The 51,269-nt window shown below is 60.6% G+C and carries 42 protein-coding genes and 13 pseudogenes; 24 read left to right on the forward strand and 31 right to left on the reverse strand.

Going from position 1 to position 51,269, the window contains the following annotated elements; all coding sequences use genetic code 11:
• Positions 1-450 (forward strand): annotated as a pseudogene (locus E2L06_RS22660) (hypothetical protein); the annotation flags it as partial.
• 286 nt (positions 451-736) lie between these two features.
• A pseudogene (locus E2L06_RS21025) lies at positions 737-1,552 on the forward strand (IS5 family transposase).
• A gap of 226 nt (positions 1,553-1,778) precedes the next feature.
• Here the strand turns inward: E2L06_RS21025 and E2L06_RS21030 are convergent.
• Positions 1,779-2,893, reverse strand: a pseudogene (locus E2L06_RS21030) (M48 family metallopeptidase).
• 627 nt (positions 2,894-3,520) lie between these two features.
• Here E2L06_RS21030 and E2L06_RS23100 point away from each other — a divergent pair.
• Positions 3,521-4,060 carry a metalloregulator ArsR/SmtB family transcription factor gene (locus tag E2L06_RS23100; RefSeq protein ID WP_138782965.1) on the forward strand — a complete coding sequence of 180 codons (540 nt, stop codon included), beginning with the start codon at positions 3,521-3,523 and terminating at the stop codon, positions 4,058-4,060.
• Between the two features lies 1 nt (position 4,061).
• Here E2L06_RS23100 and E2L06_RS21045 read toward each other — a convergent pair whose 3' ends face one another.
• The 4 genes and pseudogenes from E2L06_RS21045 to E2L06_RS22670 all read right to left on the reverse strand — a co-directional run.
• Positions 4,062-4,508, reverse strand: coding sequence for a hypothetical protein (locus E2L06_RS21045; RefSeq protein ID WP_249361548.1), 447 nt, complete (start codon positions 4,506-4,508; stop codon positions 4,062-4,064).
• A 504-nt stretch (positions 4,509-5,012) separates the two neighbouring features.
• Positions 5,013-5,747 carry an FAD:protein FMN transferase gene (locus E2L06_RS21055; protein ID WP_249361549.1) on the reverse strand — a complete coding sequence of 245 codons (735 nt, stop codon included), beginning with the start codon at positions 5,745-5,747 and terminating at the stop codon, positions 5,013-5,015.
• A gap of 2 nt (positions 5,748-5,749) precedes the next feature.
• Positions 5,750-6,028, reverse strand: a complete 279-nt coding sequence (locus E2L06_RS21060; RefSeq protein ID WP_138782968.1) for a hypothetical protein — start codon at positions 6,026-6,028, stop codon at positions 5,750-5,752.
• A gap of 156 nt (positions 6,029-6,184) precedes the next feature.
• Positions 6,185-7,052, reverse strand: a pseudogene (locus E2L06_RS22670) (hypothetical protein); the annotation flags it as partial.
• A gap of 768 nt (positions 7,053-7,820) precedes the next feature.
• Between E2L06_RS22670 and E2L06_RS21075 the strand changes: the two are divergent.
• The 3 genes and pseudogenes from E2L06_RS21075 (at position 7,821) to E2L06_RS21085 (ending at position 10,599) form a co-directional block, all read left to right on the forward strand.
• Positions 7,821-8,248: pseudogene (locus E2L06_RS21075) on the forward strand (universal stress protein).
• Between the two features lie 387 nt (positions 8,249-8,635).
• A complete protein-coding gene (locus tag E2L06_RS21080; protein ID WP_138782969.1) occupies positions 8,636-9,082 on the forward strand; it encodes a universal stress protein in 447 nt (148 codons plus the stop codon).
• Between the two features lie 302 nt (positions 9,083-9,384).
• Complete coding sequence (locus E2L06_RS21085; protein ID WP_138782970.1) at positions 9,385-10,599, forward strand: CBS domain-containing protein; 1,215 nt, start codon at positions 9,385-9,387, stop codon at positions 10,597-10,599.
• Positions 10,600-11,082: 483 nt separating this feature from the next.
• Here the strand turns inward: E2L06_RS21085 and E2L06_RS21090 are convergent, their stop codons facing one another.
• Positions 11,083-11,979 carry a replication factor A gene (locus E2L06_RS21090; RefSeq protein WP_138782971.1) on the reverse strand — a complete coding sequence of 299 codons (897 nt, stop codon included), beginning with the start codon at positions 11,977-11,979 and terminating at the stop codon, positions 11,083-11,085.
• Positions 11,980-12,701: 722 nt separating this feature from the next.
• Between E2L06_RS21090 and E2L06_RS21095 the strand changes: the two genes are divergently transcribed.
• A complete protein-coding gene (locus E2L06_RS21095) occupies positions 12,702-13,181 on the forward strand; it encodes a hypothetical protein (RefSeq protein WP_138782972.1) in 480 nt (159 codons plus the stop codon).
• 381 nt (positions 13,182-13,562) lie between these two features.
• Entirely contained in the window at positions 13,563-14,864 is a 1,302-nt protein-coding gene (locus tag E2L06_RS21100) for a PQQ-binding-like beta-propeller repeat protein (protein ID WP_138782973.1), read from the forward strand.
• 217 nt (positions 14,865-15,081) lie between these two features.
• Here E2L06_RS21100 and E2L06_RS21105 read toward each other — a convergent pair whose 3' ends face one another.
• From E2L06_RS21105 to eif1A, 13 genes and pseudogenes are all read right to left on the reverse strand, one after another.
• Positions 15,082-15,360, reverse strand: a complete 279-nt coding sequence (locus tag E2L06_RS21105; RefSeq protein WP_138782974.1) for a DUF3006 domain-containing protein — start codon at positions 15,358-15,360, stop codon at positions 15,082-15,084.
• A gap of 5 nt (positions 15,361-15,365) precedes the next feature.
• Complete coding sequence (locus E2L06_RS21110) at positions 15,366-16,829, reverse strand: MBL fold metallo-hydrolase (protein WP_138782975.1); 1,464 nt, start codon at positions 16,827-16,829, stop codon at positions 15,366-15,368.
• 128 nt (positions 16,830-16,957) lie between these two features.
• Complete coding sequence (locus E2L06_RS21115) at positions 16,958-18,283, reverse strand: hypothetical protein (protein WP_138782976.1); 1,326 nt, start codon at positions 18,281-18,283, stop codon at positions 16,958-16,960.
• A gap of 139 nt (positions 18,284-18,422) precedes the next feature.
• Positions 18,423-18,695 carry a PadR family transcriptional regulator gene (locus E2L06_RS21120; protein ID WP_138782977.1) on the reverse strand — a complete coding sequence of 91 codons (273 nt, stop codon included), beginning with the start codon at positions 18,693-18,695 and terminating at the stop codon, positions 18,423-18,425.
• 190 nt (positions 18,696-18,885) lie between these two features.
• A complete protein-coding gene (locus tag E2L06_RS21125) occupies positions 18,886-19,179 on the reverse strand; it encodes a PadR family transcriptional regulator (RefSeq protein WP_138782978.1) in 294 nt (97 codons plus the stop codon).
• Between the two features lie 152 nt (positions 19,180-19,331).
• Complete coding sequence (locus tag E2L06_RS21130) at positions 19,332-20,090, reverse strand: SDR family NAD(P)-dependent oxidoreductase (RefSeq protein ID WP_138782979.1); 759 nt, start codon at positions 20,088-20,090, stop codon at positions 19,332-19,334.
• Between the two features lie 119 nt (positions 20,091-20,209).
• The gene (locus E2L06_RS21135; protein WP_138782980.1) at positions 20,210-20,665 is read right to left on the reverse strand and encodes a ferritin-like domain-containing protein; all 456 of its coding nucleotides are present in this window, start codon (positions 20,663-20,665) and stop codon (positions 20,210-20,212) included.
• Positions 20,666-20,785: 120 nt separating this feature from the next.
• On the reverse strand, positions 20,786-21,751 hold the full coding sequence (locus E2L06_RS21140; RefSeq protein ID WP_138782981.1) for a transcription initiation factor IIB family protein: 966 nt from the start codon (positions 21,749-21,751) through the stop codon (positions 20,786-20,788).
• Between the two features lie 230 nt (positions 21,752-21,981).
• A complete protein-coding gene (locus E2L06_RS22170; protein WP_171052426.1) occupies positions 21,982-22,152 on the reverse strand; it encodes a hypothetical protein in 171 nt (56 codons plus the stop codon).
• Between the two features lie 33 nt (positions 22,153-22,185).
• Positions 22,186-22,548 (reverse strand): annotated as a pseudogene (locus tag E2L06_RS21145) (type II toxin-antitoxin system death-on-curing family toxin); the annotation flags it as partial.
• A gap of 14 nt (positions 22,549-22,562) precedes the next feature.
• Entirely contained in the window at positions 22,563-22,844 is a 282-nt protein-coding gene (locus E2L06_RS22935) for a zinc ribbon domain-containing protein (RefSeq protein WP_394348761.1), read from the reverse strand.
• Positions 22,818-23,681 (reverse strand): annotated as a pseudogene (locus E2L06_RS21150) (pyridoxal-phosphate-dependent aminotransferase family protein); the annotation flags it as partial. The gene E2L06_RS22935 and the pseudogene E2L06_RS21150, both read right to left, overlap by 27 nt.
• A 134-nt stretch (positions 23,682-23,815) precedes the next feature.
• Positions 23,816-24,106 (reverse strand): translation initiation factor eIF-1A, encoded by a 291-nt coding sequence (gene eif1A / locus E2L06_RS21155; protein WP_138783222.1) that lies wholly within the window; start codon positions 24,104-24,106, stop codon positions 23,816-23,818.
• Positions 24,107-24,250: 144 nt separating this feature from the next.
• Here eif1A and E2L06_RS21160 point away from each other — a divergent pair, with 144 nt between their 5' ends.
• Entirely contained in the window at positions 24,251-24,430 is a 180-nt protein-coding gene (locus E2L06_RS21160; protein ID WP_138783221.1) for a hypothetical protein, read from the forward strand.
• A 66-nt stretch (positions 24,431-24,496) separates the two neighbouring features.
• Complete coding sequence (locus E2L06_RS21165; protein ID WP_138783220.1) at positions 24,497-24,757, forward strand: hypothetical protein; 261 nt, start codon at positions 24,497-24,499, stop codon at positions 24,755-24,757.
• 21 nt (positions 24,758-24,778) lie between these two features.
• Here the strand turns inward: E2L06_RS21165 and E2L06_RS21170 are convergent.
• From E2L06_RS21170 to rnz, 3 genes and pseudogenes are all read right to left on the reverse strand, one after another.
• Positions 24,779-26,754 (reverse strand): annotated as a pseudogene (locus tag E2L06_RS21170) (DUF460 domain-containing protein).
• Between the two features lie 95 nt (positions 26,755-26,849).
• Positions 26,850-28,349 carry a PAS domain-containing sensor histidine kinase gene (locus E2L06_RS21175; RefSeq protein WP_138783346.1) on the reverse strand — a complete coding sequence of 500 codons (1,500 nt, stop codon included), beginning with the start codon at positions 28,347-28,349 and terminating at the stop codon, positions 26,850-26,852.
• Between the two features lie 277 nt (positions 28,350-28,626).
• Positions 28,627-29,568 (reverse strand): ribonuclease Z, encoded by a 942-nt coding sequence (gene rnz / locus E2L06_RS21180; protein ID WP_138783345.1) that lies wholly within the window; start codon positions 29,566-29,568, stop codon positions 28,627-28,629.
• Positions 29,569-29,893: 325 nt separating this feature from the next.
• Here rnz and E2L06_RS21185 point away from each other — a divergent pair, with 325 nt between their 5' ends.
• The 3 genes and pseudogenes from E2L06_RS21185 (at position 29,894) to E2L06_RS21195 (ending at position 32,596) form a co-directional block, all read left to right on the forward strand.
• The gene (locus E2L06_RS21185) at positions 29,894-30,991 is read left to right on the forward strand and encodes a DUF4179 domain-containing protein (RefSeq protein WP_138783216.1); all 1,098 of its coding nucleotides are present in this window, start codon (positions 29,894-29,896) and stop codon (positions 30,989-30,991) included.
• Between the two features lie 39 nt (positions 30,992-31,030).
• Positions 31,031-32,037, forward strand: a pseudogene (locus E2L06_RS21190) (AAA family ATPase).
• 121 nt (positions 32,038-32,158) lie between these two features.
• On the forward strand, positions 32,159-32,596 hold the full coding sequence (locus tag E2L06_RS21195; protein WP_138783215.1) for an acyl-CoA thioesterase: 438 nt from the start codon (positions 32,159-32,161) through the stop codon (positions 32,594-32,596).
• Here E2L06_RS21195 and E2L06_RS21200 read toward each other — a convergent pair.
• Entirely contained in the window at positions 32,590-33,702 is a 1,113-nt protein-coding gene (locus E2L06_RS21200) for a THUMP domain-containing protein (RefSeq protein ID WP_138783214.1), read from the reverse strand. The genes E2L06_RS21195 and E2L06_RS21200 overlap by 7 nt on opposite strands.
• 346 nt (positions 33,703-34,048) lie before the next feature.
• Here E2L06_RS21200 and E2L06_RS21205 point away from each other — a divergent pair, with 346 nt between their 5' ends.
• Both E2L06_RS21205 and E2L06_RS21210 read left to right on the forward strand, forming a co-directional pair.
• A complete protein-coding gene (locus E2L06_RS21205) occupies positions 34,049-34,609 on the forward strand; it encodes a TATA-box-binding protein (RefSeq protein ID WP_005554970.1) in 561 nt (186 codons plus the stop codon).
• 408 nt (positions 34,610-35,017) lie between these two features.
• Positions 35,018-35,425: a hypothetical protein gene (locus tag E2L06_RS21210; RefSeq protein ID WP_138783240.1), complete on the forward strand. Its 408-nt coding sequence runs from the start codon at positions 35,018-35,020 to the stop codon at positions 35,423-35,425.
• A 22-nt stretch (positions 35,426-35,447) separates the two neighbouring features.
• Here E2L06_RS21210 and hisG read toward each other — a convergent pair whose 3' ends face one another.
• On the reverse strand, positions 35,448-36,308 hold the full coding sequence (hisG, locus tag E2L06_RS21215; protein ID WP_138783213.1) for an ATP phosphoribosyltransferase: 861 nt from the start codon (positions 36,306-36,308) through the stop codon (positions 35,448-35,450).
• A 144-nt stretch (positions 36,309-36,452) separates the two neighbouring features.
• Here hisG and E2L06_RS21220 point away from each other — a divergent pair, with 144 nt between their 5' ends.
• Entirely contained in the window at positions 36,453-36,728 is a 276-nt protein-coding gene (locus E2L06_RS21220; protein ID WP_138783212.1) for a hypothetical protein, read from the forward strand.
• Here E2L06_RS21220 and E2L06_RS21225 read toward each other — a convergent pair.
• Positions 36,720-37,094, reverse strand: coding sequence for an SHOCT domain-containing protein (locus E2L06_RS21225; protein WP_138783211.1), 375 nt, complete (start codon positions 37,092-37,094; stop codon positions 36,720-36,722). The genes E2L06_RS21220 and E2L06_RS21225 overlap by 9 nt on opposite strands.
• Positions 37,095-37,499: 405 nt before the next feature.
• Between E2L06_RS21225 and E2L06_RS21230 the strand changes: the two genes are divergently transcribed.
• Complete coding sequence (locus tag E2L06_RS21230) at positions 37,500-38,897, forward strand: permease (RefSeq protein WP_138783210.1); 1,398 nt, start codon at positions 37,500-37,502, stop codon at positions 38,895-38,897.
• A gap of 291 nt (positions 38,898-39,188) precedes the next feature.
• On the opposite strand, the gene E2L06_RS21240 is transcribed toward E2L06_RS21230, so the two are convergent.
• Entirely contained in the window at positions 39,189-39,386 is a 198-nt protein-coding gene (locus E2L06_RS21240) for a heavy-metal-associated domain-containing protein (protein ID WP_138783208.1), read from the reverse strand.
• A 126-nt stretch (positions 39,387-39,512) separates the two neighbouring features.
• Between E2L06_RS21240 and E2L06_RS21245 the strand changes: the two genes are divergently transcribed.
• Together E2L06_RS21245 and E2L06_RS21250 are read left to right on the forward strand one after the other, a co-directional pair.
• Positions 39,513-40,100, forward strand: a complete 588-nt coding sequence (locus E2L06_RS21245; protein ID WP_138783207.1) for an AsnC family transcriptional regulator — start codon at positions 39,513-39,515, stop codon at positions 40,098-40,100.
• Positions 40,101-40,291: 191 nt separating this feature from the next.
• Positions 40,292-42,897 (forward strand): annotated as a pseudogene (locus E2L06_RS21250) (heavy metal translocating P-type ATPase).
• Positions 42,898-43,029: 132 nt separating this feature from the next.
• Here E2L06_RS21250 and E2L06_RS21255 read toward each other — a convergent pair.
• Complete coding sequence (locus E2L06_RS21255; RefSeq protein WP_138783205.1) at positions 43,030-43,893, reverse strand: DUF4382 domain-containing protein; 864 nt, start codon at positions 43,891-43,893, stop codon at positions 43,030-43,032.
• A gap of 95 nt (positions 43,894-43,988) precedes the next feature.
• Positions 43,989-44,663 (reverse strand): stage II sporulation protein M, encoded by a 675-nt coding sequence (locus E2L06_RS21260; RefSeq protein WP_138783204.1) that lies wholly within the window; start codon positions 44,661-44,663, stop codon positions 43,989-43,991.
• 94 nt (positions 44,664-44,757) lie between these two features.
• On the opposite strand from E2L06_RS21260, the pseudogene E2L06_RS21265 reads away from it, so the two are divergent.
• From E2L06_RS21265 to E2L06_RS21275, 4 genes and pseudogenes are all read left to right on the forward strand, one after another.
• A pseudogene (locus tag E2L06_RS21265) lies at positions 44,758-46,082 on the forward strand (amidohydrolase).
• A gap of 280 nt (positions 46,083-46,362) precedes the next feature.
• Complete coding sequence (locus E2L06_RS22300) at positions 46,363-47,184, forward strand: hypothetical protein (protein ID WP_212750834.1); 822 nt, start codon at positions 46,363-46,365, stop codon at positions 47,182-47,184.
• 10 nt (positions 47,185-47,194) lie between these two features.
• On the forward strand, positions 47,195-47,353 hold the full coding sequence (locus E2L06_RS22175; RefSeq protein ID WP_171052454.1) for a hypothetical protein: 159 nt from the start codon (positions 47,195-47,197) through the stop codon (positions 47,351-47,353).
• 269 nt (positions 47,354-47,622) lie between these two features.
• Positions 47,623-48,909: pseudogene (locus E2L06_RS21275) on the forward strand (adenosylhomocysteinase).
• A 172-nt stretch (positions 48,910-49,081) separates the two neighbouring features.
• On the opposite strand, the gene E2L06_RS22680 reads toward E2L06_RS21275, so the two are convergent.
• Genes E2L06_RS22680 through E2L06_RS21285 form a run of 3 tightly spaced genes read right to left on the reverse strand, consistent with a single transcriptional unit; the run spans position 49,082 to position 50,264 of the window.
• A complete protein-coding gene (locus tag E2L06_RS22680; protein ID WP_249361550.1) occupies positions 49,082-49,336 on the reverse strand; it encodes a hypothetical protein in 255 nt (84 codons plus the stop codon).
• 26 nt (positions 49,337-49,362) lie between these two features.
• Positions 49,363-49,956 carry a hypothetical protein gene (locus E2L06_RS22685; protein ID WP_249361551.1) on the reverse strand — a complete coding sequence of 198 codons (594 nt, stop codon included), beginning with the start codon at positions 49,954-49,956 and terminating at the stop codon, positions 49,363-49,365.
• Between the two features lie 50 nt (positions 49,957-50,006).
• A complete protein-coding gene (locus E2L06_RS21285) occupies positions 50,007-50,264 on the reverse strand; it encodes a HalOD1 output domain-containing protein (RefSeq protein WP_138783200.1) in 258 nt (85 codons plus the stop codon).
• A 271-nt stretch (positions 50,265-50,535) separates the two neighbouring features.
• Here E2L06_RS21285 and E2L06_RS21290 point away from each other — a divergent pair.
• Positions 50,536-51,269, forward strand: a pseudogene (locus tag E2L06_RS21290) (hypothetical protein); the annotation flags it as partial.

Genomic DNA, 51,269 nt, shown 5'->3' on the forward strand with positions numbered 1-51,269 from the left:
AGCGTGACGCTAACGACTTTCGACAGAAGTCGCCGATGTGCTTCTCTCACGGCTCCATCACGACCGTCCTGTTGCCGGTCAGTACGGCTCGGTCCAGCGCACGAGTCGCCGTAACCGCTCGCTCAAAGACGACGAGGACGTCCTCTCGATGCTCGAGGCGGAAGGGATCGACCGTGAGCGCGTCATGAGCGTTGATCGCCAGAAAGTCGACGAAGCACTCGAGGTGACGACACTCACCGAGTCCGATGTCTATGAGATCGATGAGAGCGAATACGTTCGCAAGGCGAGGTTGATGACGACGTCAAGGAGTCACGCCTCCAGGGCTTGAAGGACCGACTTGCCGCTAGCGAGGAGACAGAAGCCGAGGAACTGCAACAGGAAATCGAAGCACTCGAAGAGCGTATTGACGACCTCACGAGCTTCCGGGAAGGGACGGAGGTACAGGGATGACTGCTAACGGCTTCTGTGGCACCACGTGCAGAGCAAGGAATTGGCAGGGTTCCTCCCGGTCGTCCTACAATCTGCCAGCAGGCACGTCGAGTTAGTCATCCTTGTCCTGTGAACGGAGTTCGTTGGCTCGCTTCTCGAGTAACCGGAGGATTGGGACACGTTGTTGGTGTTGGTTTTCGTAGGCGATGCAGGCTCGCAGCGTGTCCATATTGTTGCTCTGTTGAATGCCGACGCCTTCTGCGGATTGTATCGCTGATTTCAGGGGATTTGGACGCCGTCTGGCGATATGGGACGTCTCAGGAACCTCGCACAGACGTTTCAAGAGTTTGCCATAACCCACGTAGAAGAGCCAGACGTACCCGCCGTCGCCGACGGCGACGACGGGTACGACAAAATCCACGAAGATCGCGTTGCTCTTGCTCAAAGAGGAAGTCAACAAGCCGCTCCGGCAGTTCGAGGACTATCTGAACGAGATGCCGGGAATTCTTGCTGTGTTTGGCCTTGAGAAATCACCTGATTACACGTCTTTCAGCGTGTGGGACGGAGAATTCCCGATGAAAGAGTTGCGCCGCCTGCTCCGCCGGTCAGCGGAGCAGGCGGGGCTCTCGGAACTGCTTCGATCGATGCCAGCGGCTTCCAGCGAGATCAGGCTAGTTCGCACTACCGAAATCGTGTCGGCTACTCGTTCAATGCGATGAAGACAACGCTGCTCGTCGATACGGAGTCACTTGCTATCATGGACGCTCATTTCACCACAAAGAAAGCCTATGACGGCCACATTGGGCTGCAGGTCTTTCGGCGCAATGCCGAAGACCTGCAGGCACTTCTGGCTGACAAGATGTACTCATGGAGCAATCTCCGGGAGGCCTGTCGTGAAGCGTCAACGCGACCAGTGATTAAACACTGTGAGCAAAACGCACTCAAGAAGGCACATAACGTCAGAATTGACGACGAAGTCTACAATCAACGGTCAATGAGTGAGACCGTATTTGCGATGCTGAAGGACGATGGCGACGAGATCCGCTCCCGGAGCTGGCATGGCCAGTTCCGGGAGCTCACACGGAAGTGCATCGTCCATAACCTTGCGCAGGCGGCGAGTTAAGGCTCGCCGCCTGCTCCTCTTCTCCGGACGTATTCGAGAGAGGCATCGCCATCGTCCATCTCACACTTCGTGCAGTATCTTGTGAAACTGACGTTTTTGATTACTGCACAAGTCGGCTGAAATCGAATCGTCCGATCTCAGAACCTACCGATAGAGCGTAGTTACCGGTGGAAAAGTGAATGTCAAAAATTCCTATGACGGCGCTGTCTTGCGTTCAACACTGCAGTCAATCTTGCTCGAGAGCCCGCAACTGATCGATCCGCGTTTCGGTCGCCGGGTGCGTCGAGGGTCGCCATCTGAGCATCCGACGCACCTCCGCGATCACTGGCGAGACGAGCCTCGCGTAGAGCCATACCAAACCCCGATTCAGTCCGCTTGGATCCTCCGGCCCTTCAATCGATACCGCCGGCAAATACCGTTCTACCCAGTGCTCCTCGTCGTCGTCGTCCTCTTCAACTAATAGCGGACGCGGCACGATCCCAAGCGTTGCACTGGCATGCAGCCGTGCGTCCCGTTTCGGGCGTTCATCCTCGAGTGTTTCGAGTGCACCTGCCACAGCGGACGGATCGCCGGTAAGCTGACTGGCTCCACGATCAGCAGCGTACTCACGCGTCCTCGAGAACAATCCGAGCGCGATTGCGTTCACTCCAAGTAGTCCTCGTGCAACGAGACTTACAACGAGGTACGCCAGCCCAAGCACCAAAATCGGTATCGCGAGTATGAAGATGCCGATTCCAGTGAATAGACCTATCATCACCATATTCCCGAGAACTCGGCGAAGCAGTCGTTCGCGCTCGAACAACTGATCTCCGAGGCGACGGTCGCAGCGACAGCAGTGGCAACTGGAAGATCACGGTTGGCGATGTGAGCAACTTCGTGAGCGAGGGCTGCATCGAGTTCATCATCGTCGAGTTGCTTGAGCAGCCCCGTCGTAACCACGATTGTTGGCGACCGTTGCGTCCCGACGGTCAAACAACCCGGTTCGGCCCGGTCGGCAACGGCTACCGACGGGGTCGGGACATCAGCTTGCGTTGCCAGCCGACGGACCCTCCCAGTGACGTTTCGTGGCCCACTTCTATCGAATTCGTTGAGGCTGAGTCTCCCAACGGCTTTTCGTGACCCATACCGTCCCTGTAGAGCGACGAGTCCGACTCCACCGAGGAGGACTGCACCAACAGTAAGCGGAAAACCGACTTCAGTCGGCAGTGACCACCCGCTTGCAGACACCACATGGAGACCACTCCAAACGAGAATTGAGAGAACAACCACGTTGACACCGACCACCAGCGCAAGTGTGCCAGCGATTCGCACCTGGAGTTGTCGATTCGGTGAGAGAGACACGTTGTTACATTATTTCCGACCTTCTAACAGTGTTTCGAAGGATTCGATTTGGCATTTCCCTCCACAGACAGACATATTTCAATACTCGTGACAAGTACAGTGGACAGTTCTGTTAGATTCGGTCTGCCTGCAATCTCGCCGCGCTTTGGGACTGCATCGACGGAGACTTTCCATTGAATCTCTCACACGTTCCTGTCGCCTGACGAGGGTCGCATAGACGGTGCGGTCCAACGACACAATTCGATGATTGGACGACAATTCTTTTTCTTGACCGATCCTTCACTCTATTCAGACTGAATGGCAGCACTGGCTTCGGATTTCGTCGCGACAGTCGTTGCGCTGACGCTCGCTCAGCAACTCGAGCAGACCATCAGCCTCGGTATCTTTTTCGTCGGCGCAACGCTGGCGGTACTCAGCGCGCTGGCGTGGCGACGGGAACGCGACCAGCGCATGGCCGTCGTCGCCGTCGGCTATCTCATGTTCGCGATTTATGGCTTCGTCGTCTTCCTCGAGTACTACCTCCTGCCGTATCTCCGTTCAAACCGTCGAATTGCTGGAACACAGCGTGGCAGCACTCATCCTCGTCGGACTGCTCGCGTTCTTCGTTGCGCTGAGTCGGGACTGACCATGACGGACGCTGACCCGGACGCGGAGCCGGAACTGGAACTCCAATCACGGCGAACGATTTACCAGCACGTCCGTGACAATCCAGGGATTCACTTCCGTGCCCTCCTTGGGGACCTTGAGTACGCCCAAGGGACGCTGCAGTATCACCTCCGCTGGCTCGAAGATAAGGGATTACTCGAGGAATCTGACGACGGTAAGTACACGCGATACTATCCGGCTGAAGAATTCGACGAGGTCGATCAGGCCGTCATGAACGCGCTACGACGCGAGTACGCCCGTCGGATTGTGGCTCACCTCGCTGTTAAGGGGGCGCTCTCGACTGCCGACCTGAGTGACCGCCTCGAGCGGTCGCCCTCGACGGTGTCGTGGCACCTCTCGAAACTCGAGGATGCGGATCTCGTCACCAAGGAGCGACAGGGCCGGAGCGTCGAATACGAATTGCGCGACCCAGAGCGCGTACAGTATCTCTATACTGTCCACCGACGGACGTTCACCGATCGGGTCGTCGACCGGCTGTTCAATCTGTGGGACGGCTACTGAGTTACTGCCGCGTCGGGTCAGGCGTCGACAGCCGCCCGCTGGCCACCAGCAGGCGCAACAGCAGGACGTAGCCGAGGAACGCGATCGCTGGGCCGAAGACCGGGCGGATCAGCCCTGCGACGTCGGTCCCAATGGCGACAGCATGGATCGTCGCGAACACGAAGCCACCATAGGCGAACGCGTGGATAACTCTCGGTCCCCAAGGACGTTTCGAACCCGCTGTGCGTCGAGAAAGCCCAAGGACCGCGACGACGAGTACCTGAAGCGCCCCAACGCCGACGACGACGCCGGCGAGCAGGTACGTCGTCGAGTACGCGGGCTGGGGAGCCGATCCAGTGACGATGAACCAGGTGTCGAGGACGCGAGGACGCCGTGGAGTAGTGTCATGAGCATCGCGAACACCGACACCTCGATGTGGACCCGCGGGAGAACCGGTAGAGTGGGCCAAACGAACCGCGCAGGTAGAGAATCCCCGTCAAGACCGACAGATACAGCGCAGGATAGGCAACCAGCGCAGCACCACGGTCGAGATACCAGATAACCTCCATTATGAGGCCCCGTTGTCTCGACCACTCCGGACAGCCGTCGCCATCTTGGAAGCCGTTCGTCGTCTCCGCTCGCGTCGGACACTGGTCTGCGTTGTACGAATCCCATCGCCGTCGTAATCATTCGGAGCCTGTCTTGTCCGGCACTGTCGAGTCGACGAGTCCGACTGCTGCGGTCGACCGCTTGCGCTTCGCGAACGTCAGCGATCCCCCCACAGCACCGGCACCGTTGCGAGAAGTAACACAACAGCGACGACTGGATCGTCCCGCTATGCGACGTGCTCATCGAATCCCTCCGTCGTCCGAAAGACACCGTCGTGAACCACGAACGCCTCGAGTCCGGCCACGCGGCTGCACGCTCAAGCGCATCCGAGAGCGGCAGTGCAGCGAGCGTCGTCGCGAGCGCGTCAGCCTCCATGCAGTCGCGTTTTGCGACCACAGTGACCGACTCGTGGCGTGCACCCAGCCGCTCGCTCGTCGGATCGTAGACGTGAATCGATGCCATCGGCGCTCCCGGCGATAGTTCCGGAGGTGGCGACGCTCCAGTCGGTCTCGAGGACTTTGAGCGGACGAGAATCGCGTACGGACTCTCGACAGCGATCGGGCCAATCGGCGGCGACATATCGCCACCGCCGCTGACGAAGCCGCGTCGGCCCGGCCCCGTCCCGAAGCGGCCCGCGTGATCGACGATGTAGCCCTTCGGCGAGGGCCGTTGAGGTCGAGTTCCGTCTCCGGTGACGACGAGATCGCCGTCGACGCGCACCGATCCGGTCTCGAACCGTCGCCGAAACCGTCTTCCGGTCGCCGCGAAGGTATGCCTTCAGGTCGTGTTCGACCGCCCCCTGCTGGATGTCGAAGACGCCGTCGGTACGCTCGCTGACTCGAGGCCGCCGTCGAACCAGCCGGGCGACGTGTTCGTTCTCGACGCGTCCTGTCCGGTTGAGACGTGCGACCTCACTCTCTGAATCGAACGCGTTGAGTTCGGCCTCGAGCGACAGCGCAGTTTGCCGCGCTCGCTCGGCTGCAACCTCGGCGCGGTAGCCAGTCATCTGAACGGTGAAGTCGGTGTCACAGCACCGAAACTCGAGACGAGCGTCACCGAGTCGTGTACGGGCGGAAGTGAGAGTATCCGCCAGGCTCATGACTAGTCGTCCTCCTCTTCGTGCTCTTCGTATTCTTCGTACTCCTCATGCTCTTCGTACTCATCGTTCTCGTGTTCACCGCCGCCACTTTGGACCGCCGGCGTGAAGTCCTCGTTCGGTGCTGGCGCGTCGCTTGCGACCGTCGGGTTCTCATTATCGGCCAACGAATCGATGCCGACTCCAAGCCCGGGGGCCGCCAACGCGAGCGCGACGAAGCTGGTCAGCACTGCGCCGGCGAGCGTGAGCGAAACAAGTCTGTTCGTCGGAACTGGGATTCTCATGGGACAAGTACAGATAGCTCACTGCCTTATCTATCGTTTCGCGTCCATCAATCGAATGTTCGTCCAACCATCGAATCGTCTTTTGTCAGCGAGGGGACCCACTCTGCAACTCGCTGTCTGGGGATCAACAACTCTTAACAACTCATTCTGGGCTCGGCCATAGCACGGCGTCCCGCAGACCTGGCACTCCCAGATTGCGTGGCCGGTCCAGGTTTCGTCGGGCACGGATTCATGAGCGCTGAATCGATGATCGGTTGTGCGTCCGCACTGGTGACACTCGAGGCGTTCTTTGGTCGGAATGCCACTGTTTTGATGCTCAGGTTCACGTTCTTTAGGTGCCTGCTGGAGGGCAATTGCTGGGACTAGCCACACATCATCGTCGGCGTTGTCGAGCACCGTCGCAAGCCGCTGCTTGTCACGAATTCCGGACCCACCCTCATCGTAGAGATAGGTTGTTGGTTCGCAGTCGCTATCCACCGCTGATTGGTCAGTCCACGCTGTTCAATCATGGGCTGCTGCGAAAAGCTGCTCACCGTCAGTGGACGAGATCCGCACTGCAGCGGGTAGTACAGGCCACCGATCGGTCAATTGGGCTGCAGGCTCGTCTTCGAGATCATAGATGATTGTGCAGTCGTCGACAGTTGATTCCGTCGCATTCGAGGCAAGGAGCGTCGCAGCGGCCGCGCCTTTCGCGACAGCGCGTAGAACGTCGACGACTTGACAAACATGTGGATGACGCCGAGGAGTGTCCACTCTGTTGCTGGTGCGTCTGTCTCAGAAGCGGTGTCCTCGAGATGGTTCGTGAGACAGAACAAGCATTTGGTCCGGTTAACTGAGATCGGTGCGCCACAGGACCGACACTCGGTATCCGTTTCCGTTGGCGTGTCCGGATATCCAGTCGTCGCCGTCGCGCTCCGCTGTCGATCAGGTTCGCCATCATCATCTTCGCTGAGTGTCTCGTCTGGGATATGCGACGCTTCGCCGGTCGACGAAGCTCTTCAAAGTCAGAATCTCGATCAGTCATTGATTGGGTAGTGGGTTGTATGGTCTCACGTCTCGATCAGGTTCAGTTCGATAGAGAAGATCTGTAAATGAGATCACTGAGACGCTATTGCTGGCGGAGTCCTGCTTCTCGAGCTTCACGGTTGCTGGCACAATGGATACACGCTGGCAGATCACCATCAACAGCAAAAACCCGGTAGTAGTTCTCTGTGACATGAGAGCCACAGCCATCATATTCTGGCATTATACAAATCTATATTGCTACTCCAGTAAATATCTTGTTCTAATACTTGTATGATCTTTCTAAATAGCATCCTATCTAAGTGGGATTGACTCTTTTCTGGGTCTGGTAGTGTTGTGGTTCAATAAGGTGTCCACAGCCCTCACAACGAGTTTCGACTGCGTTGGTGGTCACCCGTCCGTTGCAGTTGGGACACGGACTGGCGCTCGAATCGGGTTGGACGTCTTCGTAGAATGTTGTCTCGTAAACCTCTCTGAAAGTCATGGTGTTCACGAGGGCAATGAGTAACTCCGACTGCCCCTCACCTGCTCGTAGGGTAGAGAAACCTCTCTCAGTAGACAGTGGCAGAGTTCCTTTTTCAGGGCTCTTTGTGAAACTCGCGGTCAGTACAGGGCATACAGTTACTACAGCGACTACCGATCTCTATCCAATCTGTCAAAATTCGCCTGCTGACTATAGAGGATAGGTTCAGTACAACGGCTTTGTTTGTTTCATTCCGAAGCCATGAACCTACAAGGCTTTATTCATACCTTCGTTGTAGCGTTCGTCATGGTTTCACGTGTTCTCGTTCCAATGGACGACTCAGAGATAGCGGGACGGGCACTCAGGTATGCACTTGAGGTTATTCAGATGCGGAGATAACTGTCTATCATGTCGTTGGCGCTCCATCGATGATGATGGGCAGCGCAGTGGGTCTTGCATTAGAAGAGGACATCGAAACAGCCGCTGAGGAACGGGCCAAACCGATTTTTGATGCGGCCCACGATATTGCTGCTGAGTATGACACAGAGATAGAGACGGCCGTCGGTTTAGGCCACCTAACGCGAGCAATCGTAAACCGTGCTGAAAACTACGACACGATTGTAATGGGGGCTCATGGAGAGCACAGTGAGGGTCTTACACGAAGCTTTCTGGTAGGGTACATTGCAAAGACGGTATTCGAACGGTCACCGATCCCGGTAACGACTGTTTGGTAGTACGTGTCCATCTGAACGGTACCAGATGGCGGACAAAGAACTAACCGTCGTGCTACATCGTCTATCTGTACTGAGCGATCACCAACTCTCATAGATCGCCTCTCATCTCGCGTTGCATTCGCGCTGTGTATCTTGTAGAGACTCGACTAACTACCGAACTGTTGTCAGAAGCGTCGTGCAAGATACAGAGGCAGAATGCAGCGGCGAGATATTTCACAGAGAACCCAAAGTTGAAATAGAAGCTGATTCGTCGAGGACGAGGTGTTCGAAAGGATCTATGATCTTTCCGCTTGGCCGGTGGGGCGGTCGGGCCCCAGGGGTGGAGAATCGTTCCCAGATCGTCAGATTAGACGACTGTTTTAACGGTTCTGGCCCCAATAGTTCGGTATGGAACTGCTCGTCGCTGTTGACGGATCCGGGGAGAGTAATCGGGCGCTTTCGTACGCCACGAATATTGCTAACGCGACCGACGGATCAATCACACTGATCCACGCGATTGAACCGGATATCTATGATACTGGCGGTGGAGAGCCGGTCTCCGAATCTGACCGTCGGGACAGGCTGATCATCGATAGCTTTGACGCCGCGGAGGAGGAAGGTCAAGAGATCTTGGACGAGGCGATCGAGTTTGCCGCGGAGCGAGGACAAACCGTATCTGGCGAATTACGCTACGGCCAACCAGCGAGGATTATAACGGATTACGCTGAGGAGGGGGCGTTCGAGACGCTCTACCTCGGTCACCGGGGGCGGTCGGAACGAACCATCGAGTTCTTGGGCAGCGTGGCGCGAGACGTCGTCGAGCATGCTACCGTTCCGGTCACCGTTGTCAGGTAATAACACCAACGAAATTGGAGTTGCCTGCCTTACAAGACATACCCTCTGAGGGCGCAGTAAAAATACTCATTTCATATTAGAATAGAGGTATCAAACGCCTTACTACCAAATTACAAGGGTAAATTTCGATTCCACCCTTTCTTACGGTGCCTCACCCTCTCTATCTCGCAGTCGATTTCTACCAACTCCTGCTCCGTAATCGAATCAGCCCACTGGAATTGAGTTCGAGCTCACGGCTCCTCACCCCCGGTCGGTGGGACAGCCATAACCGTACGGCGATCCTCTACCAAGAGAGAGTCAACATGGACATCACCGAGATCGTTTCCACATCGTTCACCGAATTCGACATTGGGACACCGGTCTCGAAGGTCGCAGGTGCGTTCGAGAACCAGGAACTCGATGTCGTCGTCGTCACGGACGGCGACGAGTATCGCGGCGTCGTCAGCCGTCGACAGCTGGCATCGTCGTCTAATCAGCCCTCCGCGAAGGTCGGCTCGCAGGTGCAACACGTCCCGGCCGTCGAACGCACCGAAGACGTCCGCGAGGTCGCCCGACTCATGATCGGGAGCGACGCCAAGACACTTCCCGTCCTCGACGACGAACGTGTCTATGGTGTCGTGACCGCAGATGCCGTCCTCGCGACCGTCCGTCCGTTCCTCGACGCAGCGACCGTCGACGAGGCGTACTCGGCCGAGTTGATCAGCGTGACCCCCGAGACCGGTATCGGAAAAGCGCTCAACACGCTGCGGGAATCGGGCATCGCCCATCTCCCGGCCGTCGAAGACGACGAAGTAGTGGGGATGCTAAGCCTCTACGACGTCATCGAGTTCACGACGCGAGGGGGGAGTCGGAGCCAGGGGGGTTCATCCGGCAACGTCGGCGGCGGTGGGAAAGCCGCCGGTGGGAGCCACGGGGGCTTCGGCGCGCGCGAAGGGGAGTCTGATCGGATGCTCGATCTGCCGGTCCGGAACCTGATGTCCGATGCGGTCGTGACCATCGGGCGAGACGCAACGCTCGACGAGGTGGTTGAGACGATGTTCGAGCAGGAAATCTCTTCGCTCGTCGTCACTGACAGTGAGACGGGCGAACCCAGCGGGATCGTCACGAAAACGGATGTCATCAAGGCACTCACCTGGGAACAAGATAACGGGCGCCAGCCTGTGCAAGTGTTTGGTCTCGACCTGCTCGATGGCATGGACTACGACGGCGTCTCCGCATTGATCGAGAGCATGACCTCGAAGTACGGCGATATGCAGGTGATCAAGGCCAGCATCGAACTGCAAGAGCACAAGGAACAGACCCGGGGCGTGCCGCTCGTGCTGGCACGAATACGGCTGGTCACTGATCGTGGCTACTTCACCGCCGACGGCGAGGGTTACGGCGCTACCCATGCACTCCGTCTCGCCGCGAATACAGTCGAACGACAACTCCTAAAGGGGAAAACGTACGGCCAATCGAAGAAGCACCCCGACGCTGAGGAGGAGGAGAAGCTCTACGGCTGGTGGCTCGGTGGATAACGGTATTAGGCACACTTACCGAGCAACGTGGCCCGAGACGACCATCGTGCCTCGATTGCTTACAGAAGTTGGTTTTACTATCGGCTCCACCCTTTCCCCTTGGACTGGTAAGACTCACCCGGCACGAATGGATCCAGATGGGGCCTTGGCGAACTCGGATTAAACAATTTTAAGACAGGTTTGCTGAATATGCGCTGTGTATCTCGCACATCTATCAAAACATGTGTTTCAACTATCAAAACATTCTGTGAGAAGTTCGCAGATGTAGTTACCGAATTGCTCGACTCAGTTTCAGACATATTTCTGAATAAAAAGTCGTGTTACTAACTACTACTAGGTGACGGCAAGGTCGTGGAACGGACTCATACTCTGGCGAAAGCCCGGCAGCGCAACGGCCACCGGCCGTGAGCAGCCCGGACCGTGGAGGTGGTGGGAGGTGGCGGTGACTGCGTTCACACCAGCAAAAAAGGGGTACCGCTCCGGCTATTCCCACCAGCGGCCGCGCTCGGGGAAGTGGATCGTCGTCCAGCCGGTCACGGCCAGTGAGACACGGCCTTCGTGCCAGTTCCGGGCAGCCTTGTGAATGCGAACTTGCTCGCCTTCCTCGATCCACGGTGCGTCAGAGGACTTCCAGATCGTCACGCGTGTCTGGCCACTGTCGTCTGCAATGAGCCCGACCTGTGCGATGCTTGGATGCGAGGGATCCCACAGGGTTTCGACACGCCCTTCGATGCTCACTTCTTTCCGAGAGACCTCCTCGAGTTTTCCAATGGGAATGACGTGTCCGGGCGCCGTCTGCAGTTCCTCGAACACGTTGACAACCGCACTCGTCAGGTCTTGGCCACCGACGACGGCTTCACTCAACCACCGGCTGATCGCTGCTCGAGACCAGCCATCTAACTGCTTCGCGAGTCGCATCGACTGCTTGTTCACGGCCGCCAACTGCTCTTGGGTGAGTTCTGTCCGGGGATCCGCTCGTTCCGGATCCGCCATCGGATCCACGCTTGCCACCCGTTTTTGGAACTCGAGACGCCGCTCTTTGCTCTGGTTCGCAGCGATCGCTCGCGTCCGCTTCTCTCGACCTTCTTGTGTTCCTATCTCGGCCTGGGCACTGATCCGCTCGAGTTCATCCTCTCGTGCTCGAATGCGTTCTTCCTGCTCGAGGGTCGCGCCGTGGATCCGCTCATCGCTCGTGTCTGCGATTCCGTCCGGGTGGTTCGCATCCACCTTTGCTTGGACCTCTTGCTCGACCGTTGCCTCGAATTCCGGCGTCTCGTCGACGACCGGGAAACCGTCTTTATCGACCGCCTGCTCGCCCGCCTGTTTGAGTGCCTGTTCATCGACCGTAACGACCTTGCTACTCGAGTTGTTACTAGACATTGGATCTCACTCGATCCGAAGGCGTTCACGCGCCTGCCACCGCGATGCTACTACATCGCGGTTTTCCGACGACACCGACCGACTAGATCTATCTGCGCGCTCGCGCTCGCGCCTTCGCGAGCGTCCATCTGGGCGCGAGTGAGAGCGCGCCTGAATGAGGTGTCCCAACCAGCACCGCGCGGCGTCCCGCCCGAAGCGAGCGGCCAGCTTTAAGCCGTTTCTCGTGTCCGGCCCGGACTGCGGGTCCGTGTCCAGCGCGACTGTCGTCGAGAACGCGCGCCGCAGTATGGCGCGCGACAGCGCAGGCGGCACCAAGCGCTGGAACGCGAAAACCCGCGAGGGGCGCAACCGAAAACGCGCTTAATGCTGGCGTCGAGACCAGATTCATTGTAGCCCGGAACGATGAGCGACGCCAGGAGCGAACCGCAGCCCGGAATGGTCGGTCGCGAGCGACGCGGAGGGCGGCACGCGGCGAGCGGAGCGGGCCGATCCTAAGAGCGAGCAACCGACGCAACAGCAGCCCGATCAATCCACGTGGGTGGGGCTTTCACCTACTATCGAAAGCGGTGATTGCACGCCGCTCAGTAAGATGTCTACTAGTACAGCTGCTTCAGTAACCCACCCGCCACTACAGCTGCAAATGTTTCGGTCATCCTGTTGATTAAGACTCTCGGACAGCCAAGTTACAAAAGTTACTTGTCATTTCCGGCTGGGTTTCGAACATGAACCGTCGTACCCTCCTCACAACACTCGGTGTGCTCAGCGTTTCAGGTTTTGCTGGATGTTCCCAGTTTCGTAACGACGATGCCCCCGCCGGGAGTCTCCAATTCGAAAATCGAGACAACTTTCCACACAATATCGGGATCTCGCTGATAGACATTGGCGCTGAAAGTGAGACGACAGCAGATGGCTACACCGTCTCTGGGAACGTGACTGTCCCACCTCAGCAACGAACATTGACCGCCACTTCGTCAATGGATCCCGGCGAAACTCAGACATTTGAAAATATCTTTACGGAATCAGTATACTATTTAGTTGAGTTCACGCTCGACAGTACTACGCCTGGTGAAAATAGTCGAGTCCCCTTCAACCCGTCACCGTCTGAAAGGGAGTACTACACCGTCGCAGGAGTTGTAGACTCATTTGGTGAAATCTCGAGGGTGGTTCGTGCAACGGACAATCCCGGTATGTTCGAACAGTAGGTCAACCCATATTGTGGCAACTGATACACGTACACTCTGTACAATTACTCATACCCGTTATGATAAGGAAAATAAGGGTCCAGGCCGCTTCTGCTCTCAGTTCACTCGACATGCTGTGACTCTCAGTTACGACGATCTTTGATTGCTTACTCTCCCTCGGCTGTAATCGCATAATAGTTCGCAGCGAGGTCTTCGCGAGTGATCCGAGCGAAGGGAAGCGAAATGCGTGCGTCTCGCCAGCCCGGGACTCGAGCGTGCCAGGGGCTCTTGACTGAATCTTGAAAGCAGTAACAACACTCATGGCAGTTTTCATTAGAAAGAATATTTATCTGGGGATCGGACCTCACAAAATACATTTGGATTAAATAAAATAGGTAATATATGCCCTCCACTAGACGATTATTCCTTGCGACAGTCGGAACAGCCACTCTCAGTGGATGTGCCAGACTGGATCTCTCTAAAAGTGACAAACAGCGTCTCGCACCGAAACCGTTTCTCACTGAGGCGGGTGACTGGGAACATCCTAACTACGATGCAGCAAACACGAATGCTACGCTCGAATACGCGGCTCCTGACACTCTGTCTGAATCTACTAACTGGGTTGCCACATACACGGCTCGAACTATTGACAACGTTGCTGGACCAATCGTTGCAGACGGAATTGCCTATCTAGTATATGCTGGCGTTGACCGCGGTGAGGAGTTTGAGCGACTCATTGCCGTTGATGCCCGGACAGGTGAGGAACGATGGCAAGTTGAGATACGTGGCAGTGCCTTTGCCTATCCACCGACAGTTGCGGGTGAAACTGTCTTCTGGCTCACATCCGTTGACAAGCTCTATGCGCTAAATACGGCTGATGGGACCATCCAATGGACCCACGACAGTCGTAACTATAGACGCCCAATCGTTACCCACGGCCTCGTCGTCACTGTCGGTGGAACTCTTAGCGAACCCGTTCTTGAAGCCCTTGATCCGTATACTGGAACACCATACTGGACTCGCAGTGAGGACAACCGTGACTGGCATCTTGTCGCCGCTAACAACGAAGCGATATACGTGACGCTTAGTGCAGCACATGACGGAGAGTCGTCAGAACTACACGCATTAGAGCCACACACGGGCGAAACACGATGGAGGAATTCAACAGTTGCACCACGAAACGCAGCAGTGAGATCATCGTATCTACTCGCGTCAATTGGCAGACCTGATGCACAGAAATTGTTTGCACTAAATCTCACAACACAGGACCTCAAATGGTCAGAAACCGCTGACCTCCAGTATGAGATGGGCAGGCAGACGATTAACGGTGAGCAGTCTGTTGCGGCTGTTGCTGAGAATCGCTCTCTCGTTCATCATGGTTTTCACGACTATACTCATGATCGTGTTGAGTGTCGTGACCTCAATAGTGGAAACGTGCTATGGACAGTCGTAGGGGAGGGTGATGGAACAGTTTCCTTTAGTCTACCAGTTATCGCTGGCGGAAGCATGTACCTTACCGAACACCATGAGCGCAGTGAGGAAACATCGTCCAGTAGACTCCGCGTGTTTGATCTTCAAGACGGTACTGAACAGACGCAGGTAATGATATCCGAACAAAGTGTTGGGAGCCCTGTCATCGCTGATGAGCAGGTATTTCTTTCAACATGGTTGCCTCGTAACCGTGTCAGTCTATCGGCCCGATAGGATGCAACACTAAGTTCAGAGTATCACACTGATGTGGCAAAGTAACTGCTCAAGATATGATAGTGACTAGACGAGTTTTGACCGGTATGTGGTTTACCTGTATTGACCGTTCACCTATCCACGGTTCGCCTCTTATCAGACGGAACTTCGGAACAGAACCAAGTGTCCACTACAGACTTTTCCTCGAGAGTCGCTCTTCATTACCTCCAGCGTCGACTTACTCCTCGCGATCGGACAACCTCTCCGACAACCGGTCCAGTTTCTCTTGTGCAGACTCACGGCGGTCTCGAGTGGCGTCCGGTCGATATTCCATCGACACGATGTCGCCATCCTCGAGCGTCACCGACAACACACCACCATCCGCTTGAGCGGGCTCAGGCAATCGAGCCACAGGGACATCGACTTGCTCGATCACCTGCTCATTCTCCTCGAGCAAGATCACGGCAACCTCACCGTCCTCAATTCGATCGACAACGCCAGTGTAGGTCCCATCCATCTTTCTCACCCCATAGCAGGAGCGACAGCTCCATCAATTCCACTGGCGACACTACCTGTGACAAGCGGAGGAGATATCAGAGAGTTCGTCTCGTCGTCGGAATCAGGTGTCTCCGCAAGGATATCCTCTGGGTCCGTCGAGAACAACTCTTCCGTCTCTACCTCGATTGACGTGCCATCGGTGCGAACCACAATATCGCCGTGGACTCCCGTCCAGTACGTTTCGATCTCTCGAGCGGCAAACCGTTCGAGGACCTCATCGCTTGGGTGCCCGTACTGTGAGTCGTAGGCACTCGAGATGATAGCCGTCTCCGGATCTACGGCATCCACGAAGGCGTCACTCGAGGAGGTCGATGAGCCGTGATGGCCAGCCTTGTAGACATCGCTCTCGAGGTCGCTTCCCCACTCATCGACCAGCCGCTGCTCGACACCAGTATCGACATCGCCGGGCGCTAAATACTGGAAGTCGCCAAACTCGAATGCCAGCACCACACTGTTATCATTAACGTCGCTCCCAGCGTCCCCGGCAGGTGGGTTCATCACTTGGGCAGAGACATCGCCCTCGAGCGGTAGTTCATCACCGCTTTCGACGATGAGAAGCTCGACATCATACTCGTCGACAGCATCGAGATAGTTCGCATAGGTCGCAGAATCCGATGGGACGCCCGAATCGTATGCGGTTCCGACACCCTTACCAGTCGTCTCGAAGTGCTCGATCACAGCGGCGTGACCACCGATGTGGTCGGCATCAGCGTGTGTCGCGACGAGGTGGTCGATCCGATCAATCCCTTGGGCCTCGAGATAGGCGATGATCTCACTGCCGTCCTGGCGCCAGTCTCCAGTATCGATCAGGATCGTCTCATTGGCTGGCGTGATGATGAGAGTCGAATCGCCTTGCCCGACGTCGATGTGGTGAATCTCGAGTTCTCCCTCGACAGTGTCGACAGTGCTCCCGTCGAGTCCATCGCTCTCGTCACCGTGATCGCCCTCTACATCGCCGTCCGACGCATCGATATCAATATCGCCGTAGGCGTGCTCGACCACAACTTGGCCACTGGTGTCGACGAGCCGAACCACGTCACCATCGTCTCGCCAGATATTCACGTTGTATCCCCAGTACAGTTCGTTGTCCGTTGGATCGCCTTCACCGGTCGTTATCTTCACCGCCTCCCCAGACTCCAAGACGAACTCACTTGGAAACGAAAACGGAGAGAGGCCGCCATCGACCTGTCCACCCTCTCGGTCACGGAGTTCAAACCCGGATAAATCAACGGATTCATCGGCAGTATTCTCAAGAACGATGTACTCCTCGTCGGGCGATACGTCCTTGACATTCATATCAACAACCTCGAGAGCATTCCCAACGGTCTGAGAGTCGCCAATCGCATCCTCGGGGCCGCCGGTGTCGCTCGCACATCCCGCAAGAACGACGAGGAGCGCCACGGAAACCACGAGGGTTGCTCGGTTCATATACGGGTCATCTCACGAGACGCGTTTGAGTGTTCCGTCCAATGGGGGAGCCTCGTCGACGCCACATCTCAACAATCGCCAAGGATTGGCTACTAGTCGGTCACGAGCGACTCTAGATACGGGACACTCTACGCATGATCGTTGCTACCGATGGCGGTTGCTATCGCATCCGGAATCGTCGTAGCCAGTTCTTCGATCTCGCGGTATCGGAGCCGAGTTCGCTCGAGTTCGACAGTCCATTCGTTCGCCGAACCGTCGTTAATCGCGTTGAGGTGTCGGTCGAGGCGATGTTCCTGCTGATCAAATCGCTCCACGAGTGTTGCACACAGATGGCGAACGAGTGGATCGTCTCCGTCTGTACGGAGACGGTTGTCGAGCGCGGCGGAGGCACGATCTTTTGCGTCGCGAACGTCTGCACCCGTCGTGTCAAACTCAGGGATGGAAGCGGTAGGCTGGTGAGTGGCTGGTATATCCTCGAACTCCGAGAGAATCAGTGCATAAGCATGGTGTTCCACCTTTTGACGCACTGCGAGTGCGAGCAACTCCTTCTCGTACGCATCGTCGGGTCTGCCGTAGATTCCGGCATGCTGCTGGATCGAAATCTCGTATGCATAGGAGTCCATCTCGTCCGCACCGTCCTCGATATCAAAATCGACCTGCTCGGTAACCGTGTCCGTTCGCTCGTTGAGCCGTTCGTACGCGTCGTCGAGTTCCTGTTCAAATGAGTTCGCAGTCGTGTCCTCTCGTGCGGTTTCTTCGAGTGAGTCGCGCAACCGGACAACATCAGCGAGACGTGCGCGTGCACTGGCTGCCTGGGCGGCCGAATACTGTGGTTCGACGATGTCGGTGTTCCCTTCATCGTGCACGTGGTGCTCGCCCGTCCGGATGGAGCCGCGGACGTTGTCCAGCCACTCGTCTAGCTCCCCATACGCGATAACGACCCACGAGAGATTGGGTGCAACGTACGGTAGGTCCTCGATGACGGACTCGTACTCATCGCGTAATGCCCCGAGAGTAGCGATGATGTCGTCTCGCTCACGGTTACCGCGCTGGAGATCCGCCAGGGCGACTGCCTGCTCTGCGCCACCCAATGCACTTCGGAGATCACCGAGAACGTCGAGCCGTTCCGCCGCCGAGAGCCCCCCAAACGATCCACGTTGTCCTTCAATATCCTCGAGTGTTGCTTTCGCCCTTTCGAACTGTTTTCTAGAGTTCGCTATAATTTCCCGGTCGTCGGCCTCGATCTCCTCGTCTGGCCACCGCTCTCGAGCTGCGTCTACGCGCTGGGCAAGTTTGTCGAGGGCGTCAGTGAGATGACCTTCTGTTGGACGGAGATATGTAGGAGATGAGACGATGGGATAGTCAATCTCCTGTGCTTCATGCAACGCGTCGCGGTCGGACCACCGTCGCAGACGGCGGCGCTGGGAATATCCTCCGAGTCCAACTACGGCCATTCCACCTCCGAACCAAACAAGAACGCTCCGCCGATTCATTATAAAATACAGTAGGTTGGTGGATGATAATTGCTGGGAATGCGAGTAGTTACCAGGTTCGAGAGATCAAAACAAGGATCCAGATCGTTTCCGATCTCGATTAGTCGATGTACTGTAATACCCACTCACGGCGGTCCTCGATTGCTTGCTCTCCCTCGTTTGTAATCGCGTAGTAGTTTGTGCGCCTGTCGAGTTGCCCTTTCTCGACAAGGTCCTTATTCACGACCGTATCGAGATTTGGATATAGTCGCCCGTGATTGATCTCTGAACTGTAGTACTGCTCGATCTCGTCTTTGACGTCCTGTCCAGATGGCTGGTCAGCGCCCGCGATCACGTACAGCAGGTCTCGTTGGAATCCTGTGAGGTCGTCCATGGGACAGCCATTCAGTTGAGATGATACTTGTTATTTCACACGTACGTAGCTGTAAGCACATCCAACTAGTCGATTCTTTATACCACTAGCTGACTCTCGTTCCGTTCACGACATCCTGAGACTGTGATCGTAATGGTTCGACACTCGAGGGAATCTGCCCCATCACGCACGCTCAGCGGTCGTAATCATCTCACTCCGAACTCGAGAGTAGCTCACCGACGTACTGATCTTCCCACTCCCGCCGGGCCTTGAGTTCGCGTCGGCCACGTGCTGTAATCGTGTAGGAGTTCGTCCGACGGTCGACCTTCCCCTTCTCGACGAGTCCCTTGTCGACGACGTCGTCGAGATTCGGATACAGTCGCCCGTGATGGATCTCGTTCTCGTAGTATTCTTCGAGTTCGTCTTTGATTGCGAGGCCATGTGGCTCGTCCCGACCGGCAATCACGTACAGCAGATCCCGCTGGAATTTGGTGAGATCGTACATATCTGGAGATATGTGTCTCAGTTGATGAACGTTCCGAGAACAAGTGACAACACGGAAATTCACATTCTGCTCTCGAGATTTTTCCAAGAGTTACAACGTCTTACGCTCACAGGGCGTTCCAAAGCAGAATGGCTGGATGGTTTGACTGGCAGTTAGTCGACGAGCCAGCCACCGTCAACGTCGACGGCAGTCCCATGCATGAACGAGGCGTTGTCGCTCGCGAGGAAAGCAACGACCTGCGCGACTTCTTCTGGCTCAGCGTAACGTTCAGCAGGCGTCTCCTGGACAATCTCATGGACTTCGTCGGGCGTCTGCTCGATCATGTCTTCGGTCATTCCCGTCTCGATGAATCCTGGACAGACGGCGTTTGCTCGAATTTCAGGGCCGTAATCGTGTGACAGCTGCTTGGTGAATCCGATCACGCCATGTTTCGAGGATGTGTAGGCAGCACCGCCGCCACCAGCGACCTTGCCGGCAATGGAGGCGGTATTGATCACGACGCCTTCCTTGTCACCATCGATAAGTGCTGGCAACGCTGCTTTCGTGAGGAGGAACACGCCCTTGAGATTGATATCCATGACTCTGTCCCACAACTCTTCGGACGTCTCTCCAACCGGGGCGTAATCGTCGAGGATGCCTGCGTTGTTACAGAGCACGTCGATCGTGCCGTATTCGTCGGTTGCTTGCTCAACGACTGCCTCGACACTATCGCGATCAGAGACGTCGCCGACCACGCCGATTGCCTCACCACCGTCGGCTGCGATTTCGCTCGTGACCTCGTCGAGACCGTCTTCGTCAATGTCGACAGCGACGACAGACGCTCCTTCACTCGCGAACTCGAGTGCCATTGATCGGCCCATGCCCGATGCTCCACCGGTAACAACGACAACACTGTCAGCTATTGAAACCATACAAGAAACTTCATTCTTAATACGCAAAAATCACACCCCTATTTTTTACGCGCTGACAGTCTCGTTGCTGGCCCGCTAACGTGACTGGCTCGGCCGCACCACCCGGAGCGTACGGTTCGTCAGTTGCCCTTATATTCTTTCTTGAAGCCACGGAACTCAGTGCGGTGCGCTTCCTCGTCAGCGAGTAACGTTACTGCGAGATCCTCACTGACGGGGTCGTTTGCGGCTTCGGCTGCATCGACTAATTCACGATACGTGTTGATCGCATCTTCTTCGGCATCGAGTACTCCGTCGATAACCGAGGCAATATCCGTGGTGTCCGCTGGCGGTTGAAGCGTATCCTGATGAGCAACGAACTCTTCAGACCCTGGTGGACTGGAATCCAGTTGCTTGAGCCGCTGGCCGAGTTGTTCGGCATGGCCGAGTTCTTCCTGTACGTCCTGTTGGAGGCTGTCTTTGATTTCCTCCGCATGGATTCCATCAAGAACAATCGAGAGAGCTTGATAGTTCATTACTGTCTCCATTTCATCGTTATACGCCTGCTTGAGGAGGTCAATAACCTGATTGTTTGACATAGCATCTGTATTTCAGATCAGAGAAGTATAGTCCCATCGGCTATTTTATTTGCCTGACCATCACGGAAACGCTACAGTATCTCTGACTCTAGTTTTCACACCGAATCCAACAAACGATCGTCAGTTCTGAATCCCCATAGCATCGATCTGTTCTTGGTATCGATTCCGAATCGTGACTTCTGTCACGTGAGCAACGTCGGCGACGGCTTTCTGTGTTCGTTTCTCATTACACAATAGAGAACTCGCATAGATTGCTGCCGCAGCGTAGCCAGTTGGCGATTTTCCCGATAACAGTCCCTTCTCCGCAGTTGTCTCGATGATTTCAGTCGCTTTCGCCTGCACTTCTTCGGAAACCTCGAGTTCAGAGCAGAAGCGAGGGACGTACTTTTTCGGATCAACGGGCTCCATTTCGAGGGAGAGTTCCTGCGCGATATACCGATACGTACGCGCGATTTCCATGCGTTCAACACGAGAAACTGCCGAAATTTCGTCTAGCGACCGGGGAATACCCTCCATTCGGCAGGCCGCGTATAGGGTACTTGTGGCAACGCCCTCAATGGAGCGTCCGCGGATAAGATCTTCATCAAGTGCACGTCGATAGAGCACACTCGCAACCTCTCGAACGGATCGCGGAACACCCAGCGCGGACGCCATCCGATCAGTTTCGGAGAGAGCAAGCTGGAGATTCCGCTCGCCAGCATCTTTTGTTCGAATCCGCTCTTGCCATTTCCGCATCCGGCTGAGCTGGTGGCGCTTTTCTGAGGACAGTGAGCGACCAGCGGCATCTTTGTTTCTCCACCCAATCGTGGTTGTCAAGCCCTTGTCGTGCATTGTTTGGGTTGTTGGTGCTCCTACTCGAGATTTGCTGTCCCGTTCTGCCGCGTTGAACGCCCGCCATTCAGGCCCTCGATCGATAGCTTCCTCTTCGAGAACCAACCCGCACTCCGCACAGCTAATCTCACTCTCGTCTGCACTTCTCGTGAGCGCACTTGACTCACATTCAGGACAGGTCTGCTCGCCCTTTTGTTTGGTTAGTTCTTGCCCTGACTGAGGTTCGTTCTCTTGCTGTCGGTTTAACCGCTCCATCGATTAGTTAACTATCAGCACTCTCAAAAGTTAAACGCTGGGTGGAATTTCTGAACTCAACAATCAGTGAATTGATATGGGTGTTAACTTTTCCCGTGTCTCTAGATGCAGGTGGCTGTCAAGTCAAAACCAAGCTAGAGTACGCCATGATGATCAGTTGGCCACGAGGCGTCATTACCGGGATCAAGGCAGCCGTTGATTGCTACGGAAGCGTTGAGAACCCCTGTCAATCACTCATCTTCGAGTGCAGCGTAGATATCGGCGTGACGACGTCCGTCAAGCTTCCCCATCTCGAGGGCGATCTCGTGGCGTTCCTCATCACTCTCGGCCGACTGATACCGCTCGTATAGTCGGCGGGCTTCTTCGTCGACCGTCGCCGAGGAATCGGTGCTGGACGCCATCTCTATATTGAACATACTCATTGTGTCCCTTTATCAGTTGCGACGAGCACACGCTCGGAAGTAAATCACTGCGGTATCGGTGTCGACAGCGGCTTCGTCGGTCGCAAAGCGGTGCAATAAGGCACGAACTTCGTCGCCGTATTCGAATGTGTATCCGTTCAGCATGTAGAAGACGACGACCGTTCGGAGTGCAGTTCGCTTGTTCCCGTCGACGAACGGATGATCTGCAACAAGCAACCTCATCAATTGGACTGCTTTCTCATGGATCGTCTGTGGGACCTCCCCGAAAAACCCCTCCGAAACGTACTGCAGTGCAGATGCAACTGCATCTTCTGATCGAACCCCTGATTCCGTGTTGTCGCCTTCCTCGACAATCTGCTCGTGAAGGTCAAGGAGTGAACTACCCCACCCTACTCGCTCGCTTGCGCTCGCTCCTTGAGGGAGGGGCTTCCTGCTTCGATGACGCGCTTTGCAGGAACCGAAGTGGTTCCCGTAGGGAGCGCAGTCTCCACAGGCGGTGATTCGGAGCGTCCCGCTCCTAACTGTTTGATACCGCGAGAAAGAATGTTCCACGCTGCGTTCCAGTCCCTGTCGGCGGTGAAGCCGCACGAGGGACAGGAGTGTTCGCGAACCCACAGCGGTTTGTGGGTCGAGACGCCGCACGCCGCCCACTCGCGGGTGTATTCGGCCATCTCGCGGTGACGCTCGTCGCGGGCCTCGTGGCCCTCCTCGAGCATGTGTTTCATCTGCTTGCGGTAGGCCAGCATGATCGGGATCGCGGGCGTGGAGTGGGTCTGGCCTTTGCGCTCGTAGTAGTCGATCGTGCGCTGGAAGCCGCCGTACCACGACGCCGAATCTTTCTCGAGTTCGCGCTCGTAGGCGTCGTCGCTGACGACACAAATCGCCAGGCCCGGCGGCATGGCGAAGGCCTTCTGTGAGGAAGCGAAGATCACGTCGATGTTGTGCTCGTCGATGTCGACGTAGTCGCCACCCAGCGAGGAGACGGCGTCGACGACGAAGTAGGTATCAGGGTATTCGGCGACCACGTCGCCGATCTCCTCGATTGGGTTGCGTACGCCCGTCGAACTCTCGTTCATGACGGTCGCGACCACGTCGTAGTCGGTATCGCTTTCCTCGAGTTCCGCGCGGATGTCCTCGGGCTTGATGGCCTGGCCCCATTCGTACTCGAGGCGGTCGACGTTTTTGCCCAGTCGCTCGGCGACGTTGGCGTGGCGCTCACTGAAGCTGCCACAGGTCGGGACGAGGATGTTCTCGTCGACGAGGTTGAGCGTCGACGCCTCCCAGAACTCCGTGCCCGAACCCGTGAGGATGACGACCTCGTTGTCGGTGCCGAGGAACTCCTTCGTGTCCTCGACGATGGTCGTATAGAGGTCGGTCATCCGGTCCATGCGGTGGCCGAACATCGGCTCGCACATCGACTCGATGACGTCGTCGCGTACTTCAGTCGGCCCCGGGATATACAGCGTTTTGTCGGGATAGTCGTCTTTGTATTCCTGTTTCTTGGTCACGGAAACCACCTAAGTACGCTCCACTGGGTCACGAGGTGGTATGGTACTTTTGATACCGCACCGGAACCGGGTTGCGTGGTCGAACTCTCGCAACTGCGTTCGTCCCGGACGAAGCACTGCAAAACGAGCGTCGATTACTGAATGTGACCTTCGCGACGGAGCTGGTCGGCTTCGCTCTTTTCGTAGCGCCAGGTGATGTCGGCCTTTTCGTCCTGCCAGTCCCAGGGTTCGACGAGGACGACGTCGTCCTCGCGGATCCAGATGCGTTTTTGCATCTTGCCGGGAATGCGTGCGGTGCGCTCTTTCCCGTCAGCACAGCGTACTTTCACGCGATTCGCCCCGAGCATGTTCGTGACGGTCGCGAAGACCTCGTCGCCCTCGGGCATCCGGAGGTTCTTCCGACCGCCATCTCCGTCGTCGCTCATGGCCGCGGCTTCGCGTTCAAGCGGTTTAACCCTTTATTGTCTTGATCCGCCCGTCACCCGATGCGACCGTCCCAGCTCGGTGTGCCGTCTCGAGCAGGACGTGGAACCACGCTGCTTATTTCGCTTGGCTCTCGACGCGTGGATATGTTACGAAACCTCGGTGCGGTCGGCGTCGTCGGAATCGTGCTCTTGCTCGCCGGCATCGCACTCGTCGCGTACGAGAGTCTCTTGATCGCCGCGGGGATGGCCCTCATCCTCGCTGGCCTCGGACTGGTCGTCAAATCCCTGATCTCGGGGATGCTCCAGAGCTTCGGGATGTTCTGATCGCTCGAACGAGCGCGACTCGAACACCGGGTCAAGCGTTTTGCCCCTACGTCGCGTATCGACCGTATGGAATACACGCTCCAGTACTACGACCTCGTCTTGAGCGGTATCGGAGCGAGCCTCGGGCTCGGTGCGCTCATCGGTTACGCGACCGCCGTCTCGTTTTTGGCTGCGATCGTCGGCTTCGGCGTCGTCGCGATCGCGCTCATCACCCACGCGCTGTTCATCAACGGGCCGGTCGACGACACCGAGGACCTGACCGAGGAGGTCGCCCTCGAGGAGGTGCCACAGGTGTTGTCGCCGATAGAAGCCGGTCCCGAGACGTAACGGACGGCGACTCGAACCCGGTCAGACCTCGTTGTTCCCGGCGCGGTGCTCGCTGATGAGCTGGTCGACCATCGCGGCTTTCCGATCCCGTTTCCGGGCTTCGGCGCGCTCGTGCCAGTCGTCGATGACTGCTTCGACGTCGTCCTCGCGGGCGACGGCGAGTTCGTCGACTTCCTGCATGGCGACGTCGTCGGCGGGACCGACCGGGATCTCGGCGTCGAAGAGGATCTCGTCGGCGATCTCCGAGAGGCCGCCGTCTTTGAGGATCACGCGGGGCTCGAACTCGGCCACGAGCTCGGCCGTCGACCGACCCGCGCCGCTCGCGTCCCGGATGTAGACCACGTCCCCGCTGGCGATGCCGTACTGGTCGTCGGCCTCGCGGATCGCGCCCTTCGTGAACTTCTCGACGACCTTGACCGGGACCAGCCCCTCTTTCTTCGCGGAGACGTCGCTGAAGTTCGAGTGATCGAGCTTCCAGAGGGCCTTCATCCGCTCGACTTTCTTCTCGAGTTGCTCGACCGTCTCGCGGGCCTCGTCGCGCTCGCGCTCGAGCCGGTTCGCTTTCCGCTCTAAGCGGCTCACCTCGCGGTCTTTGCGGACTTCCTTGCGCTCCTGGCGGCGGGCTCCGCTGAGGCTATTTTCGAGTTCGTTGATCCGTTCGTCGCGGTCCTCGACGCGCCCTTCGAGGGTATCGACGTGTGATTTGAGGCGTTCGACCTGGCGCTCGAGGGATTTGATCCGCTTTTCTTCGGCGGTGAGTTCGCGGGGTTCGTGTTCGGTCGCGTCGTCGTCGCTGTCGCCCTCGTCGTCGCGCAGGTCCCGCAGGACGGCCTCGACGCTCTCCTCGCCGGCGACGACGCGGGCGGTGACTTCGCCGCGATCCATGCCCGGCGGGAGCTTGGCGGCGATCCGCTCGAACTGGTCTTCGTGGGCGTCGAGGGCATAGAGTGCGGCGGCCATCGCGTCGCGCTGGTGGTCGTTCTCGTACGGATGCTCGCGCGTGCGATGTTGTTTCTCGTCGATCGGCAGATCCCGCGTGGGCGTCCAGCCCGCGGCGTCGAAGCTCCGGCGGAACTTCTCGACGGTTTCGGGGATCGGCGTCACGTCGGCCGCGACGATAATCGGCCGGCCGCGCTCGACGATCCACTCGATCACTTCGGCGGTGTCGCTGGTCCGAGAACTCCAGACGTCCAGTACCTCCCCTCGAGACCGACGATGGCGACGGCGGTCGTCGTCCCGGGATCGATCCCGACGATGACGTGATCGCGGCGTTTGACCAGCGGCCGGAATTCGATGCCGTCGCGGCGCTCGCGTTCGATCTCGACGCGAACGTCACCAGACCGGTTGCGCGAGACGGGGATATCGCTCGGTCGCGCTTCGACGGTGAAGACGGCGTTGGCGAAGCCGCCGTAGGCCTCGCGGACGTCGCGCTCGTATGCGAGGTTCGCCTCCTCGAGGGCGGACTCGACCTCGCGGGCCCGTTTCCGCACGGAGCCGTGGATGCGGCGGGTGTAGCGATCCTCGCTCCAGCCGCCGCTGCCGGTCGAGCGCCCCCGGGAGACCTTGACCTCCGTCGTGTCGGTAAAGGCCGACACTTCGTGGCCGACGTTGTGGGCGGCCAGCCGGGCCGCGGCCTCGGCTTCTTTCATCGGCTCTTTGCCGTATGGGATGCCGTGGCGTTTCGCGACGCGAGACAGCGGTTCGGGCTGTTCGGCACCCGTCACCTGGACGAGCCGCGTCTCGGCGGGCAGCGAGCCAAGAAAGTGGATCAGCTGGTCTTTGTCGGCGGCGAGTTCGTACATGTTGTCGGTCGCGACGATCGCCGGCTCCTCGTCGTCGATCAACCGCCTGAGTTTCCGGTGGGAGACGACGTCCCGGGTGACGTCGTCGCCGTCGTAAACCGCCAGTGCGTACGATGGCGCGTCACCGCGCACGTCACCGCTCTGAATGTCGACACCGAAGACGACCGCATCGAGCGCACTCGTTCGCGTACTCACAGGAGCCTCTAGGAACGAGTCAGCTATAAATCCGGCGCGGCCTCGCGTGGCTCCGTGGCGGCGGTCGTCGTGTGAGAGACAGGTCCGATCGTCGCTCAGGCGAACTCGACATCAGCGAACTCGAACCGGGCACCGCCATCGCGACCCTCGGTCGCTCGCGTCTGCCAGCCGTGGGCGCTGGCGATCTGGCTGACGATCGCCAGCCCGAACCCGGTACCGTCCGCTGAGTCCGTGTAGCCGGTCTCGAAAACCCGATCTCGCTTCGACGCGGGGATCCCGCGACCGTCGTCTTCGACGTAGAACCCGACTTCGTCGTCGAGTCGGCCGACCCGTACCGTAATCTCCGGCGTGCCGTGCTCGGTATCGTCCTGACGACCGTGCGCGACGGCGTTAGAAAAGAGGTTCTCGAAGACGTGCTCGAGACGGTCGCGGTCGCCGTCGACGCGGAACCGATCCTCGAGCCGAAGGTAAGCGTCGGGTGTGTCGATCCGCTTCCAGCAACGTTCTGCGAGGCTGTCGACGGCCAGTGGCTCGGTCTCACCGACGACGTTGCCCTGTCTGGCCAGTGTCAGCGTCGACTCGACGATCGTTTTCATCCGCTCGAGTGCGTCGTCGATCGCCTCGAGGTTCTCCTGCCCGTTCCCCTCTTGGGCGAGCTCGAGATGACCCTGGGCGACGTTCAGCGGATTCCGGAGATCGTGGGAGACGACGCCGCTGAACTCGTCGAGGCGTTCGATCTGTCGTTCGAGTTCGTGTTCGTGATGGAGGCGATCGAGAATGGTCTCGGCGTTGGCTGCGAGACTCGAGGCGATGTCGAGATCGGGCCGATCGAAGGCACCGACTGCGCGCTCGAGGACGCTGAGCACGCCGTACTCGCCGATGGGGATGTACATCGCCCCGCGGGCGTCGCCACGATCGTAGCCGTCGTCGAGGTCGCGGACATCGTCGTGATACTCCGGTTCGCCTCGCTTGTAGACGCGTGTCACCGGCGTTTCCTCGTCGATCGGGTAGTCCGGTCGCTCGCCCAGGTCGATCCCGTCGCTCTCAGCGAGGGCAACCGGCCGGAGGAGGCGTCCGCCCTCGACGATCCGGAATACGCTACTCTCGTAGCCGAAGAGGTTCGTCGCAGCGGTCGCGACGAGTTCGGCGACCGCTTCCGTCGTTTCGGCCTCCATCAACTCCCGTGTCGCCGTGCGGAGCCTCGTGACCTGTCGGTGGTGTTCCCGTCGTTCGGTCGCGTCGCGGACGACTGCTACGACGTGTGTGGTACCATCAGTGTCGATCGGGCTCAGACTGACATCGACGGGAATCGTCGATCCGTCGGCGTGGCGGCCCCTGAGCTCGAGGCCGACGCCCATCGGTCGCCGCGACGGATTTGCCAGAAACGCGTCTCGTTGGTCGACGTGTGTCTCGCGGATGTCCTTCGGCACGAGTCGCTCGACGCGGTCGCCGACGATGTCCGCGGGCTCGTAGCCGAAGAGGTCTCGAATTCGATCGTTCGCGTACGTGATCTCCCCACCCTCGTTGACGGTGATGACCGCGTCCGGCGCTGCGTTCAGCAACGCAGTCGCGGTGTACTGCGGTGACTCCGTCATTTTCCAACTCACTCATCGACTAGTTGATAAAAGTCTGACGGAAGTAGCCGTACGTGATATCGTCTCTCACAGCGGTGGAAGCGCTGATCTGTGCGCCATGCTGGAACGGATCCGCTTCGCCTTCGGGCGATCGTATCAGTATCAGTATCAGGAGCTATCGCCGCCACTGATAGTTAGTGCCGAGGTCGGATGACCGCCGGCGAGCAGTGTGTCGATCGGTTTTCCGGTCGGCCCTCGTCAGTGGGACGGTCGCTGTCGCCCGCCGGTTCGGGACCGGTTACGCGTCGCCGTCGGGATAGGAGAGCTCGAGTTTCTGCCCGTCGTCGGGGACGCACACGTTCTCGGCGTCGCCCGCGAAGACCTCGCGGGCCTGGCGTTCGTGGTCGTCGGTGTACCCGGCGTACCGCGAGGACAGATGCATCAGTGCGAGCCGGTCCACGCCGGCCCGGTTGGCGATCTCGGCAGCCTGACGGGCCGTCGAGTGGGCGGTGTCGGTCGCCCGATCGGCCATGTCGTCGGCGAAGGTCGCGTCGTGGATCAACAGATCGGGCTCGTCGGCGATGGCGATCGTCGCCTCCGCGGGGCGGGTGTCGCCGGTGTAGACGATCGACCGGCCGGGGCGGGGCTCGCCGACGACTTGCTCGGGGTCGACAGCGGTGCCGTCCTCGAGTTCGACGGACTGGCCCTCGTGAAGTTTCGAGAACTTCGGGCCGACAGGGACACCCAGTTCCTCGGCGCGTTCGCGGTCGAACCGGCCCTTACGGTCGTCTTCGACGAGCGCGTAGCCAACCGAGTTGGTGTCGTGGTCGGTGCCGAACGCGCGCACCTCGTACTCGTCGGCACGGTAGGCGACGTCGCCGCCGCCGACTTCGTTGATCCGCACGGGAAACGCCGGGCGGTTCCCGAGGGCGTTGATCAGCGACTTGAGCTGGCGACGCGTGCCCTGTGGCGTGTGAATCGCCAGCGGCTCCGTCCGATCGTTGAACGCCATCGTCTCGAGCAGTCCCGGAATCCCGAGGACGTGATCGCCGTGAAGGTGCGTGACGAACAGGTGCGAGACCGAAAAGCCGGTCCCAAAGCGCATCATCTGGCGCTGGGTTCCCTCGCCGGCATCGAACAACAGTCCCTCGCCCTCACGGGCGATGAAGACGCTGCTTGGATTCCGTTCGGTCGTCGGAATCGCCCCGGCCGTCCCCAGAAACGTCACGCACAGTGGCATCGATCCATGCTCGGCGGGCCGTAGCTAAACCGGCTTCGGATCGTGAGTGTCGCTGGGCTGTATCTCCATTCCCAGCGGCTCGAGTCGGGCGGATTCCAGCCCCTATTTCCGTGGTAGGGTCGCCCAAACGACCTGTCGGCTGTGCTTACTGGCCGGCGGATCGGGCGGGTCGTCTCTGAACGCGCGTTTCTGACGGCAGGTACCGTCGCTGAGATGTCGTGATGGCCGAGGATCGTGCCCCTGTCTTCGACTGGCTCACCGACCTGCGAACGGTCGGCGCGTTTTACGGTCGTCGAACCCGAACACCGGGACGACGACACCTCCAATGAGCTCGAGAGTGACGTTCAGCACGCTCAAGCGGATCGGCGCGATCGTGATCGCGATCGCGATCGTCATCGCAGCCGGGATCCTCGTCGGGCAGGCACCTGCCATCTTCGGCGTCGAGGAACCACCAGAGGCGTCGATCACGTTCGACGACCAGCGGGGCGACGGCACCAGCGTCACGATCCAGGAGGTGACCCTCTCGGACGGCGGCTACGTCGTCATCACCGACGGCGGTGACGTGCCACTTGCCGTCTCAGATCGGCTCGAGGCTGGCACCCACGAGAACGTGACCATCGAGCGTGAGGACGACGCGTCCCGCGAGCTCGTCGGACAGCTCACCGCGACAGTCCATCAGGATACGGCCTCCCAGGAGGGCTACGCCTACGAGACAACCGATGGCGAAGAGGACCAGCCCTATCTCGAGGACGGGTTCCCGGTCAGCGCCACCGCGACGGTGTTGAGCGGCGACAGCGCGGGTAGCAATTCGTTCGTCGTCGAATCGATCGACGCGCCGTCGTCGGCGACCACCAACGAGACGATCTCGGTGAGCGCCCGGATCCGCAATCCGACCGAGTTCCAAGCCCAACAGCCCGTCGCGGTTCGAATCGGCGGGGCCGTCTTCGCTCGTCAGATGTTCGAACTCGAGCCCGGCGAAGTCCGGAACGTGACCTTCGAGACGGAGACGAACGGCGCGCCACCTGGCAACCAGTCGATCGGCGTCTTCACCGACGACGACGGCGAACTCAGTCGGATCGACCTCGAGTTCCACACCGAGCCGAACGTCGCGGTCGACGCCGCGGGCAACGACAGCGTGACGGTCTCCGCGGCGATTCCCGAGGAGGGGGTCGTTGCACTCGAGCGCGACGGGTCGGTCGTCGGGACGAGCGAGCGACTCGAGCCCGGCGAGCACGAGAACGTCACCGTCGACGTAGACGATGACGTCTCGTTCGACGCGGACGACGAACTGACGGTGACCCTCTACGCGGGCGACCCCGGTGACGTCGAGTCGGCGTCGCCGCTCGAGTTTGAGGGCGAGCCGGTACGGACGTCGTTCACGTTCGGGGTCGTGGCCGACGAGTCCGGTGACGGCGACGAGTAACCGACCGATTCTTACCCGCCCCGATCCTAGCCGCTGGCGATGGACGCGCCGCTGTGGACCGAAACCCACGCCCCGGAGCTGGCCGAGTTGCCACAGGACGACGCTCGTGAGTACCTCGAACGGGCCGTCGCAGAGCCGATCAACCTCCTCCTGCAGGGGCCACCCGGGAGCGGGAAGACGGCCGCAGCGCGCGCACTGGCCCGCGAGGCCCACGCCGATCCGGACAACGATTTCGTCGAGATCAACGTCGCCGACTTCTTCGGGCGGACCAAAACCGAGATCAAGAACGACCCCCGGTTCGAGCACTTCCTCGTCGGCCGCTCGTCGATGTCCAAACGGGACATGATCAACCACGTCCTCAAAGAATCCGCGAGCTACGCCCCCGTCTCGGGCGGCTACACTACGATCTTGCTCGACAACGCCGAGAACGTCCGCGAGGACTTCCAGCAGGCGTTGCGCCGGATCATGGAACAACACCACCGGACGACCCAGTTCATCGTCGCGACCCGCCAGCCCACCAAGCTCATCCCCCCGATCCGCTCGCGGTGTTTCCCCGTCTCCTTCCCGTCGCCGACCAGTGGGGAGATCGTGACCGTCCTCGAGCGCATCGTCGAGCGCGAGGGCGTCGACTACGACGCCGACGGCCTCGAGTTCGTCGCGGGCTACGCCGATGGCAACCTCCGGCAGGCGATCCTGGCGGCCCAGACGACCGTCGAGGACGAAGGCGAGCTCACGATGAGCGCGGCCTACGAGACGCTCGGCGATGTCGGCCTCGAAGACGAGATCGAGTCGATGCTCGACGACGCCGAGGCCGGCGCGTTCACCGACGCCCGGTCGACGCTCGACGACCTGCTCGTCGACGAGGGCCTCGACGGGACCGAGGTCGTCGAGTCGATCCTCGAGGTGGCCCGTACGCGCTATCAGGGGCACAACTGGCGCGGGTCCACTGGCTCGCTGCCGACGTCGAGTTCGAGATGCACGAGGGGACCAGCGACCGCGTCCACGTCTCACACTTGCTGGCCGAACTGGGTCGCAACGCTGAATAGCCGACTCTCGCTTCGTGATACTGCCGGACGACACGATTCACACGGCGATCGCGTGTTCACTGACTGTTGTCCGACAGTATGATCGAAGCACCTTTCTCCGCGCTGTGGGTGAACACGCTGTATGCCAACGGTTCGTGAGACGCACATCGAGAATCGCTTTCGCGTGCAGCCAAACCATGCGAACAGCAACGGCACGCTCCACGGCGGCAACCTGATGAAGTGGCTCGACGAGCTCGCCGGCATGGCGGCGATGCGATTCGCCGGCGAGACTTGCGTCACCGCACAGGTCAACAGCCTCGCGTTCGAACGCCCGATCCAGATCGGCGACACGGCACTGGTCGAGGCCTACGTCTACGACGCGGGGAAAACGAGCGTCCACGTCGCATTACGGGCCAAACGCGAGAATCCACGAACCGGCGAGACCGAAAAGACGACCGAATCCTCGTTTACCTTCGTCGCGATCGACGAGGACGGCTCACCGGTTCAGGTTCCCGATCTCACCGTCGACACGGAGGAAGGTGAACGGCTTCGTCAGCGCGCGATCGAGGCCGACTACTGACCCTGCCCGGCGGGGTCGCCGTCGCTGTGACGATCTTCGAGCACCATCACGTATCGCGTCAGCGACCGATGCACGCGGCGTTCGAAGACTGACTCGATCTCCCAGCCGGCCGCCCGGGCCTCGCTCGCCCACGAGCGATCGGCGACGACGACCGTTCGCGAGGCTACCCGCCGAGCTTCGCTGAGCGCGCCCGCGACGAGGTCCTCGAGCCGGTGGGTATCGATCTTCGACTGGCGGCCGTAGGGGGCGTCGAAGACGACGCCGTCGACCGCGTCGTCGACCAAGGGGAGTCTGGTCGCATCGCCACGGCCGACGTGCCACGTTCCGCGGTCGCAGCCGGTCGGTGAGGGGTCGTCGCGCGCGAGGAAGTGCCGTAAGTTCGTCTGCGCGCCCTCGGCCATCTTCGCCTGCGCGTCGGTCCCGATCACGTCCGCACCGACGAGGCCGGCCTCGACGAGGACGCCGCCGGTGCCACACATCGGGTCCAGAATCGTCCGTCCTGGTTGCGCACCAGCGATGTTCGCGACGGCGCGAGCCAACAGCGGATCCATGCTGCCGGGCTGGAAGAAGGGTTTGTCCGTCGGGGCGCGCGTCCCGAAATCGCGGACGCTCTCGGCTGCGAGCCAGCCGATCGCACTGGCCGAGACCTGCTCGCCTGTGGTCCCTTCATCGCCCTCGAGCGGTTCGAGTATGCTGGCGTCTCCGCTCTCGAATGTCCCCTCAGCAAAGACGACTCGCAGACAGTGGTCGGGGTCGTCGAGATCCACCGTGAAGCCGCGATCGACCAGGATCTGTCCCAGTTCACGCTCCGCGCGCTCGGTGCTTATGCCGCTCGAGCCGTGGACGTCGGTCGCCCGCACCGCGACCGTCCCCTCTCGTTCGATCGGTGCGGTCTCGAGGACCGCGCGAGCGCTCGCGATGTCGGCGTCGCCGCGGCCGAGCAGCTCGCTGGCGCGGTGGGTATAGGCGAGCCCACGGACGCGCTCGGGAACGATCGTCTTCGCGACGGCGAGTCCTGGTGCGATTCGAGCAACGCCGGTCGCGGCGTGTGCCGCTTCACGGGCCGCGAACGCGTCGTCCTCGCCACCTAACTCGAGCAGATACACGGTCGATGGTCACTTCGGGTCGGCTATGAGCCTACCGCTTTTCGTAAACGACACCCCACTACGGCTTCGGTTTGCGTCCCGCCGTGTTGCCGTTCGTCGGCGGCTCATGGCACTCGTTTGCCATTTACTACTGGACAGCAGTCAATACGCGCCGGTCGCGAATTTGCGGCCGACTGCACGTCGGTCTGTCCGGCAGTAACTGTCTGCTTTCCGGAGAGTGTCGCTGCGTTTGATCTCCTGCACCCAAAAATCAGGGCGTTCTGGACCGGTACCGGTGTATGAACCGGATATATCAGGTGTCGGCACCAACCTTTATAAACCTTAAATACGTCTTTTTAAGCGACTAATGACGGATCCGAAGGACACTATCAACATCGAAAACGTGGTGGCGTCGACCGGTATCGGACAGGAACTCGATCTTCAGAGCGTCGCGATGGACCTCGAGGGTGCCGATTACGACCCCGAGCAGTTCCCCGGTCTCGTCTACCGAACGCAGAATCCCAAATCCGCCGCGTTGATCTTCCGGTCGGGGAAGATCGTCTGTACCGGCGCGAAAAGCACCGACGACGTCCACGAGAGCCTGCGGATCGTCTTCGACAAGCTTCGTGAACTCCAGATTCAGGTCAACGAAGACCCAGAGATCGTCGTCCAGAACATCGTCACCTCGGCCGACCTGGGCCGCAACCTCAACCTGAACGCGATCGCCATCGGGCTCGGCTTAGAGAACATCGAGTACGAACCCGAGCAGTTCCCCGGCCTCGTCTACCGACTCGACGAACCCGAAGTCGTCGCGCTGCTCTTTGGCTCGGGCAAACTCGTGATCACTGGGGGCAAAAAGCCAAAAGATGCCGAGCACGCCGTCGACAAGATCGTCTCCCGCCTCGAGGATCTGGGGCTGCTCGAGTAACGCCGTCCGCGTTCGGTTTCACTCGAGGCGACGCCACCAGCGTCAGTCCGTTCATACTGCCGGCCAACACGGTTCACACGCCGCTCGCACGCGAGCTACGACGGTCTCCACGGACTGTTGTCCGACAGTTGCAGCGACGTATCGCCGGTGACCGACTGCCGTCGGTCACGCACCCGCGACCGTCCGCTTTTACTACTTTTCAAGAGTGATGACGTACCGCCGTTCGGAACTGTCTCGAGGATCGTTCGCAGTCACTTCCGTATCGATCACCCGAATAATCGTTACTTTATCCGGATTATCGACCGTTCATTCCGGCCGCAGAGCGGCTTACTGGCCTGAATCGGGCCATAGTAAGTGAAACGACCGACTCCGTTTATCCGGTGTCTCGTCGCTGACTCTCACGTGCCCATGACGATCAACTCTGATCGATCGCTCGCCGTTTCGGATCGATTTCACCTCGGTAACGACGGCGTGATCGATCGCCGTTCGCTCCCACGCGAGACGATCGACCGTATCGTCGACAACGACCGACGGCGTGGGGTGCTTCGCTGCGTGCTCGCAGCCGACGAGCTGATTTCGGTCCAGCGGCTCGTCGCCCAACTTGCCGACGCCGAATACGATCCCACGGTCGGGACGCCGATCCACCAGCTCCGCCAGCGGATCCACGTCTCGCTGTGTCGGACGCATCTGCCGCTGCTCGAGGAACACGATATCGTTCGCTACGACCGGGCGCGAAGCCTCGTCGGGCCAGCGGTAAACGTCTCGGCGTTCGAATCCCTGCTCGAGTCCGAGTCGCTCGAGCAGTCGGTACAATAATCCGCGCCGCGCTCGCCCGTGATTACTCGACGAGACGCTCGATCTCGGTCACCAAAATGTCGCTCGCACCGGCCGCTTTGACGTCCGTGATCGTCTCGAAGACGTCCGTCTCGTTGACGACGGCGTGTACCGCGACCTTCCCGTCGCCGTCCGTTTCATCGGCGATGTCCATGACCGTCGGGCCGCCAAGACCTGGGATGACGTCGCGGACGTCGTCGAGTTCGGCTCGTGGCACGTTCATCATCAGGTAGCGCTTGCCCTCGGCGTGTTTGACCGAGGACAGCGCGGTCCTGACCTCCCCGACTTTCGGTTCATCGAGGACGTCGTCGCGGCCGAACAGCCGCACCGAACTCGAGAGGACTTCGTCGACGATGGCCAGCCGGTTCATTTTCAGCGTGGTACCGGTGCTCGTGATGTCGACGATGGCGTCGGCCATCTCGACGTGGGGGGTAAGTTCCGTCGCGCCCGAGACCTCGACAATGTCGGGTTCGACGCCGGTGTCAGCGAAGAAATCGGCGGTGATGTTCGGGAACTCGGTGGCAACGATCTTGCCAGCCAGATCGTCGACGGACGTGATGTCTCCGTCTTCGGGCGCTGCGAGGACGAGCCGACAGCGCCCGAACTCGAGGTCGAGCAACTCTGCGACGTTGTCCACGCGGGCCTCACAGACCTGGTCGAAGCCGGTGATCCCCAGATCGGCCGCGCCGTCGGCGACGTACTCCGGGATATCGGCTGCGCGGGCGAACAACACAGTGACATCGGGATCGACCGTATCGGCGTAGAGTTTCCGGTCGGCTCCGTTCTCGAGATGGAGCCCCGCCCGCTCTAAGAGATCGATCGTCGGCTCGTGCAGGCGGCCCTTGTTGGGAACGGCGATTCGCATGTGACACCGTTTGGATTGCAGTGGGGAATTGTCTTTTCATCCGGGCAAACGGTCGGCGTCGCCGACGGCGTGGACCTCGCTCGAGCCGTGGGTCGGCGGCGTCGATCCGCTGTGCCTTTCATCGACGACCACCTAGACCACCGTATGTTCGGGTCGCGAACCGCGACCGCCGTGGTCGGACTGCTGGGGAGTCTCCTCGTGAGTGCCGTCCTCTGGTGGCGGTTCGATACGGTCGCGGTCTTTCTGTTCGTTCCCTTCGTTCCGTTTCTGTTCGGTAGGTCGGGACGAAAGTCGTCGGAACCACCGGTTCGAACGTGTCCCGTCTGTGGGTTTCAGACACGTGATCCGGCGTACGAGTACTGTCCGCGCGACGGGACGGCCCTGGAGACGTCACACGCTGGCGAGTCTCCCTCAGCGTGAGTCGCGCTCGAGCGCTTCTCGGCGCTGTTCGTACTCCTCGTCGCTCATCTCGCCGCGGGCATACGCGAGGCGAAGCTCCTCGAGCGCGCGGTCGCCGTCGCCGTCCGTTCCAGTGACCGCTCGATAGAGGAGATAGCCGCCACCGACGATGGCGGCGACGAACAGCAGTTGCATCAGGACGGCGACGAGGGGCATCCAGCCGGGTACTGTTCCGCCACCCCAGGTTCCGTGGCCCCACATGCCGCCCATCATCGGCCCGAAGCCCATCATTCCGAACCCCATGAAGACCATCGGCAGCACGACGAGAGCGCCGATGACGATGAGGACGATTGTGACCAGTCGTGTATCGCGTGTGTCTGTTGCCATGTTCATTCACCGGCGACGGAGCGTCCCGTCTCCAATTAGGTGTACGGCCTCCCAAGTCAATGCAGTTCTCCCTTCAAATCCAATGCCTGTGGGAGAGTAAACTTCGATCTCTAGATCCGATCAATTCAACTATCGCGATTGAATCGCACGTCGTCACAATCAGACGTTCGAGGGGGTACGCGACGTGCTCGCGGTCCTATGCAGCGTCGTGTCCGTCTGTAGCGGCGTCTCGAGTGTGCGATGGTCGCCTCGAAACCTCCGTACTGGCGCGTCGAGATATCGATCGTCCTCACGCTGCTATCCTAACCCTACAGGGTCGATCACTTTCGAATCGGTCGTTTGAGGGCCAACGATGCCGATTTTCGAAGGGCAATCGCAATAGCCGATCCATCCGATAGACTATGTATGGTGGTGCCACCTCTCGAAGGGGTTCTCGAGTCGCTCCGGATCGGGCTCGGATTCCTCTGGACGGCGGCCTGGGCGATCATCATGGGACTCACGATTACGAGTCTCGTCCAGGTGTACGTCTCGAAGGAACGAATGGCGCGGGTGCTCGGGGACGACGACCTCTCGAGTCTCGCGATGGCGACGGCGTTCGGCGCGGCGAGTAGCGGCTGTAGTTTCGGTGCGGTCGCCATCGGCAAGGGGCTGTTCGCGAAGGGCGCACACGTGGTGAACTTCCTCGCGTTCATGTTCGCCTCGACGAACCTCATCGTCGAACTCGGCCTGATGATCTTGATCCTGCTGGGCTGGGAGTTCCTCGTCGCGGAACTGCTCGGTGGGCTCGTCCTCATCGCGGTCATGGCGCTTATCGTCCGGCTGACGCTCCCGGAGACGCTGTTCGACGACGTTCGCACGGAACTCACCCGCCAGGACCACGATCACGGCGCCATGGTGGACCCGACCTGTGGCATGGAGGGGTCCGACGAACACACGATCGTCACCGACGGCGGTGAGACGCTGCAGTTCTGTTCTGAGGGCTGTCTGGAGACCTACCGTCAGCAGACGGCGGGCAGCGGCGCGTGGTACGACGACCTCCGCTCGTGGGGTGGTTGGTACCAACTCGGGAACCAGTACCGCAAGGAGTGGTCGATGATCTGGACGGACATCGTCGCGGGCTTTCTCATCTCGGGGTTCGTCATCGTGTTCGTCCCGCAGTGGGTCTGGAACGCGCTGTTCCTCGAGGGCGATGGGCTCCTAATCACCGCCGAAAACGCGATCATGGGCGTCACGATCGCCGTCATCAGTTTCGTCGGGAGCATGGGAAACGTCCCGTTCGCCGTCGCGCTCTGGGGCGGCGGCATCAGCTTTGCCGGCGTCATCGCGTTCGTCTACGCCGATCTCATCACCATCCCAGTGTTGAACGTCTACCGGAAGTACTACGGCTGGTCGGTCATGCTCTACATCCTCGGCGTCTTCTTCGTGACGATGGCCTTCACCGGGTTCCTCATGGAGTTGCTCTTCGACGCGCTCGGCATCGTCCCGAACTTGGCTGGCGGCGAGACGGCGACCGAGCAGACGTACTTCGCGGTCAACTACACCTTCCACCTCAACCTCGTCGCGTTCGCGCTTTCCGGCTTCCTCCTGTACGTGTATCGCCATGGACTCGGTGCACCCGGCCAGTACCGCGATCCGGTCTGTGGGATGCGAACTGATGTCGACGGCCCGAGCGCCACACACGACGGTGAGACGTACTACTTCTGTTCGACTGCCTGCAAGCGGGCGTTCGAGGATGCACCTGCCCAATTCGCGGACACCTCTCCGCGCATTTCGGATGCCGACCGGTCACACGAGAATCACTGACTCCCGCTGCGCTCCGCTGAAAAACTATCGTAGCCACTGAACGTTACTGCACACCCGATCGCACGACGACTGTGCGATCGGTGTGTAAATCGTTTCAGTTGCTACTATAGCGCTCTTCTCATACTGTCGGACAGAAGTCAATACGAAGTCGGTCGCTCTGCTGCGGCCGTCACCGGTGGAGACGGCCGCGAATCCGCGACCGATCTTCACGTCGTTCTGTCCGGCAGTATCACCGTCCCACCGAGTGGACGCTGTCTGATCGTCCGGTCGGTGACCGACTCGAGGCGGTACTTACGCTGACGCGTCGTAGCCGGCCTCGTCGACCGCGCTGACGAGGTCCTGAGTCGCCGCGTCACCTTCGACGGTCGCCTGCGCTGCGTCAAGGTCGACCTCGACCGACTGGACACCCTGAACGTTCGCGAGCGTTTCTTCGACGCTCTGTTCGCAGTGTTCACACGACATCCCCTCGACGGTGATCGTCTGGCTCATACGGCCGTGTATGGACACCCGATCTTTGTACATTTCTACTTTCGATTCCAAACCGAGCGCGACCGAAACTTTCGACCCGAAAGTAGCTGCCGCTACACTCTTTGCTATCGAGCACCACCCGTCTGTATGCGCGACCTCGACGAAACAGACATGGAGATCCTGCGGTTGCTGGCCGAGAACGCTCGCCGACCGTACAGCGAGATCGCTGAGGCGGTCGGCCTCTCCGGGCCGGCCGTCTCCGACCGCGTCGAGCGCCTCGAGGCGGCGGGCGTCATCAACGGCTTCACTGTCGATGTCGACCAGTCACAGCTTCGGGCGGGCGTTCCGGTGTTCGTGCGCGCGACCGTTCCGCCGGGCACTGTCGCCGACTGCAAGGCAGCGCTCGTCGACGCCGACGCGGTCGAACACGTGTTCGTCACCGCCGACGGTGACTGCTGGTTCTACGCGCGCGCGCAACTCCAGCGGGTCCACGAGTGGCTCGAGGGACTGTTTCCCGTCGACGGCGTCGACTACGACGTGACGCTGATCGACGACGCCGAGTGGACACCGTCGCTCGACGGGACGGCGTTCGCGCTCACCTGCGCGGAGTGTGGCAACACCGTCGACAGCGAAGGCGAGTCGACCCGCATCGACGGCGAAGTGTACCATTTCTGTTGTCAATCCTGTCGAGGCCGGTTCGAAGAGCGGTACGACCGGCTCGAGGAGGCCGCGTGATACTACTGGACAGCAGTCACGACGACGCCGGTCGCATGTGTGCGGCCGTCACTGGGGACGGCCGCGAAGTCGCGACCGGCTGCACGTCGTTCTGTCTGGCAGTATGAGTTACGACTCGAAAGAAATCACGGCTCGAAACTTTGCGTTCTAACCAGTAAAGAGGGTAAGTCACCACTCCTTAGTAGTTACTAATGAGTACCCGGACCGCACACCTGGATATTCGGGGCATGAGTTGTGCGAACTGTTCGCAGTCGATCAACAGTGCCCTGGAGTCCACAGATGGCGTACACGAGGCGAGTATCAACTTCGCTACCGACGAGGGAACCGTCGAGTACGATCCCGAGCAGGTGTCACTCGCCACGATCTACGAGACGATCGATGACGCCGGCTACCACGCCGACCGTGCCAGCCGGTCGATCGGCATTACGGACATGACCTGTGCGAACTGCGCCGAGGCCAACGAGACGGCACTCGAGTCCGTCCCCGGCGTCATCGACGTGGAGGTCAACTACGCGACCGACGAGGCCCAGGTCGAGCACAACCCCGTCGACGCCTCGCTCGAGGAGCTGTACACAGCCATCGAGAACGCTGGCTACATGCCCGTTCGCGAGGAGGAGGGCGACGATGGCGAGGGGCAGTCGGACCAGGAGCGCCGCGACGCGGCCCGACAGGCCGAGATCCGCAAGCAGCTTCGGCTGACGCTCTTCGGCGCGGTGCTATCGGCCCCGTTCCTGTTCTTCCTTGCGAATCGGTTCCTGCTCGGCGGGGAGCTGCTGCCTGAGACGGTCTTCGGCGTGACCTTCGGCTGGGTCGAGTTCCTGCTCGCGACGCCGGTCTACGTCGTGCTCGGCCGCGAGTTCCTCGCGAACTCGTACACGGCGCTCGTCAAAAACCGGACCGCCAACATGGACGTCCTGATCGCACTGGGCTCGTCGACGGCCTACATCTACAGCCTCGTCGTCCTGCTTGACCTCCTCGCGGGGAACCTCTACTTCGACACCGCCGCGATGATCCTCGTGTTCATTACGCTGGGCAACTACCTCGAGGCCCGCTCGAAGGGCCAGGCCGGCGATGCGTTGCGAAAGCTGCTCGAGATGGAGGCCGAGACGGCCACGCTGGTCGACGACGACGACGGCACCGAGCGTGAGGTGCCACTCGAGGATGTCGACGTGGGCGACCGGATGAAGGTCCGGCCGGGCGAGAAGATCCCGACCGACGGCGTCGTCGTGGACGGCCAGTCCGCGGTCGACGAGTCGATGGTGACCGGCGAGTCCGTCCCCGTCGAGAAGGAGGACGGCGACGAGGTGATCGGGTCGACGATCAACGAGAACGGCGTGCTGGTCGTCGAGGCGACGAAAGTCGGTGAGGACACGGCGCTACAGGGGATCGTCCAGACGGTCAAAGAGGCACAGGCGCGCCAGCCAGAAATTCAGAATCTCGCCGATCGCATCTCGGCGTACTTCGTCCCCGCAGTCATCCTCAACGCGACGTTCTGGGGACTGATTTGGTTCCTCTTCCCCGAGGCGCTGGCCGGCTTCGTCAGCGCGTTGCCGCTGTGGGGCTGGTCGGCGGCGGCCCGGCGGCGCTCTCGACGTTCGAGTTCGCGATTGTCGTCTTCGCCTCCGCCGTGTTGATCGCCTGCCCCTGCGCGCTCGGGCTGGCAACGCCCGCGGCGACGATGGTCGGCTCCACCCTCGGCGCACAAAACGGCGTCCTGTTCAAGGGCGGTGACGTCTTGGAGCGCGCGAAGGACGTCGACACCGTCGTCTTCGACAAGACCGGGACGCTGACGACCGGCGAGATGACGCTGACCGACGTGGTCGCCCTCGAGGGCGATCGGGCGGCGACCGACGGTGGCGAACCGGCGACCGACGGCGGCGCAGTGGCGACTCGAGCGCCGCTCGAGGGTGACGAAGTGCTCCGCCTCGCGGCCAGCGCCGAGCGCAACAGCGAACACCCGCTCGCACAGGCGATCGTCGAGGGTGCCGAGGAACGCGGTCTCGAGCCCGCCTCCCCCGACGAGTTCGAGAACGTCCCTGGACAGGGCGTCCGGGCGACCGTCGAGGGTCGCGAGGTGCTGGTCGGGAATCGGCGGCTGCTCGAGAGCGAGGGCGTCGACCCTGCGCCTGCAGCCGACGAGATGGAACGCTTAGAGCACGAGGGCAAGACCGCGATGTTGGTCGCAGTCGATGGCGCGGTCGCGGGCGTGGTCGCGGACGCCGACACGGTCAAGGACAGTTCGGCTGACGCGGTCGCGGCTCTGCAGGAGCGCGACCTCGACGTCATGCTGATCACCGGCGACAACGAGCGGACGGCCCGCGCCGTCGCCGAACGGGTCGGGATCGACCCCGACAACGTCCGGGCGGGTGTCCTCCCCGAGGACAAGGCCGACGCGGTCGAAGACATCCAGTCCGGGGGTCGCAAGGCCATGATGGTCGGCGACGGCGTCAACGACGCGCCCGCGCTCGCGGTCGCATACGTCGGTACCGCCATCGGGTCGGGGACGGACGTGGCCATCGAGGCAGCGGACGTAACGCTGATGCGCGACGACCCGCTCGACGTGGTGAAGGCGATCCGGATCTCGCAGGCCACGCTGGACAAGATCAAGCAGAACCTCGTCTGGGCGCTTGGCTATAACACCGCGATGATCCCGCTCGCCTCGCTGGGCCTGCTCCAGCCGGTGCTCGCGGCCGGTGCGATGGCGTTGTCGTCGGTGTCGGTCCTCTCGAACAGCCTGCTGTTCCGCCGGTACACGCCCGACCACGACTACCGGCTGTTCGGGTGGCTCCGGCGTTGACGGCTCGAGCCGACTGCTTCTGCGCTGTCGATCTGCCTGCAAAATAGCGTTCGATTCGGGTGGCGAGTGAGGTGCCACCGCTGTTAGTGTCGACGGCCCACTCCGTGCGTTCTGTGACGGCTGTCGGTCGCGTTAGCCCTGCTGTGGTGTGTCCGTGGGCTGCTGTCCGCCGCTTTTTGCCTGCGTTGCTTCGGTTTCGTCTCCCGTCGTGTCGTCTTGCTGCTCACCGTCCGTCGATTCGTCAGGCTTCTGCTCGTCGATGTCGTGGATCTCGACTTCGTCGCCCGTTCCGCTCTCGCTGATCACCGGCTTGAGGACGTACTTCCCGCTCTTACCGGCTTTGTGGGGCGCGATGTCGTAGACGAAGTCGACCGACTCGTTGTTCCCGATGGTAAACGTCGTGTGCAGTTGGAGCTTGTTGCTCGGCAGCTTCACCTGCGTCTCCGTGCCGTCGGTCAGGACGCCCTCGGTGTCGCTGACGTAGATGAAGACCGTCTCGTACTCACCGGCGGGCAGTTCGAACTCGTCGATCATGGATGCATTCGCGCCTTTCAGCTCGGTGAGGTCGACGGTCGTTTCGTTGACCTCGCGCTCGATCCACTGCTCGTCGGCCGCACTGTCCTCGCTGTCGTTCTCGGCCGTCTCGTTAGTTGGCGTTTCGGTCGTCGATTCGTTGCCGGCGCTGTCCGACTCGGCCTCCGTGACGTTGCCATCGGTGACGTTACCGTCGGTCTCGTTCGTCGCGTCGGCGGTCACGTTGTCGGTCTTCTTGAACCCGACTTTCGTAATCGTCACGTTGAGGTGTTCGAAGTCGTCGATCACGCTCGGCTCGTCGCTGACGTAGAACGCGGCCGTTCCCGTCCCGCCGCTCGAGTCCGTCATCGAGCTGTCGTCAGTCGGCGCGTCGGTTCCCGGGTTGCCGCCCATCCCACCGGCACAGCCGGCGATGGCGACGAGGCTTGCCACCAATACGAGTTGGATTGTGCGTCTGTTCATATCCGAGCACAGTCACCATCTCGAGAAAAAGGGGGACGACGATTCGATCCGTTTACGACCGTTCAACAGCTTATAAACTGGATAAACGGCCCCGATTACGGGGATGACCCCATCGCCTCGAGCCGGTCGGCAAACAGCGTCTCGAGCAGCGCAGGCGTGACGAACGCCTCGACGACGGCGGCGACGACGAGCAAGAGCCAGCCCGCGAGGACGAGCAGCCCGGTCCGGTAGAGATAGCGTTTCGTGATGATTGAACTGCGGGACCCTCGAATCCGTTGGCCGACGCGGTAGAGCAGCCGGAAGCCGACGCCGGCGGCAATAAAGAGCGCGGGGAGCTCGAAGATGCCATGAGGTAACAGGCCGACGAGGATGTAGCCGACGCCGACGCTGCCGGCGATAAAGGCACCGACGTTCCCGACGATGATCCCGTTGAACACCATCGCCCAAGCCGTCAGGAGCCCGAGCGTCAGGACGCCGAGGATCGACAGCAGGAACGCCCGGCTGTTGTTGACGAGCAGGAACTGTGCCAGTTCGAGCCGGCTCCGGTCGCTGATGTCGGGAAACAGCGGCTCGCCGACCACCTCCTGGATGATCTCGAGCAAGTTGTAGCCGGCGATCATGAGCGCGATGCCGACGACGATCCCGACCGCGAACAGGCCGGCGGCGAAGCCGACGTATCGGCTGTGTTCGTCCCACGCGTCGGCGAGCGCGGCACGGGGTGGATAGCCGCTGTTGGATCGGTCGCGCTCGCGCTGGGTCCGATTGTCCATAGTTTCATATTGTCGAACTGTTCCATAAACCCCGCGGCTCGGCTCGTCGCGGGTCATCGACAGGCTAAGGCCGCCCGGCGAGAACCCCAATCTAATGACGACACTTGCGATCACCGACGGACAGGTACTCCGGCCCGATCTGACGGTGACAACCGCAGACGTACTGGTCGATCAGGACACCGGCGAGATCCGCGAGATCGCCCCCGAACTGGCGGCCGACGCCGACGAGACGCTCGACGCTGCCGGTTCGCTCGTGACGCCGGGATTCGTCAACGGCCACTGTCACGTCGCGATGACGCTCCTGCGGGGTACGCAGACGACAAACCGCTCGACGCGTGGCTTCAGGAGGACATCTGGCCTGCCGAAGGCGAGATGACCCCGAGGACGTCCGCATCGGTGCCGAACTCGGCTTGCTCGAGCTGATCAAATCCGGAACAACTGCCGTTGCGGATATGTACTTCACGTCCCCGAGGTCGCCGCGGCGGTCGAGAACGCCGGCGTTCGGGCGCGACTCGGTCACGGTATCGTCACCGTCGGAAAAGACGACGAGGCCGCCCGCGAGGACGCCCAGACGAGCCTCGAGATCGCCCGCGAGTACGACGGCGCGGCAGACGGTCGGATCTCGACGGCGTTCAAGCCTCACTCGCTGACGACCGTCGGCGGCGAGTATCTCGAGGAGTTCATCCCCAAGGCGCGCGAGGCAGGGATCCCGGTTCACTACCACGCCAACGAGACCGAAGCCGAAGTCACGCCGATCGTCGAGGAGCACGGACAGCGGCCGCTCGAGTACGCCGCCGAGCACGGGATGCTCGAGCCCGAGGACTTCGTCGCCCACGGCGTCCACGTCGACGACCGCGAGATCGACCTGCTCGCGGAGGCCGGGACCGCCGTGATCCACTGCCGGCGTCGAACATGAAACTGGGAAGCGGGATGGCCCCCGTCCAGCGGATGCGAGAGGCCGGCGTCACCGTCGGGCTCGGCACCGACGGCGCGGCCTCGAACAACGACCTCTCCATGCTGGACGAGGCCCGCGACGCGGCCATGCTCGGCAAACTCGCGGCCGACGACGCCAGCGCGGTGCCCGCCGAGGCCGTCGTCGAGATGGCGACTCGAGGCAGCGCCGACGCGATCGGCTTCGAGTCGGGCCGGCTCGAGGCTGGTGCGCCGGCCGATCTCGCCGTAATCGACCTCGAGCAACCTCACCTCACCCCGCCGCACGACCTCGTCAGTCACCTCGCCTACGCGGCCGCGGCGTCGGACGTCCGCCACACCGTCTGTGACGGACAGGTACTCATGCGCGACCGCGAGGTGCTGACGCTGGACGAACGGGCGGTTCGTGAGCGAGCGCTCGAGGCGGCTGAGGCGCTGATCGCCCGCGCTGAGACTGATCTCTGGGCCGCCTTCCATTCAGGCTGGTGAACGAAAACTGAACGCTCAGAATTGCTATAAACTCTAAAAACTATTTTCTACTAGTTTTCTGGATCCGGAAACACTGAGAACTGCCGGGTGGCTTTATTCATGAATGCCTGAATTTCTTGGATGAGATGAAGCAAAATCGATTGTTCGTGGTGGCGTTGGCTACCGCGATGATCCTGTCTGTGGCCGCCCGCTGGGAACAGTGTCGGCGGCAGCAGCAGCCAATACTGATGTATCGCCCGATGAGACAGACGAGCTGAACGTATCCGTCGACGACACCGTTGTGACGGTTACGTGGAACGAGAGTGCATTTGAAAACGAGACCACCAAGAACGGGACGGTCGAGGGCGCGGCTGTCAACGTGACGAGCCTCGACGAGAACGTCTCGTATGCCGCAAACGGGACGACTGACACCAACGGCACGCTCGACCTCTCTGCTCCCGAGACGACAGTCAACGTGACAGTCAACGCGTCGTCCGGAAACGCTTCGGGGACGACGGTGGCAATGCTCGAGCCGACGACCGAGACTGAATCCGAAGGGCTCGACATCTCCGTCGAACAGAACAATGACGACGTCACCGTGACGGTTACGGAGAACGACACTGCCGCTCCGAACGCGACGGTCAACGTCTCGACCGTCGACGAGAACGTGTCCTACACTGACGAGGGCACGTACACGACGGACGAGAACGGCACGGTGAGTCTGTCCGCGCCGTTCGGGAACGACAGCGTCGAGGTCGCCATCACCGCGACGGCCGACAGCGAATCCGCTGAGACGACGGTGACGCTCGAGGCAGCCGAGTACGAGAACTTCGGCGCGCTCGTCTCCGCGTTCGCCGAGGAGCAAGAGGCAGAATCCGACTCTGACACGACGCGTGGCCTTCGAATCGCGAACTTTGTCGTCGAGCACAACCCGGGTAACGCACCGGACCACGCCGGTCCACCGGGCCACGCTGGCCCGCCGGGCGACGATGATGACGAAGACGAAGACGACAAACGAGCCCACCGGAACACGCTGGTCCGCCGACTGACGACGACAGCGAGGACGTTGACGACGACGATGACGACAAACGGGGGCCACGGAACACGCGGGCCCGCCGACTGATAGCGACGATGTGGATGACGACGACGATACCGAAGACAGCGAAGACGACGACACCGAAGACAGCGACGACGACGACACCGAAGACAGCGACAGCGACGATAGCGGCAGCGGTAGCAGCGGAAATAACGGAAACGGCGGCGGCCCACCCAGCCACGCCGGTCCGAACTGATATCGCTCTCGACCGTCGGTCGAAGGATTGACGCTGGCGTACGGTCCGTCAGCTATCGCCAGTATTGAACCACGATCGCGGCGCTCGCCACCGAACCGTGGCCACCCCGATCGATCAGGCACGTAGTAATCACGACTCACCCACCGTTTTCGCTGTTTATTTCGAACCCGCTCGAGACATGTCACCCCTGCCACGATCGAACCGCCGGCAGAAATCGGCCGCCGGAGCGGTTCGGTAGCGTTTTTGCCGCGCTCCCACTCAATCGATCTATGACCGATACTGCGTATCCCCCGATCAGCGAGCAGTTGGACGATCTCGAGTCCGCTCGCGCGGAGGGACGCCGGAAGATGGACTGGGCCGCCAGCACATGCCGATTCTCGAGCACGTCCGCGAAGAGTTCGTCGCCGACCAGCCTTTCGAGGGCGAGCGCATCGCGATGGCGATGCACGTCGAGGCGAAGACGGCGATCCTCGTCGAGACGCTCGCGGAAGGTGGCGCGGAGGTCGCCGTCACGGGCTGTAATCCGCTCTCGACTCATGACGACGTCTCGGCGGCGCTGGATACCCACGAGAACATCACCAGCTACGCCAAACGCGGCGTCGACGACGAGGAGTATTACGAGGCTATCGAGGCGTCATCGCCCACGAGCCGACGATCACCGTCGACGACGGATGGACCTCGTCGCGGCGATCCACGAGGACTACCCCGAACTGATCGACGGCATCATCGGCGGTGCCGAGGAGACCACGACCGGCGTCCACCGCCTGCGCGCGATGGACGACGACGGGGCGCTTGACTACCCCGTCTTCGCGGTCAACGACACGCCGATGAAGCGGCTGTTCGACACGTCCACGGCACCGGCCGAATCCTCGCTGGCCTCCATCGCGATGACGACCAATCTCTCGTGGGCCGGCAAGTAACGTCGTCGTCGCCGGCTACGGCTACTGTGGCAAGGGCGTCGCGAAGAAGGCAGCGGGCCAGAACGCGAACGTCATCGTCACTGAGGTCGAGCCCCGCCGCGCGCTCGAGGCCACATGGAGGGCTACGACGTGATGCCGATGGCCGAGGCCCCGAAGTCGGCGACGTCTTCCTGACGACGACGGGCAACCGTGACTCATCGTCGAGGAGCACTTCGAGAAGATGAAAGACGGGCGTCTTACTCGCCAACGCGGGCCACTTCGACATCGAGATCGATCTCGAGGCCTAGACGACCTCGCGGTCGACCGCTACGAGGCTCGCGACGGCGTCGAGCCTACGAACTCGCGGGATGGCCGTCGGCTGAACATCATCGCCGAGGGACGGCTCGTCAACCTCGCCGCGCCGGTCTCGCTTGGCCACCCCGTCGAGGTCATGGACCAGAGCTTCGGGATTCAGGCCGTCTGTGTGCGTGAGCTGCTCGAGAGAACGGCGACGCCTACGACGCCGGCGTCCACGACGTGCCCGACGACCTCGACAAAGAGATCGCCGAGATCAAACTCGAGGCCGAAGGCGTCGACTTCGACTCGCTGACGGATACCCAGCGCGAGTACATGGGAAGCTGGGATCACGGAACATAACTCGAGTTCGGGAAGGCACAGTTCAGGGCTCGAGCCCCGTCGAACCGCACACTGGATTTTGGGTCGGTATACTGCCCGACAGAACCACCTGAAGCCGGTCGCGGCTGCTGTCCGTAGTATCAGCAGCGGATCGTAGACGGCACGGCGAGAAAGACGAGTGAGCGCCGGGAGATCAGTCTCCGTGTTCAGAAGCGTTCTCATCGGGCTCGCTGACGACGAACACCAGACTGCCATCCTCGAGGCCGCCGAGCCGAACGCGGACGAGAACGTCACACCTGTCCGTCGCCGGCCGGTGCAGATGCCGGTCCACCGCCACCCTTCCGTGACGGTTGGCAACCACTGACTCGAGATAGGAGACGGCGTCGTCAGTAAACAGTTCCTGCCACGGGGTGCCGGCGAGATCGTCGGCAGCGGCACCGAACCGCATCCGAAAGGAGCGACTCGCAAACTGGATTACCCGGCGGGATCGACGATCGCGATCGCGTCGCCGGCGAGCGCGATGCTCGCGAGCGACCGCTGCGAGAGGCGCGTCAGCCGATGGCGCTCGAGGAGATCTGTGACGCGGGTCGCGAGTCGCTCGCGCGGCTCGTTCCGGTCGATCACGGTAGTCCACTCGTACGACCGGATCGCGCGTGCGAGCTCCAGCGTCACCTCGTCAGCGAGGACGACGACCGGGAGCTCCGGCGCGTCGGTCCTGACGGTCTCGAGCCACTCGACGTGCGCGCCCGACCCGTCGGTAGCGGCCACGTCGCTGCGTTCGTCCGTCACAGTCGACGGAACGACGAGACAGTCGATCTCGTCGACGCTGGACTGTGCGGCCGCGAGCGTGGCGGCCGTCTCGACGACTATTGGTTCGTCGTCGAGCGCGCGTTCGATGTGGTCGCGGTCGCGGTCGCGGTCCTGATCGACGACGAGGACGGTACGCTGTGCCGGCTGGCTTCGAACGGATGGCTCGATTCCCCCCCGCTGGTGGGACTCGCATTCAGATCGCCTCCGGTGGTGGGTCGCTTGACGTGTCCGGCGAGACGGACGCGGGGCTGTTTCCATCGGTCGTCTCCTGTCGGTCTCGACTGGGGGAGGTCGGCTTGGCTTGCCGCTTATCGGCCGTCATGGACGGTTCCATCGACCACGACGGTGCCGTCGCCTCGAATCTCGACGTGCGAGTCGCCGTACTCGAACGTGACACGGATCTCGTCGCTCGAGTCCGGCCGGAACAGTTGATCGAGCGCCTCGGGATCGATGGTGTTGTACAGCGGGTCGAGTTCGTTCGGGGCGGTATCTGTCGCGTCCGCGAGAGCTTCGATGACGCGTAGACTGATCGAATCGTTGTAATAATCGAGTGTAGCTCCGGACATCTTGGCTGGACTAACACGATCCGTCGGTATCGGCTTGCCCGTTATACACGTAATTTCGCTGCCGCCCCGACACTACGTGTATAGTATCTCGAAATCGGCATCGCCCACCCGCTTCTCGCCCCGCGAAACGGCCGGAACGTGCCTCACACGTCCCAAATCCGCCGACGCTGCGACCGACACGGTTTGTACTCGACCACCACTGTGATGATGATTTGAATAGCTGACTGAAATAAACCGCTCATATCATTGCCAGTCATTCCATAGGCGTACTATGGACGGGATCGCGGTTCAGCGCGGACTGCTCGCAGATGACACGAGGTGGTCGCGTGCGGGTCTGCTCGGAGTGATCGGTGTTGCAGTCTTGATCGCCGCTGGCGTCTTCTTCTCTGAGGGGGTGCCTCGAGGAGTTGGCACGCAGACGGGACCCGGATTGCTCGTCGTGGGTCTTGCTGCACGGAGTGGCTCCGATCGGTCGAACGACATCGAGCGCCTCACCGACGCGCTTCGGCAGTTCACCTCGCGACTCGAGGACGAGTCGCCGCTGCCCGCGTCTGAACCCCCGGCGCAACCGCCGACCGTCGACGAGCCGATCGACGTTAAGGTCGATCGCGACGACGAACTCGAGCACCTCTCCGAGACCGTCACCGACCTGACGGCTGCAGTGTGTGATCGAGAACGGCGACGCGCCGAGAGCGAACGGTACCGGCGGGAACTGTCCCGGATCACGTCCGATCCGAACATGGATGACGAGGCGACGATCCGTCACCTACTCGAGTTGGGCTGTGATCGGCTCGGTCTCGAGACTGGGTTCGTCTCCCGGTTCGACGAATCGACCGACCGATACGAGATCGAGGCGGCCGTCGGACACCAGGCCGACCTCGAAGGACGGTCCTGCAACTCTCCGAGCCCTGTGACGACCTGCTCGAGTCGGACGACCGGCAGGGACCAAACGACGCTGCTGTGGTCGAGTGGGGCGACCATCCGATCGCCGACGAACTCGACGTC

This window comes from Haloterrigena sp. H1 (assembly GCF_005938085.1).
Lineage (GTDB): Archaea > Halobacteriota > Halobacteria > Halobacteriales > Natrialbaceae > Natrinema.

Coding starts and splice junctions, on each gene's coding strand:
- E2L06_RS23100 (WP_138782965.1), top strand. CDS start 3,521: ATGACGGACGCTGACCCGGACGCGGAGCCGGAACTGGAACTCCAATCA.
- E2L06_RS21055 (WP_249361549.1), bottom strand. CDS start 5,747: ATGAGCCTGGCGGATACTCTCACTTCCGCCCGTACACGACTCGGTGAC.
- E2L06_RS21060 (WP_138782968.1), bottom strand. CDS start 6,028: ATGAGAATCCCAGTTCCGACGAACAGACTTGTTTCGCTCACGCTCGCC.
- E2L06_RS21080 (WP_138782969.1), top strand. CDS start 8,636: ATGGAACTGCTCGTCGCTGTTGACGGATCCGGGGAGAGTAATCGGGCG.
- E2L06_RS21085 (WP_138782970.1), top strand. CDS start 9,385: ATGGACATCACCGAGATCGTTTCCACATCGTTCACCGAATTCGACATT.
- E2L06_RS21090 (WP_138782971.1), bottom strand. CDS start 11,979: ATGTCTAGTAACAACTCGAGTAGCAAGGTCGTTACGGTCGATGAACAG.
- E2L06_RS21095 (WP_138782972.1), top strand. CDS start 12,702: ATGAACCGTCGTACCCTCCTCACAACACTCGGTGTGCTCAGCGTTTCA.
- E2L06_RS21100 (WP_138782973.1), top strand. CDS start 13,563: ATGCCCTCCACTAGACGATTATTCCTTGCGACAGTCGGAACAGCCACT.
- E2L06_RS21105 (WP_138782974.1), bottom strand. CDS start 15,360: ATGGATGGGACCTACACTGGCGTTGTCGATCGAATTGAGGACGGTGAG.
- E2L06_RS21110 (WP_138782975.1), bottom strand. CDS start 16,829: ATGAACCGAGCAACCCTCGTGGTTTCCGTGGCGCTCCTCGTCGTTCTT.
- E2L06_RS21115 (WP_138782976.1), bottom strand. CDS start 18,283: ATGGCCGTAGTTGGACTCGGAGGATATTCCCAGCGCCGCCGTCTGCGA.
- E2L06_RS21120 (WP_138782977.1), bottom strand. CDS start 18,695: ATGGACGACCTCACAGGATTCCAACGAGACCTGCTGTACGTGATCGCG.
- E2L06_RS21125 (WP_138782978.1), bottom strand. CDS start 19,179: ATGTACGATCTCACCAAATTCCAGCGGGATCTGCTGTACGTGATTGCC.
- E2L06_RS21130 (WP_138782979.1), bottom strand. CDS start 20,090: ATGGTTTCAATAGCTGACAGTGTTGTCGTTGTTACCGGTGGAGCATCG.
- E2L06_RS21135 (WP_138782980.1), bottom strand. CDS start 20,665: ATGTCAAACAATCAGGTTATTGACCTCCTCAAGCAGGCGTATAACGAT.
- E2L06_RS21140 (WP_138782981.1), bottom strand. CDS start 21,751: ATGGAGCGGTTAAACCGACAGCAAGAGAACGAACCTCAGTCAGGGCAA.
- E2L06_RS22170 (WP_171052426.1), bottom strand. CDS start 22,152: ATGGCGTCCAGCACCGATTCCTCGGCGACGGTCGACGAAGAAGCCCGC.
- E2L06_RS22935 (WP_394348761.1), bottom strand. CDS start 22,844: ATGGCCGAATACACCCGCGAGTGGGCGGCGTGCGGCGTCTCGACCCAC.
- eif1A (WP_138783222.1), bottom strand. CDS start 24,106: ATGAGCGACGACGGAGATGGCGGTCGGAAGAACCTCCGGATGCCCGAG.
- E2L06_RS21160 (WP_138783221.1), top strand. CDS start 24,251: ATGTTACGAAACCTCGGTGCGGTCGGCGTCGTCGGAATCGTGCTCTTG.
- E2L06_RS21165 (WP_138783220.1), top strand. CDS start 24,497: ATGGAATACACGCTCCAGTACTACGACCTCGTCTTGAGCGGTATCGGA.
- E2L06_RS21175 (WP_138783346.1), bottom strand. CDS start 28,349: ATGACGGAGTCACCGCAGTACACCGCGACTGCGTTGCTGAACGCAGCG.
- rnz (WP_138783345.1), bottom strand. CDS start 29,568: ATGCCACTGTGCGTGACGTTTCTGGGGACGGCCGGGGCGATTCCGACG.
- E2L06_RS21185 (WP_138783216.1), top strand. CDS start 29,894: ATGAGCTCGAGAGTGACGTTCAGCACGCTCAAGCGGATCGGCGCGATC.
- E2L06_RS21195 (WP_138783215.1), top strand. CDS start 32,159: ATGCCAACGGTTCGTGAGACGCACATCGAGAATCGCTTTCGCGTGCAG.
- E2L06_RS21205 (WP_005554970.1), top strand. CDS start 34,049: ATGACGGATCCGAAGGACACTATCAACATCGAAAACGTGGTGGCGTCG.
- E2L06_RS21210 (WP_138783240.1), top strand. CDS start 35,018: ATGACGATCAACTCTGATCGATCGCTCGCCGTTTCGGATCGATTTCAC.
- hisG (WP_138783213.1), bottom strand. CDS start 36,308: ATGCGAATCGCCGTTCCCAACAAGGGCCGCCTGCACGAGCCGACGATC.
- E2L06_RS21220 (WP_138783212.1), top strand. CDS start 36,453: ATGTTCGGGTCGCGAACCGCGACCGCCGTGGTCGGACTGCTGGGGAGT.
- E2L06_RS21225 (WP_138783211.1), bottom strand. CDS start 37,094: ATGGCAACAGACACACGCGATACACGACTGGTCACAATCGTCCTCATC.
- E2L06_RS21230 (WP_138783210.1), top strand. CDS start 37,500: ATGGTGGTGCCACCTCTCGAAGGGGTTCTCGAGTCGCTCCGGATCGGG.
- E2L06_RS21240 (WP_138783208.1), bottom strand. CDS start 39,386: ATGAGCCAGACGATCACCGTCGAGGGGATGTCGTGTGAACACTGCGAA.
- E2L06_RS21245 (WP_138783207.1), top strand. CDS start 39,513: ATGCGCGACCTCGACGAAACAGACATGGAGATCCTGCGGTTGCTGGCC.
- E2L06_RS21255 (WP_138783205.1), bottom strand. CDS start 43,893: ATGAACAGACGCACAATCCAACTCGTATTGGTGGCAAGCCTCGTCGCC.
- E2L06_RS21260 (WP_138783204.1), bottom strand. CDS start 44,663: ATGGACAATCGGACCCAGCGCGAGCGCGACCGATCCAACAGCGGCTAT.
- E2L06_RS22680 (WP_249361550.1), bottom strand. CDS start 49,336: ATGCGGTTCGGTGCCGCTGCCGACGATCTCGCCGGCACCCCGTGGCAG.
- E2L06_RS22685 (WP_249361551.1), bottom strand. CDS start 49,956: ATGGAAACAGCCCCGCGTCCGTCTCGCCGGACACGTCAAGCGACCCAC.
- E2L06_RS21285 (WP_138783200.1), bottom strand. CDS start 50,264: ATGTCCGGAGCTACACTCGATTATTACAACGATTCGATCAGTCTACGC.